Source organism: Paenibacillus sp. JT22N12, from assembly GCF_056269365.1.
The window spans coordinates 115,343-173,013 of record NZ_JBWDNU010000007.1 but is presented as its reverse complement, the minus strand read 5'-3'; the positions used below and the strand labels follow the sequence as shown (position 1 = coordinate 173,013).

The 57,671-nt window shown below is 52.2% G+C and carries 53 protein-coding genes (2 of these 53 running past the window's edge); 52 read left to right on the top strand and 1 reads right to left on the bottom strand.

Going from position 1 to position 57,671, the window contains the following annotated elements; translation table 11 throughout:
• The 45 genes from AC0YOA_RS24145 to AC0YOA_RS23925 form a co-directional block, all read left to right on the top strand.
• Positions 1–296, top strand: the 3' end of a protein-coding gene (locus tag AC0YOA_RS24145) for a TIGR01440 family protein (RefSeq protein WP_475788807.1). 352 nt of this gene lie to the left of the window's left edge; 296 of the gene's 648 nt are visible here — the last part of the coding sequence; the start codon falls outside the window, past its left edge; the stop codon is at positions 294–296.
• Positions 297–466: 170 nt separating this feature from the next.
• Positions 467–1,714 carry a serine hydroxymethyltransferase gene (locus AC0YOA_RS24140; RefSeq protein WP_475788806.1) on the top strand — a complete coding sequence of 416 codons (1,248 nt, stop codon included), beginning with the start codon at positions 467–469 and terminating at the stop codon, positions 1,712–1,714.
• Between the two features lie 176 nt (positions 1,715–1,890).
• Positions 1,891–2,925, top strand: coding sequence for a glycine-rich domain-containing protein (locus AC0YOA_RS24135; protein ID WP_475788805.1), 1,035 nt, complete (start codon positions 1,891–1,893; stop codon positions 2,923–2,925).
• A 262-nt stretch (positions 2,926–3,187) separates the two neighbouring features.
• A complete protein-coding gene (gene upp, locus AC0YOA_RS24130) occupies positions 3,188–3,817 on the top strand; it encodes a uracil phosphoribosyltransferase (RefSeq protein WP_210039064.1) in 630 nt (209 codons plus the stop codon).
• An 83-nt stretch (positions 3,818–3,900) separates the two neighbouring features.
• Positions 3,901–5,049 carry a non-hydrolyzing UDP-N-acetylglucosamine 2-epimerase gene (gene wecB, locus AC0YOA_RS24125; RefSeq protein WP_379114449.1) on the top strand — a complete coding sequence of 383 codons (1,149 nt, stop codon included), beginning with the start codon at positions 3,901–3,903 and terminating at the stop codon, positions 5,047–5,049.
• A 188-nt stretch (positions 5,050–5,237) separates the two neighbouring features.
• Positions 5,238–5,459 (top strand): AtpZ/AtpI family protein, encoded by a 222-nt coding sequence (locus AC0YOA_RS24120; RefSeq protein ID WP_210039063.1) that lies wholly within the window; start codon positions 5,238–5,240, stop codon positions 5,457–5,459.
• Complete coding sequence (locus AC0YOA_RS24115; protein WP_210039062.1) at positions 5,452–5,829, top strand: ATP synthase subunit I; 378 nt, start codon at positions 5,452–5,454, stop codon at positions 5,827–5,829. The genes AC0YOA_RS24120 and AC0YOA_RS24115 overlap by 8 nt, the downstream gene beginning before the upstream one ends.
• A gap of 10 nt (positions 5,830–5,839) precedes the next feature.
• Complete coding sequence (atpB, locus tag AC0YOA_RS24110) at positions 5,840–6,607, top strand: F0F1 ATP synthase subunit A (protein WP_210039061.1); 768 nt, start codon at positions 5,840–5,842, stop codon at positions 6,605–6,607.
• Positions 6,608–6,707: 100 nt separating this feature from the next.
• The gene (gene atpE / locus AC0YOA_RS24105) at positions 6,708–6,923 is read left to right on the top strand and encodes a F0F1 ATP synthase subunit C (RefSeq protein ID WP_036583039.1); all 216 of its coding nucleotides are present in this window, start codon (positions 6,708–6,710) and stop codon (positions 6,921–6,923) included.
• Positions 6,924–7,024: 101 nt separating this feature from the next.
• Entirely contained in the window at positions 7,025–7,507 is a 483-nt protein-coding gene (atpF, locus tag AC0YOA_RS24100; protein ID WP_475769605.1) for a F0F1 ATP synthase subunit B, read from the top strand.
• A complete protein-coding gene (locus tag AC0YOA_RS24095) occupies positions 7,504–8,052 on the top strand; it encodes a F0F1 ATP synthase subunit delta (protein WP_475788804.1) in 549 nt (182 codons plus the stop codon). The genes atpF and AC0YOA_RS24095 overlap by 4 nt, the downstream gene beginning before the upstream one ends.
• Positions 8,053–8,068: 16 nt before the next feature.
• Entirely contained in the window at positions 8,069–9,583 is a 1,515-nt protein-coding gene (gene atpA, locus AC0YOA_RS24090) for a F0F1 ATP synthase subunit alpha (protein ID WP_475769607.1), read from the top strand.
• Positions 9,584–9,673: 90 nt separating this feature from the next.
• Positions 9,674–10,534 (top strand): ATP synthase F1 subunit gamma, encoded by an 861-nt coding sequence (atpG, locus tag AC0YOA_RS24085; protein ID WP_379114452.1) that lies wholly within the window; start codon positions 9,674–9,676, stop codon positions 10,532–10,534.
• Between the two features lie 33 nt (positions 10,535–10,567).
• Positions 10,568–11,986: a F0F1 ATP synthase subunit beta gene (gene atpD / locus AC0YOA_RS24080; protein ID WP_210039058.1), complete on the top strand. Its 1,419-nt coding sequence runs from the start codon at positions 10,568–10,570 to the stop codon at positions 11,984–11,986.
• Between the two features lie 24 nt (positions 11,987–12,010).
• Positions 12,011–12,418: a F0F1 ATP synthase subunit epsilon gene (locus AC0YOA_RS24075; RefSeq protein ID WP_210039057.1), complete on the top strand. Its 408-nt coding sequence runs from the start codon at positions 12,011–12,013 to the stop codon at positions 12,416–12,418.
• 380 nt (positions 12,419–12,798) lie between these two features.
• Entirely contained in the window at positions 12,799–14,562 is a 1,764-nt protein-coding gene (locus AC0YOA_RS24070; RefSeq protein ID WP_475788803.1) for an alkaline phosphatase family protein, read from the top strand.
• A 132-nt stretch (positions 14,563–14,694) separates the two neighbouring features.
• The gene (locus AC0YOA_RS24065; RefSeq protein ID WP_475788802.1) at positions 14,695–15,465 is read left to right on the top strand and encodes a glycosyltransferase family 2 protein; all 771 of its coding nucleotides are present in this window, start codon (positions 14,695–14,697) and stop codon (positions 15,463–15,465) included.
• 41 nt (positions 15,466–15,506) lie between these two features.
• Positions 15,507–17,339 (top strand): ArnT family glycosyltransferase, encoded by a 1,833-nt coding sequence (locus AC0YOA_RS24060; RefSeq protein WP_475788801.1) that lies wholly within the window; start codon positions 15,507–15,509, stop codon positions 17,337–17,339.
• A 127-nt stretch (positions 17,340–17,466) separates the two neighbouring features.
• Positions 17,467–18,291 carry a hypothetical protein gene (locus AC0YOA_RS24055; RefSeq protein ID WP_475788800.1) on the top strand — a complete coding sequence of 275 codons (825 nt, stop codon included), beginning with the start codon at positions 17,467–17,469 and terminating at the stop codon, positions 18,289–18,291.
• 15 nt (positions 18,292–18,306) lie between these two features.
• Positions 18,307–19,257, top strand: coding sequence for an FTR1 family iron permease (locus AC0YOA_RS24050; protein ID WP_475788799.1), 951 nt, complete (start codon positions 18,307–18,309; stop codon positions 19,255–19,257).
• A 245-nt stretch (positions 19,258–19,502) separates the two neighbouring features.
• Positions 19,503–21,110, top strand: a complete 1,608-nt coding sequence (locus tag AC0YOA_RS24045; RefSeq protein ID WP_475788798.1) for a spore germination protein — start codon at positions 19,503–19,505, stop codon at positions 21,108–21,110.
• On the top strand, positions 21,110–22,372 hold the full coding sequence (locus AC0YOA_RS24040) for a Ger(x)C family spore germination protein (protein ID WP_475788797.1): 1,263 nt from the start codon (positions 21,110–21,112) through the stop codon (positions 22,370–22,372). The genes AC0YOA_RS24045 and AC0YOA_RS24040 overlap by 1 nt, the downstream gene beginning before the upstream one ends.
• A gap of 16 nt (positions 22,373–22,388) precedes the next feature.
• Entirely contained in the window at positions 22,389–22,631 is a 243-nt protein-coding gene (locus AC0YOA_RS24035) for a hypothetical protein (protein ID WP_475788796.1), read from the top strand.
• On the top strand, positions 22,628–23,977 hold the full coding sequence (locus tag AC0YOA_RS24030) for a GerAB/ArcD/ProY family transporter (RefSeq protein WP_475788795.1): 1,350 nt from the start codon (positions 22,628–22,630) through the stop codon (positions 23,975–23,977). Before AC0YOA_RS24035 ends, AC0YOA_RS24030 begins: the two co-directional genes overlap by 4 nt.
• 143 nt (positions 23,978–24,120) lie before the next feature.
• Positions 24,121–24,492 carry an NADH-quinone oxidoreductase subunit A gene (locus AC0YOA_RS24025; RefSeq protein WP_210039047.1) on the top strand — a complete coding sequence of 124 codons (372 nt, stop codon included), beginning with the start codon at positions 24,121–24,123 and terminating at the stop codon, positions 24,490–24,492.
• Positions 24,477–24,995: a NuoB/complex I 20 kDa subunit family protein gene (locus AC0YOA_RS24020; protein WP_210039046.1), complete on the top strand. Its 519-nt coding sequence runs from the start codon at positions 24,477–24,479 to the stop codon at positions 24,993–24,995. The genes AC0YOA_RS24025 and AC0YOA_RS24020 overlap by 16 nt, the downstream gene beginning before the upstream one ends.
• Positions 24,992–26,008, top strand: a complete 1,017-nt coding sequence (locus AC0YOA_RS24015; protein WP_475788794.1) for an NADH-quinone oxidoreductase subunit C — start codon at positions 24,992–24,994, stop codon at positions 26,006–26,008. The genes AC0YOA_RS24020 and AC0YOA_RS24015 overlap by 4 nt, the downstream gene beginning before the upstream one ends.
• A 6-nt stretch (positions 26,009–26,014) precedes the next feature.
• A complete protein-coding gene (locus AC0YOA_RS24010; RefSeq protein ID WP_475788793.1) occupies positions 26,015–27,115 on the top strand; it encodes an NADH-quinone oxidoreductase subunit D in 1,101 nt (366 codons plus the stop codon).
• Complete coding sequence (nuoH, locus tag AC0YOA_RS24005; protein WP_210039043.1) at positions 27,115–28,128, top strand: NADH-quinone oxidoreductase subunit NuoH; 1,014 nt, start codon at positions 27,115–27,117, stop codon at positions 28,126–28,128. The genes AC0YOA_RS24010 and nuoH overlap by 1 nt, the downstream gene beginning before the upstream one ends.
• Before the next feature lie 14 nt (positions 28,129–28,142).
• The gene (gene nuoI / locus AC0YOA_RS24000) at positions 28,143–28,598 is read left to right on the top strand and encodes an NADH-quinone oxidoreductase subunit NuoI (protein WP_210039042.1); all 456 of its coding nucleotides are present in this window, start codon (positions 28,143–28,145) and stop codon (positions 28,596–28,598) included.
• A gap of 2 nt (positions 28,599–28,600) precedes the next feature.
• Positions 28,601–29,116 (top strand): NADH-quinone oxidoreductase subunit J, encoded by a 516-nt coding sequence (locus AC0YOA_RS23995; protein WP_475788792.1) that lies wholly within the window; start codon positions 28,601–28,603, stop codon positions 29,114–29,116.
• Between the two features lies 1 nt (position 29,117).
• On the top strand, positions 29,118–29,420 hold the full coding sequence (nuoK, locus tag AC0YOA_RS23990) for an NADH-quinone oxidoreductase subunit NuoK (RefSeq protein WP_210039040.1): 303 nt from the start codon (positions 29,118–29,120) through the stop codon (positions 29,418–29,420).
• A gap of 6 nt (positions 29,421–29,426) precedes the next feature.
• A complete protein-coding gene (gene nuoL, locus AC0YOA_RS23985; protein WP_475788791.1) occupies positions 29,427–31,298 on the top strand; it encodes an NADH-quinone oxidoreductase subunit L in 1,872 nt (623 codons plus the stop codon).
• A complete protein-coding gene (locus AC0YOA_RS23980) occupies positions 31,298–32,929 on the top strand; it encodes a complex I subunit 4 family protein (protein WP_475788790.1) in 1,632 nt (543 codons plus the stop codon). Before nuoL ends, AC0YOA_RS23980 begins: the two co-directional genes overlap by 1 nt.
• Positions 32,930–32,932: 3 nt before the next feature.
• On the top strand, positions 32,933–34,522 hold the full coding sequence (locus AC0YOA_RS23975; protein WP_475788789.1) for an NADH-quinone oxidoreductase subunit N: 1,590 nt from the start codon (positions 32,933–32,935) through the stop codon (positions 34,520–34,522).
• A 291-nt stretch (positions 34,523–34,813) separates the two neighbouring features.
• Entirely contained in the window at positions 34,814–37,951 is a 3,138-nt protein-coding gene (locus AC0YOA_RS23970; protein ID WP_475788788.1) for a S8 family serine peptidase, read from the top strand.
• 45 nt (positions 37,952–37,996) lie between these two features.
• Positions 37,997–38,248, top strand: coding sequence for a DUF1146 family protein (locus AC0YOA_RS23965; protein ID WP_210039036.1), 252 nt, complete (start codon positions 37,997–37,999; stop codon positions 38,246–38,248).
• Between the two features lie 217 nt (positions 38,249–38,465).
• Positions 38,466–39,932 (top strand): UDP-N-acetylglucosamine 1-carboxyvinyltransferase, encoded by a 1,467-nt coding sequence (gene murA / locus AC0YOA_RS23960; protein WP_475788787.1) that lies wholly within the window; start codon positions 38,466–38,468, stop codon positions 39,930–39,932.
• A gap of 275 nt (positions 39,933–40,207) precedes the next feature.
• On the top strand, positions 40,208–41,416 hold the full coding sequence (gene spoIID / locus AC0YOA_RS23955; protein WP_475788786.1) for a stage II sporulation protein D: 1,209 nt from the start codon (positions 40,208–40,210) through the stop codon (positions 41,414–41,416).
• A 135-nt stretch (positions 41,417–41,551) separates the two neighbouring features.
• Positions 41,552–42,307, top strand: coding sequence for a peptidoglycan DD-metalloendopeptidase family protein (locus tag AC0YOA_RS23950; protein WP_210039034.1), 756 nt, complete (start codon positions 41,552–41,554; stop codon positions 42,305–42,307).
• 216 nt (positions 42,308–42,523) lie between these two features.
• Positions 42,524–42,811, top strand: coding sequence for a sporulation transcriptional regulator SpoIIID (gene spoIIID / locus AC0YOA_RS23945; RefSeq protein WP_188997743.1), 288 nt, complete (start codon positions 42,524–42,526; stop codon positions 42,809–42,811).
• Positions 42,812–42,914: 103 nt separating this feature from the next.
• Positions 42,915–43,904: a rod shape-determining protein gene (mreB, locus tag AC0YOA_RS23940; RefSeq protein ID WP_210039033.1), complete on the top strand. Its 990-nt coding sequence runs from the start codon at positions 42,915–42,917 to the stop codon at positions 43,902–43,904.
• Positions 43,905–44,197: 293 nt separating this feature from the next.
• Entirely contained in the window at positions 44,198–45,268 is a 1,071-nt protein-coding gene (locus AC0YOA_RS23935) for a flagellar hook-basal body protein (protein ID WP_475788785.1), read from the top strand.
• Between the two features lie 72 nt (positions 45,269–45,340).
• Complete coding sequence (locus AC0YOA_RS23930) at positions 45,341–46,162, top strand: flagellar hook-basal body protein (RefSeq protein ID WP_475788784.1); 822 nt, start codon at positions 45,341–45,343, stop codon at positions 46,160–46,162.
• 16 nt (positions 46,163–46,178) lie between these two features.
• Positions 46,179–46,544 carry a DNA-directed RNA polymerase subunit beta gene (locus AC0YOA_RS23925; protein WP_475788783.1) on the top strand — a complete coding sequence of 122 codons (366 nt, stop codon included), beginning with the start codon at positions 46,179–46,181 and terminating at the stop codon, positions 46,542–46,544.
• Positions 46,545–46,683: 139 nt separating this feature from the next.
• On the opposite strand, the gene AC0YOA_RS23920 is transcribed toward AC0YOA_RS23925, so the two are convergent.
• Positions 46,684–49,029 (bottom strand): Ig-like domain-containing protein, encoded by a 2,346-nt coding sequence (locus AC0YOA_RS23920; RefSeq protein WP_475788782.1) that lies wholly within the window; start codon positions 49,027–49,029, stop codon positions 46,684–46,686.
• Positions 49,030–49,345: 316 nt separating this feature from the next.
• Here AC0YOA_RS23920 and AC0YOA_RS23915 point away from each other — a divergent pair, with 316 nt between their 5' ends.
• The 7 genes from AC0YOA_RS23915 to AC0YOA_RS23885 form a co-directional block, all read left to right on the top strand.
• On the top strand, positions 49,346–49,873 hold the full coding sequence (locus tag AC0YOA_RS23915) for a CDP-alcohol phosphatidyltransferase family protein (protein WP_475788781.1): 528 nt from the start codon (positions 49,346–49,348) through the stop codon (positions 49,871–49,873).
• A gap of 330 nt (positions 49,874–50,203) precedes the next feature.
• On the top strand, positions 50,204–50,638 hold the full coding sequence (gene fabZ, locus AC0YOA_RS23910; RefSeq protein ID WP_210039279.1) for a 3-hydroxyacyl-ACP dehydratase FabZ: 435 nt from the start codon (positions 50,204–50,206) through the stop codon (positions 50,636–50,638).
• A 77-nt stretch (positions 50,639–50,715) separates the two neighbouring features.
• Complete coding sequence (locus AC0YOA_RS23905; RefSeq protein WP_475788780.1) at positions 50,716–52,428, top strand: phospho-sugar mutase; 1,713 nt, start codon at positions 50,716–50,718, stop codon at positions 52,426–52,428.
• Positions 52,429–52,440: 12 nt separating this feature from the next.
• Complete coding sequence (locus AC0YOA_RS23900) at positions 52,441–54,552, top strand: DUF5693 family protein (protein ID WP_475788779.1); 2,112 nt, start codon at positions 52,441–52,443, stop codon at positions 54,550–54,552.
• Positions 54,501–55,709: a polysaccharide pyruvyl transferase CsaB gene (csaB, locus tag AC0YOA_RS23895; RefSeq protein ID WP_475788778.1), complete on the top strand. Its 1,209-nt coding sequence runs from the start codon at positions 54,501–54,503 to the stop codon at positions 55,707–55,709. The genes AC0YOA_RS23900 and csaB overlap by 52 nt, the downstream gene beginning before the upstream one ends.
• A gap of 18 nt (positions 55,710–55,727) precedes the next feature.
• Positions 55,728–56,501 carry a WecB/TagA/CpsF family glycosyltransferase gene (locus AC0YOA_RS23890; protein WP_475788777.1) on the top strand — a complete coding sequence of 258 codons (774 nt, stop codon included), beginning with the start codon at positions 55,728–55,730 and terminating at the stop codon, positions 56,499–56,501.
• A 242-nt stretch (positions 56,502–56,743) separates the two neighbouring features.
• Positions 56,744–57,671, top strand: partial view of a glycosyltransferase family 4 protein gene (locus AC0YOA_RS23885; protein ID WP_210039277.1) — the 5' portion only. The gene runs 206 nt beyond the window's last position; 928 of the gene's 1,134 nt are visible here — the first part of the coding sequence; it begins with the start codon at positions 56,744–56,746; its stop codon lies beyond the right edge, outside the window.

Genomic DNA, 57,671 nt, shown 5'->3' with positions numbered 1-57,671 from the left:
ACCGGCAGCTGTCCGATCCCTGTCTGACGGAGTCGGTGCAGGCGCATGCCGGACTGGATATTGGCGATACGTTCATCGGCATGCATCTGCGGCGTGTTGCTGTTCCCGTCAGGCCGACAATCCGTTCCATTGGAGAAGCGCATCTGACAATGGCTTATACGCGTCCAAAGCTGATCGGCGGCATTCGCGCTGTATATACGGAGGAAGAGGCCGGCATTCCGGGCAGTTCAGCTGCTGAAGCCTTTACTGATACATCCCCAGGTGGCCCTGAGTCTCCGGGCGGCATATGCGACTAGAGAAGTTGATTCGGCGTTTGACCACATACCGCGTTAATTAACAACCGCCAATAAACATGTTTTGCGAATTGTTTCTGACCCATGGCTGCTCAAGAAGCTGCAAAGGCCAGTCAGCGCAATGCAAGGGACTGTTATAGAAGGCGTTACATTTAAGGAGGATAAACAAAACAATGGAACATTTACGCAAACAAGACCCTGAATTGGTAAAAGCACTCGGACTTGAGCTGCAGCGTCAGCGCGACAACATTGAGCTTATCGCATCCGAGAACATTGTCTCCGAAGCTGTGCTGGAAGCCATGGGAACCGTATTGACGAACAAATACGCCGAAGGCTACCCGGGCAAACGCTACTACGGCGGCTGCGAGCATGTGGATATCGCCGAGAACATTGCCCGCGACCGTGCCAAGGAGCTTTTCGGCGCAGAGCATGTCAACGTACAGCCTCATTCCGGAGCCCAGGCGAATATGGCGGTTTATCTTGCAGCGTTGAATGCGGGCGATACCGTGCTTGGCATGAATCTGGCGCATGGCGGGCATTTGACGCACGGCAGCCCGGTTAACGCATCCGGTATTTTGTATAATTTCGTCTCTTACGGCGTCAATGAGAATACATTCACCATCGATTATGAAGAAGTCCGGAAGCTTGCGTTCAAGCACCGTCCAAAGATGATCGTAGCAGGCGCCTCGGCTTACCCGCGTATCATTGACTTTGAAGCACTGGGCAAAATCGCAAATGATGTCGGCGCACTGCTGTTCGTCGATATGGCGCATATTGCCGGTCTGGTTGCAGCCGGTCTGCATCCAAGCCCGGTGCCGCACGCCCATTTCGTTACCACCACGACGCATAAAACGCTTCGCGGACCCCGCGGCGGCTTGATTATGTGCCGTCAGCCATGGGCGCAAGCGATCGATAAAGCCGTATTCCCTGGTTCCCAGGGCGGACCTTTGATGCATATTATTGCTGCCAAAGCGGTTGCTTTCGGCGAAGCGCTGGATCCATCATTCAAAGTCTACGCTAAAAACGTCGTCGATAACGCCAAGGCGCTGTCTGAATCGTTGATGGCCCAAGGCATTAATATCGTATCCGGCGGAACAGACAATCACCTGATGCTGATTGATCTGCGCAGTCTGAACATTACCGGCAAGGATGCGGAGCATGTACTGGATTCCGTGCAAATCACAGTCAACAAAAATGCCATTCCATTCGATCCGACCAGCCCGTTCATTACTAGCGGCGTGCGTATCGGTACTCCTGCGGCAACTTCACGGGGAATGGGCGTCGAAGCGATGAAGACCATTGCAGAAATTATCGCCATGACCTTGAAAAACCCGAAAGATGAAGCGGTGCTTGCCAAAGCGCGCGGCATGGTCAGCGACCTGACGTCCCAATACCCGCTTTATCCCGGTTTGAAGTATTAAAAAAAACTCATAACAAGGAAAGCGAAGAGGCTGCTGCGCAAGTCCACGAGGACAGCGCAGCAGCCTTTTTTTGCAACACCGGCCTGATACAGCCCTAATGTTTACCAAAAACGGCAGAAAGACATGGTTTATTCATGCTATGATGGAACTAATCCTACGAAAAGCGGGTGATAGCTATGGGTGGTTTCCTTATCATTGTTCTCGCTGTCATTATTATCTTTTTTATCGTATCGCGATTGAACAATCAGAAATCACAGAGCAGGGAATCGCGCAGGGTGGCTTCAGCCAAGCGCAAGCCGCCGGAGGCTCTCGGCGTACCTTCAGGACATCCCGCACGACCGGCGGCAGAGCGTCTTGAAGCTGTGCTGACCGCCGATATCGAAGCCAGGGTGAAGGACCGCGTCTTGAGAAACAGGCCTTCTATGCGTGACGGCGAGTGGCAGTGGCTGTGGTTTGAATTGAAACGTTATTTCCTGATGTGCGCCATTATGCGGGGCGTACCGATGTATAGTGAGAAGGTCGATGAGGTTTGGCATGAAATGCTGATGTTTACCCGGGAGTATGAACAGTTCTGCATCCAGCTGAGCGGCGGATTTATTCATCATGCGCCGCATGGGGACGGAGCAGGGCCGGAGCAGGGCGAACGGGCTTGGTTTGATTGGATTTACGGGGAGCTGTTTGTGCAGACGCCTGTGAGCAGCCAGCTGTGGGGAACCTTCTACCGGACTCCGCTTTCACCGCAGCGGATGGAAGCGCTGGAGCAGCTAAGCGCGGATGAACTCCGCGAACATTATTTTAATGTCAAGGCTGCAGAGAAGTTTCCGGATTTAAGTGCCGCGGTTGACTATTTAATTCAAAAGGGCCAGGAGCTTGCAGCAGATGCACGGAGCGGCACCGGCAATCCATATGATAGATACAAAACGGGCCGGGGCGCCCAATGGTCTGATCCGCTCATGATGACAGGAGCGCTATCAGGTGCTTTATTCATGTCCTCCATGCTCCCGCCCGATCAGTTTGCAAACGAGATGGATACCGCTCACAGGAAGGAACAGGGAGGCTCCGCGAGCAGCTGCGGATCAAACTCTTATGTGTGCGACAGTGACAGCTCAGGCAGCGGGGGCCACGATGGAGGCGGTTCTTCCTGCGGATCGGGCAGCGACGGCGGCGGCTCGTCCTGCGGGGGAGGCGGCTGTGGAGGCGGAGGAGACTGAGTCTATATTCCCAAAACCTTGGAATGGCACCAAATCATGGAGGCCCTTCGACTCACCGATCAACCGGCGTCCGTCAATCCGGACTGGCCGGTTTTTTAATATTTATAGTAGAAAATAATTCAAAAGAACCGTTTCTTCTTGATTTTTACTGTGCAGTGCATAATGAAGCTACCGATGCTATAATAGACGAGGTTGTGATAGGATTGTAAAGAATGAGGATGTTCCAAGAAGGGACGCAAGCTTTTACAGGAGGATGAAACCAATGGGCAAATTGACGATTTGTGACCACCCGCTTATCCAACATAAGCTGACGCATATTCGCGACAAAGGTACCAATACGAAGGATTTCCGCGAGCTGGTGGACGAAGTGGCAACGTTAATGGCCTATGAAATTACACGGGATGTTCCCTTGGAACCGGTGCCGGTAACAACGCCGGTAACAGAAGCGGTAGGCCAGGTGATATCCGGCCGCATGCTCGGTCTTATCCCCGTGCTTCGCGCGGGCCTTGGAATGGTGGATGGCATGCTTAAGCTGATTCCGGCGGCCAAGGTTGGGCATATTGGTCTGTACCGGCATCCGGATACGTTGGAGCCGATCGAGTATTATGTGAATTTGCCCGCGGATGCAACTGAGCGGATGCTGATCGTCATTGATCCCATGCTCGCCACTGGCGGATCGGCCAATGCGGCGATCGAGACTCTGAAGCAGCGCGGCTGTCTCCAGATTAAGCTGATGTGTTTGATTGCAGCGCCTGAAGGTGTTGCAGCCGTCCAGAAAGACCATCCCGATGTGGATATTTTCATTGCCGCACTTGACGAGCGCTTGAATGAGCACGGTTACATTGTTCCCGGTCTGGGAGACGCCGGCGACCGCATGTACGGTACGAAATAGCGGAGAAGTTTTGCGGCATACGCAGTTTCAATGTCACCGGAGAACACACATAACGCATTAATTTATCATAGGAGTGACAATCATTGGCTAAACTGAAGGTAATGACTATTTTTGGCACGCGTCCGGAGGCAGTAAAGATGGCTCCGCTTGTTCTGGAGCTGCAGAAACATTCGGATGAGATTGAATCTATTGTTTGTGTGACGGCGCAGCATAGGCAAATGCTGGATCAGGTGCTCGACTTTTTTGAGATCAGACCGAATTATGATCTGAACGTGATGCAGGATCGCCAGACGCTGACGGGAACGACCGTACGGGTGCTGGAAGGGCTTGAGCCTATTCTGCGGGAATCGAAGCCCGATATCGTGCTCGTCCATGGCGATACGCAAACCACTTTTCTGGCGAGCTATGCTTCGTTCATTCAGCAGATTCAGGTGGGTCATGTCGAGGCAGGCCTGCGTACGTGGAACAAAATGTCGCCTTATCCCGAGGAAATGAACCGCCAGCTCGCGGGCGTCCTGTCCGATATCCATTTTGCCCCGACCGAGCAGGCGGCCAGCAATCTTCGCCAGGAAAACAAGCCGGAGTCCGCCATTTATGTAACGGGAAATACAGCTACGGATGTTTTCGAGTATACGGTGGACAAGTCGTTCACCCATCCCATTATCGATTGGGCGGACGGAAAACGCCTGGTGCTCATGACGGCGCATCGCCGTGAAGCGCTTGGACAGCCTCACCGCAATATTTTCCAGGCGGTGAAACGGATTGCCGACGAGTTTGCAGATGTGGCTTTCGTTTATGCGGTTCATCCGAATCCGGCTGTCCGCGAGCCTGCCAATGAAATTCTGGGCGATCATCCCCGGATCAAGCTGATCGATCCGCTCGACGTATTTGAGTTTCATAATTTCTATCCTCACACCTACATGATTATGACCGACTCGGGCGGGTTGCAGGAAGAAGCGCCTTCATTCGGCGTTCCGACCTTGGTGCTGCGGGATACAACGGAGCGTCCGGAAGGAATCGAGGCCGGAACGCTGGAGCTTGTCGGTACGGACGAAGAAGTTGTATATACACGCGCCCGTGCTCTTCTCAAGGATGCCGGACTATATGAGAAAATGAGCAAAGCGGCAAATCCCTACGGCGACGGTCAAGCTTCCCAAAGGATTGTACAGGCGATTTTGCATCATTTTGGGAGAAGGAAAGAACGGCCTGTCCCGTTCACACAACGTTCATAGTTAAGTCCAAATCGCCGCATGTCGCCAAACACCACAGCATACAGTGGTACTGTATGGTTTGCAATCTTGGAAAACCTTGATATAGCAAGGCTTTCCGGGTTCGCGTTCACAAACTGTTTGAATTTATATCGATTGACAAACGTCGCTTCGCTTGGATAAAATGTATAAGGATTAACAGAGGTAAAGCCATGAATAAAAAGGGTATGGGAGACAACCCCTGGCGAGCTGCAGGGCTGGTTGGTGTAATGGGGCTTGACTTCGCAATTTGCATCTTACTGGGCTATTTTGTCGGCAAATGGATAGGTGGTTCGCAAGCTTGGATCATTGGCGGTTTGCTTGTTGGTCTGGCTGCCGGTATTCTGTCCTGCGTGTTGCTTGTCAAGGTTGTATTGGAGGACACCGATGAATGAGATCTTTAGGAAAGCAATGCGATCAGCTCTCTATCTGATGTCACTCTGCATTGTAGTATGGCTGCTTGTTCCATCTTTGAAGGCCATAGCCGCCGGAATCGTTGCAGGCTGCGCGGCAAGTTTGTTCAATGCATATCTTCTGCGAAGGCGTATTGATCTTCTCGGACAGATCGTTGTTGATCAAGGGCCAAGAAGGATGAGCATCGGCATGGCCGGAAGGCTTGCTACTGTTCTGTTTGTCGTCATGATTGCCAATAAGTTTCCTCAACATCTGAATGTAGCCGCTACATTGTCTGCATCTTTCTTTGTACAGATAGCTGTTTTTCTAATCACGGCCGTAACCTATTCAAAGCATAGCGGAAAGGGGTGAAAACAAAAGCATGCATTTATTTCCGATTATTGACGTTGGAGGCTTTCACATTGATCTTTCCACCTGGTTGTCCATCATCGTGTCCTGCCTGATTGTTTTTATTCTGGCACGGGTGGCAGTGGGTAATCTATCGGTGACCAATCCTTCAAAAATGCAAAATTTTATGGAATGGGTTATTGAATTCGTTCACAATACCATTGCAAGCACGATGCCGCTCAGCAAGGCAAAGAGTTTCATTAACTTGGGTATGACTTTGATTCTGTTCATCTTTGTATCCAATTTATTAGGGCTCCCATTCGGTATCATTACCGAGCATCATGAACCGTTTACTTTCGCGGGAACTGAAATCGTTTCCGAAGCCCAACTGGTCGAGGATGGCGGTCACGCTCATGTTGGTTGGTGGAAATCACCGACAGCCGATCTGGCTTGTACAGCGGGTCTTGCGATTATAGTGATCTTTATGGTTCACTTCCTTGGTCTGAAGCAGAATCGTAAACACTATCTGAAGCATTACATTGAACCGTATGCTATTTTCCTCCCGCTCAATATCCTGAAGGAACTAGCTAAACCGCTTACTCTCTCACTCCGTTTGTACGCTAACATTTTCGCTGGTGAGGTTCTGATTTCCACGATTTTGATGCTGGGAGTAGTCGGTATTCCACTCCTCGCCGCCTGGCAGGCATTCAGTTTGTTTGTTGGGGCGATTCAAGCCTTCCTGTTTACCATTCTTACAATGGTTTACATTTCGCAGGCGACAGTTCATGAAGAGGATCATTAACAGGCACAAATCCCGCTACTTAGGAGGCTTCGAGCTCTTCTGGCGGGAGTCATATATATTGGCACGACAAAAATAACCTACTATTAGGAGGATTTCAAAAATGGAATTTTTGGCAGCAGCATTGGCAATTGGTTTGGGAGCATTGGGTGCAGGTATTGGTAACGGTATGATCGTCAGTAAAACAGTTGAAGGGATTTCCCGTCAGCCTGAGCTTCGCGGTACACTTCAAACCACTATGTTCATCGGTGTTGGTATCGTCGAGGTTGTTCCAATCATTGGCGTTGTAATCGGCTTCCTTCTTTATTTCGGAGCTTAGTATCCATATAACGGGTTGGCGGGGTTGGCCAAGGCCATCCACGCCTTCGTTTTGATTGGCACAATTATTATGATTCAGGTTTATGGAAAGGAGTGTCAACTATGGAGTTTGTGTGGGAATCGACAGTATTTACCATCATAGCGTTCCTGGTGTTGTTATGGTTGCTGAGCAAATATGCCTTCGGACCCTTGATGGGCATTATGGAACAGCGCAGACAGCTGGTGCAGGATCAAATAAAAACAGCAGAAGAGAGCCGTCTGCAAGCAAGCCAGCATCTTGAAGAACAGAAGCAAGCTCTTCAGCAGGCACGCAAAGAGGCTTATGAAATTATCGAGCAATCAAAAGTAACCAGTAATAAGCAGGCGGATGACATTATGCAGTCTGCAAAAGCTGAGGCAACCCGTTTGAAAAATGAAGCGGTCAGCGATATCCAAATCGAAAAGAATAAGGCAATTGCCGCACTTCGCAGTCAAGTTGGCGGCATGTCTGTCATGATCGCATCCAAAATCATCGAGAAGCAAATCGATGAGAAATCGCAAGAAGAGCTCGTTGAGCAATACCTGAAAGAGGTAGAAAGCAAATGAGCCGCGACGGCGTAGTTGCAAAACGTTATGCGAAGGCGTTGTTCCAAATTGCACAGCTGAATCAAACGATTGCTGAAAACCAGGAACAGCTTAAATTAGTAGTTGAGGTTATTGAGAAGAATGCGGAAATTCGCAAATTTCTCAGCTTTCCCAACATAGAAACATCCAAAAAAATCGCTTTGGTCAAAGGCGCTTTTTCCGATAAAATCTCAGAATCCGTTCTCAGCACACTGGAACTTCTTATTATCCGCGGCCGTCAAGGAATCATTGGCGGCGTCTACGAAGCATATACGAAGCTTGCTGGCGAAGCGCTGGGCCAAGCCCATGTAACGGTGTATACAGCTAAGCAGTTAAGCGCGGAAGAGCTGTCCAAAGTACAAGCGAGATTCGGTGCAATTGCCGGCAAAAAAATTGTCGCGGAACAAATCTTGAAACCGGAGCTGCTCGGCGGTGTGCAGGTGCGCATCGGCGACCGTCTTTATGACGGCAGCTTGCTAGGCAAGCTTTCTCGTTTGGAACAATCATTGAAAACTCAAGCATTGTAGATAGGGGTGAGCGGAATTGAGTATCAGACCTGATGAAATCAGCACGCTGATTAAACAACAAATCGAACAATTTAAATCCGAGATTCAAGTTGTCGATGTCGGTACGGTCATCCAAGTCGGTGACGGTATTGCTCGCGTTCATGGACTCGAAAACTGTATGGCAGGAGAACTGCTCGAATTCTCCAATGGCGTTATCGGCATGGCCCTCAACCTTGAGGAAAGCAATGTCGGTGTCGTTATCATGGGACCTTACACAGGTATTCGTGAAGGCGATCAAGTGAAGAGAACCGGTCGCATTATGGAGGTTCCTGTAGGCGAGGCGCTTCTTGGACGTGTTGTTAACGCACTGGGTGAGCCAGTGGATGGCAACGGTCCTGTCAACACGACAGAGGCGCGCCCGATCGAATCGCCGGCTCCGGGCGTTATGGCCCGTAAATCGGTATTCGAGCCGATGCAAACAGGTATCAAGGCAATCGATGCGATGATTCCGATCGGCCGCGGCCAACGGGAGCTGATCATCGGTGACCGTCAAACCGGTAAAACCCAAATTGCCATCGATACGATCGTTAACCAGAAAGGCAACGGCGTTATCTGTATTTATGTGGCAATCGGACAAAAGCAATCCACTGTCCGTACGGTAGTAGAATCGCTTCGCAAGCAAGGTGCGCTTGATTACACAATCGTCGTTACCGCGAGCGCATCCGAGCCATCCCCATTGCTCTACATTGCCCCTTATACAGGCTGTACGATGGGTGAGTACTTTATGTACAGCGGCAAGCATGTACTGGTTATCTATGATGATCTGTCCAAACAGGCTGCCGCATACCGTGAGTTGTCCCTGCTGCTCCGCCGTCCTCCAGGTCGGGAAGCTTATCCGGGCGACGTTTTCTACCTGCATTCCCGTCTTCTGGAGCGTGCAGCCAAGCTGAATGATGAGCTCGGCGGCGGTTCGCTGACAGCACTGCCATTCATTGAGACGCAAGCGGGCGATATCTCCGCTTACATCCCGACCAACGTAATCTCGATTACGGATGGACAGATTTTCCTTGAGTCCGATTTGTTCTACTCCGGCCAACGTCCGGCTGTTAACGTCGGTAACTCCGTATCCCGGGTAGGTAGCTCGGCGCAAATCAAAGCGATGAAAAAGGTTGCGGGTACGCTCAAGCTTGATCTTGCCCAATACCGTGAGCTCGCTGCATTTGCCCAATTCGGGTCGGATCTTGATAAAGTAACGCAATCCCGTCTGAACCGCGGTGAGCGGACACTGGAAATTCTCAAGCAGGGCGTTAACCAGCCGCTGCCTGTTGAACGCCAGGTTGTATCTCTCTATACGGTAACCCGGGGACATGTTGACGATATTCCGGTTCAAGACATTCGTCGTTTCGAAGCTGAATTGCTGGCTTACGTGGATGCAAGCAAACCCGAGATTTTGTCGTCGATCCGCGATACCAAGGATTTAACTTCCGATAACGAGAAGGTTCTTATTGAAGCGATTAATACGTTCAAAAAAGGCTTTTCCGCATCGGCTTAATTCGGGGCAAGCATATAAGCCTGGACTTAAGCGGAATAGAGCCGGATTCACTTCGTTAAGGGAGTCCGGCAATAAGGTGGTGACAACGAATTGGCTAAGGGTATGCGCGAGATTAAGCGTCAGATCAAGAGTACGCAGAATACCAAACAAATTACAAAAGCAATGGAAATGGTTGCTGCAGCCAAGCTCAGACGGGCTCAGGAGGCGGCAGTCGCTTCAAGACCTTACACGGACAAAATCCGCGAGGTCGTCGCCAGCATCGCAAACAGCGGCGGCAATGTGAAGCATCCTATGCTGCAAACCCGTGAAGTGAAGCGGACGGCCTACCTGGTCATCACGTCGGATCGCGGACTTGCCGGCGGCTACAATGTCAACGTGCTTCGTAAAATAGCTTTGACATTGAAGGAGAAGCACTCTTCCGCCAACGAATATGCGCTTTTTGTCATCGGACGAAAAGGCCGGGATTACTTCAAACGCCGGGATATTGCAGTCGTTCAGGAAACCACAGGCTTATCGGATTCCCCCAAGTTTGCCGACATCAAATCCATTGCGAACGCGGCCGTTAAGGGCTTTGAGAGCGGTGCGTATGACGAATTGCATGTTGTCTATAATCAATTCCATAATGCCATCACCCAGATCCCTGTTGTGAAGCGTTTGCTGCCGCTTGAGCAGATTGAAGTAACTGGCGCTAAAGCCAATTACGAGTATGAACCGTCTGCCGAGGAAGTGCTTGACGTTCTGCTGCCGAAATATGCGGAAACGGTCATTTACAGTGCGATTCTTGAAAGTAAAGCAAGCGAGTTCGGAGCAAAAATGACGGCAATGGGCAGCGCGACGAAAAACGCGACCAAGATGATCGCCGGCTTAACGCTTACGTACAACCGTGCGCGTCAAGCGGCTATTACCCAGGAAATAGCGGAAATTGTCGGCGGAGCGAACGCCCAGCAATAAGAAATGTCAATTTATGTAGTAGGAGGGACATCAATGAGCAAGGGACGCGTTATCCAGGTAACGGGACCAGTTGTCGATATTGCTTTCGAAAACGGTCATTTGCCGGACATCCTAAATGCGATAAAGATTGAAACAAAAGCTCAAGACGCTGGCGGACGCGACATTAATCTGACCGTCGAAGTAGCGACTCACTTGGGCGATAATATGGTGCGCTGTGTAGCCATGTCTTCCACAGACGGTTTGGTCAGAGGAACGGAAGTTGTTGACCTTGGCAAACCGATTACTGTACCGGTTGGACCAGCTACACTAGGCCGCGTGTTTAACGTGCTAGGCGATCCGATTGATAACAATGGCGATGTTGACCGGACGCTTTCGAATCCGATTCACCGTCAGGCTCCTCCATTTGAAGAACTCTCTACCTCCCAGGAAATGCTGGAGACGGGTATCAAGGTTATCGACCTGATGGCTCCATACTCCAAGGGCGGTAAGATCGGTCTCTTCGGCGGCGCGGGCGTTGGTAAAACCGTAACGATGCAAGAGCTGATCCATAATATTGCGCAAGAGCACGGCGGTATCTCCGTTTTCGCCGGTGTAGGAGAGCGTACCCGTGAGGGTAATGACCTGTACCACGAGATGAGCGATTCCGGCGTTATCAGTAAAACAGCCATGGTATTCGGTCAAATGAATGAGCCCCCAGGCGCGCGTCTTCGCGTTGCGTTGACGGGTCTGACTATGGCTGAATATTTCCGTGACGAAGAAGGCCGTGACGTGCTTCTGTTCATCGATAATATTTTCCGCTTTACTCAAGCCGGTTCAGAGGTTTCCGCTTTGCTGGGCCGTATGCCATCAGCGGTTGGTTACCAGCCAACGCTGGCGACAGAAATGGGTCAACTGCAGGAGCGTATCACTTCGACCAAAAAAGGATCCGTTACATCGATTCAGGCGATCTATGTTCCTGCCGATGACTATACCGATCCGGCGCCGGCAACAGCATTTGCCCACTTGGATGCAACGACTAACCTGGAGCGTAATATCGCGGCAATGGGTATTTTCCCGGCTGTTGATCCACTTGCTTCCTCCTCCCGGATTCTGACACCGGAAATTCTGGGCGAAGAGCATTATCAAGTGGCGCAGGGCGTTAAGAAATTGCTCCAACGCTACAAAGAGCTTCAGGATATTATCGCGATCCTGGGTATGGATGAATTATCCGAGGAAGATAAAAGTATCGTTTTGCGTGCTCGCCGTATCCAACTGTTCCTGTCGCAGCCTCTTCACGTTGCTGAAGCGTTCAATGGCATACCTGGTGTTTACGTATCGGTTAAAGACACCGTACGCAGCTTCAAAGAAATTCTTGATGGCAAACATGACGATCTTCCGGAACCGGCGTTCCACAATGTCGGATCGATTGAAGAAGCAGTCGAGAAGGCGAAAAAGCTCGCACAAGGGCTGTAATAAGCCGCTTATGGAGGTATCGGGATGAGCACCTTTTTATTAGAAATCGTCACGCCTGAGCGGAAGGTTTACGCTGAGGATGTCAATATGGTGATCGTCAAAGGGCAGGAAGGCGAGCTGGGGATTCTACCGAATCATATCCCGCTTGTCACGCCGCTCAGGATCGCTCCGATTGTGATTAAGAAAGACAGATCCGAAGAAGTCATTGCCGTGAACGGCGGGTTTCTTGAGGTTCGCAAGGACAAGGTTGTCATACTGGCTGAAAGCGCGGAGCTGCCTGGCGATATCGATATCGATCGCGCACAGGAAGCAAAGCGGCGGGCTGAGGAACGTTTGGATAGCAAACGTGACGAATATGACCACCGGCGTGCAGAGCTAGCTCTGCAGCGGGCGATCAACCGTCTGGAAGTCAAGAATCGGATTAATCGATAACAAGATGGACCGCCACACTTTTGTGTGGCTTTTTTTTTGGCCTTTTTGCAATTAATCGTTTCATTCCAAGGACAAGGGAAGAATAGGCGCGGCCGCAACGGAATGGCTGGAGGTTCCTGCTGCAAATTTGAAGGCACCGCACCAGCTGCATGATCCGTGCCTATCATTAAGGCAGTACACGGTTAAAAAAATTGACGATATACGATATGCCGTCTATACTGAATCGAGAATAGTTCTCATTGGTCTTGGAGTCGGACTGAACTTCAGCATAGCAGTGCTTTTTTTAAAAGAATCCAAAGGAAGAATCATGTTAGCGCCGCCGTGGGACGGAGCCATGCTGTTCTTCTTTTCAGTACATATGGCGGAAGGACGGACTGGCTATGAAGAAAGCATCAGCGTTTGAGATTGTCGCGGCGCGCTGCTGGAATTTGTTGAATGAGGGTCGGCCGTTTACGCCGATTTTTGTTATAGGAGCTTATCTGCTTTATCATGTGCGGGATTTGTCGGAGCCCTCCTTCTGGATTGCGTTCGCGCTTGGATTATTGGTTGGGCTGCCGGTGTTCGGGCTTTATTTTGTGTATGACTTTCCTTTGTTTTTGCGGAATTATTTGTGGCTGCCGATTGTGGCGGCTTTAGTGTTGTGGCGGGATGTGCCGCTCGATTTGGGCTTGTATGGCACAGCGCTGGGATTGTTCTTCTTCTTTACGGTATATTTTTGGGGGACCTTCTATTATCATCTGCGAATCGGCACGTCGTGGTGGAATTTTAGACGCTTCTGGAAGCTTGTCCTGAAAAACAGCGACTCCACCAGCGGCAATGCCCAGGAGCAGATGCCCAAATTCCTGCTGCTGCTGTTTATCGTGGATATGACGGCGCAGGGCTGGCAGTTCGACGGAGAGCAGACGAGGCTCTTATATAGTTGGACATCTTATGCCTGTTTTGTGATCGGACTGATGGTATATACGTGGGTACTGCACCGTTATCTGTTCGACTGGAAACCGCGGGAGATTGCCACACGGACCTCGAATGTGACAGTGCCGAAGAAGGGAATCAGCGATAAAGTGTTTGTGCTGGTTATTGACGGGATGCGCAAGGACCGCTTCGAGGAGGCGGACGCGCCTTTTCTCAAGAAGTGGCGGGCAGAAGGTACCGAATACACACAGATGGAGACGGTGTATCCGGCAAGAACGGTCGTCTGCTTCTCTTCCATGTTTACGGGAACCTACCCGAGGGAGCACGGCATCACCTCCAACATGGTGTGGAGTCTTGGGATCAAGACGGAATCGATATTTGACAGTTTGCGAAAGGTCGGCAAACGGGGAAGGCTGCTCGGCATCGCGCATCTGATTGATTCGATGGGCGATGATGTGGAAAGTGTAACAGCTGTTATGCATAACGATAAAGCGGACCGCAATATTATGGAGAGGGCCAAGCTGATCATGACGGAGCAGAATCCGGATCTGCTGGTGGTGCAGTTTATTGCCACCGATCAGACGGGACACAGCATGGGGGCGCTGTATGATGAATACCGCGTCAAAATCGAGGAGGCCGACCGCCTGATTGCCGAGTTCGCCGGATGGCTTAAAAGCGAAGGCCATGCTGACAACGCAACATTTATTGTCTGCGCCGATCATGGACAAGCAGACGGCATCGGCGGCCACGGCCATCTGGACGAGGGAGAACGTTACGTGCCGTTCTTCATCCATGGGCCTGCTGTGAACAGGGGCGTTAAGGTTGAGGACAAGCATTCACTGGTATCAGTTGCCCCGACGCTGAGTTATCTCCTTGGAGCGCCGTTTCCGGACCACAGCCGTGGGCCCGTTCTGATGGAAGCGATCAAAGCCAGAGCAGCAGCGGGAATACCGGGAAGCAGAGGAGCAGAATCCAAGAAGGCAGCGGCTGCTGCCAAGAGTGAAGCGGCAAAACAAGGTGGTTTGTCTGCAGTCAATAGGGAACCGGCGTCCGGCGGGGATAAACAGTCTGCCGCCAGGAGGTCACCGGGAACCAAGAATGAAGCTGCCAGTGATGTGGTTGCTGGACCTGCAGCCAGGATCGGGGCAGCGAAGTCAGGGGAATTATCGGTTGTACCCAGGAATACAGCAGCTCTTCAGGAGAGGACAAGCAAGCCTGTCCGGAAGAAATAAGCTGTTAGGAAGTTGCGCGTGGTTTAGCTGGATGCTTGGGAAGTTTCTGCGCTGCGCATGCTGAAAGGGGAGTCCTATCTTCTTAAGGGATGTTGAACAGGAAAGAATGACGGGAAAGAAGTTGGACATACGATGGTTGTGCGGAAGCTGATTGTTTTTTTGCCCGCTTATAATGAAGAATTGAATATTGGCCATGTGATTGCCCGTATTCCCCGGGAAATCAAGACGGGCTGGCAGGTTGAAGTGGCCGTAATTGATGACGGATCCACAGATGGTACAGTTGCTGCAGCACGGAGGGCAGGAGCCGATCATGTGGTGTCAATTGGCGAAAATCGGGGGCTCGGCGCAGCAGTTCGTGAGGGACTGGCTGTTTGTGTGCGGCTTGGCGCAGATATCGGATTGATGATTGATGCGGATAATGAGTATCCTGCGGAACAAATACCGGAGGTCATCCAGCCTATTTGGGAAGGACGGGCCGAGTATACGATGGGCTCGCGCTTCAAAGGCGAAATACAGGGCATGAAGCTGATGCGGCGGCTCGGCAATATTGGCTTCACCCTCCTGCAAGCGCTCATTCTGCGGCGGATGATCTGGGACGGCCAGTCCGGCATGCGGGGTTTTTCCAGAGAGGCGATGGAGCATGCCGAAATTATCCATGACTATAATTATGCGCAGGTGCTTACTCTTAATCTGGTCAGGCAGGGCTTTCGGATGGAGGAAGTGCCTATCCGCTATCAGGTTCGCCTTCATGGTGAATCCTTTATCAAATTCCGCCGTTATGTGACGGCAGTGCTTCCGGCGGTCTGGAGAGAGCTGCGCCGTCCGGTGAAGAAGCATCATCGTGCGGTAAAGGATAACAGCAAGCGGGTTTTGGCAAACCCCGGACAGCGTACGGGAGATTAAAGGCCAACGCGACTTCCGGTGAAACAAGGGGGATTGACTGTTTGAGAGCAAGAGAGCGAAAGAAGCGGCTGTGGCCCATGCTGTTCCCGGCCGTGGCCGCTGTTCTGGTATTGATATGGACGTTGTACGGTTTCATGCATATCAGTCCGTTCGCCGCCACCTGGGATGAGGTGGATTTTGCGCTTGCCCTGACGCGCTTTGACCTGCTCACCATGCAGCCCCATTTTCCCGGGTATCCTTATTTTGTATTGGGGGCCATGGGACTCAGCCGCTTTATGCCGGAACCCATCCAGGCCTATGGTGCGTGGAACCTGCTTCTGACAGCCTCCTCGTGCGTGCCTTTGTGGCTGCTGGCGCGGCGGATTTTATCACGCTTCTGGTCAGCAATTGTTGGCTGCCTGGTGCTGACTTCTCCCTATCTGTGGCTCCAAACCGTTCGGCCTATGTCGGAGGCGGCGGGGATTGCCTTGTTATGGTGGTTCCTGTGGTGCTGGTGGCGGGCGATGGAGCATCCGGGCTGGCGGCGGTCCGTCATTGCCTTGTTTGGGTTTGGGCTGTTGATGGGCGTCCGACTGTCGTTTGCGCCATTTGGCCTGGCTGTTGTATGGCTGCTTGTCAACCATTGTGCCATCTGGCGCAAAGAGGGCAAGCGGGTGCTGCCGAGGCTGCTGCTTTTTGGGTTTGCGGCTGCGCTCTTCCAGCTGCTGTGGGTGGCCGGTCTGGCTATGAGCGAGGGTGGGCTGGCCGGTTTTGTGAAGCTGGCGGCGGCTTTTACCGCCGGTCACTTCAGTGAGTGGGGGGGCGGGGTTGCGGCCACCGGCGAATATTCGTTTGCCGGGCGGCTGCTGCATTTCGCCGGCGACAATCTGCTCTGGACCGGCATGTTTGCCCGGTCCTATTCATTGCTGGCGGCTGCGGCTGCGCTGCTGCTGGCGGCCGTGCTCTGCGCGGGCAGCAGGCCGCCTGCGCAGAGCGCTGGCGACGGCCCGCGCCGCGAAGCTCTGGCCCGGGCGGCGGCATGGCTCCGCCACCCGCCGCTGCCGGCGGCCCTGGCTGCGCTGGCACTCGCCTACGCCGCGTGGGCACTGCTGGCGCAGAACATCGACAAGCCGCGGCACATCACACCGTTAATCGGTGTGATGTGGCTGCTGCTGCTTGCTCTGTTCCGCGCGGCGGCGCCGAAACCTGCGCCCGCCCCGGGACCGCCGGCAGCTCCGCGAGCTGAGCCGCCGGCCGAAACCCGCCAATCGGGCGGGCGGGTCATGTCCACCCCCGCCCGTATGCCTGACCCCGCTTGCCCGCCGCAGCCCGGCAGCGCGGGTCTTCCCCCGCCCGGCGGCTTCGCAGACCGGGCGCCCGCAAGCTTCTCGCCCCGGACTGTCCCGGACCCCGGGGCACGGAAATACGCCTCCTCCTCCGCGCTAGCGGCGCAGATTGGACGTGCGCTGCGGGCGGCGGGCGGTGTCCTCGCCGCAAGCATCATCGTACTGCAGACCGTGCAGGGCAGTACGCTGCTCAAGCGGCAGGCGGAAGAACAGCCGGCTGTTTATCAGCTGGCAGCCGCCCTTGATGGCATGCAAAGGCATCCAGGTACAAAGAACCGGGCTGTCGTGTATACGTGGGAGGAATCAAGGGTGCTGGATTATTTGCATACCGGGGTCAGCCACCGGCAAATCCTGACCTATTCATATTTTCTGGCCGATGTGAAGGCGAATCCGGAGGCGGAGATATTGTTGACGGACCATGTATTAAGCGGGTTTGAAGCCCAGGCGGGCCCCTTGCACGATAAGGTCAGACTCGCAGCCTCTTTTCATAGCGAGGCTTTATTTGATCCGGTTTATCATGATATCCAATTATATGAATGGATACGTTGAAGCCAACCCGAATGCACTGAAAATGCAGCAGGTCTCGGACGATTTTTCATGTTGACACTATTATTGAAAATGATTATCATTGTCTACGTGATTAAAGCATTACGATTTCACAACAGAAGGTGAGAATATGCGTACAATCTCATTTACTATAACCGCAATGCTCGCTGTTGTGATTATATTCGCTCTGACGCCAGCCAGCGTCCAGGCTTATTCATATGGCGATGCCAACACCGAAGATGTTGCGGAAACCTTCAAGCTTGTGGTGGCCGATCTTACCGTATCGCCGGTCGACTGGAAAGGCGTAGAGGATGCGCATAAGGCGCGCCGATCCGAAATTGCCTCCCATTTTGGCGAAGAGGTTGCCGCCGAGCTGGATGCGGACATTGCCTCACGCAACGCGGAACTGCTCTCAGCCAACTATAAGGCGCTGCTCGTCATGAATCTGGACCGGCGGTTCGAGAGTGTTATCCAATCCATAGATGAATACACACAGGCAAAGCTGCTGCTGGCCAAAGCCAAGGCAACCTTCGAGGTGCTCAAGCCTTACGCGGAAGCCAAGCTCACCAAGGAGCAGACGGACGGCATAACGGATGATTTCCAGAAAGCGCTGGATGCCATCGGCAATCCGGGCCTGTTCGGCGTAGGCCAGCTAGAAACCGATCCCGAGGCTCTCAAAACGACGGTCAACCGGATTTACGATATATTGGTCCCTTTATTTCCCTACAGCGGGAAGCCCGGGACCGGTCAGCCGACAGAAGGCGACGCAGGCAATGCCGCTGCATCGCCGGGTGAGGGTTCAGCAGACGGGGAGACCATACAAGGCAACAAAGAACATGCTCCCATGGAACGCACGGAGAAGACCAACGCGGGCGTTACGATTGGTGTAATAGGCGGGGTCGCGGTCGTCGGTATTTGCGTGGTGTGGTGGGCCCGGCGCAAAGGTATTTTCTAAAGGAGTGGAGACACCATGAATGTGCAGGCATTTCTCATCACATTTCGAGAAGCCTTCGAAGCGATTCTCATCGTGGGCATTATTGTATCGTATCTGAAGCGCATCGGCCAATCGAAATGGAGCAGGTGGGTTTGGCTTGGCGCAGGGTGTGCGGTTCTCGCCAGTCTTGGCGTAGCGCTGGTTTTTCAAACCGTGCTCGACGGCTATTCCACCATGGGCAGCCAGGACTACATGCGCATCGGCATTCTGCTTGTTTCCTCCATGCTTCTTACCCATATGATTATGTTCATGAGCAAGCAGAGCCGTGATATGAGGGGCAAGCTGCAGAATAAAGTCGCCCTTATTTTAACGACCGGCGGCGCCATTAATATGGTCGTCCATTCTTTTCTCGTAACCTTGAGGGAAGGGGTGGAAACGGTATTCTTCTTCGCTGCTATCTCGCAGGGCGATCTTTCGCAGGCGCTGCAGAGCTGGGGCGCTGTTTTGGGCCTGATTTGCGCAGCCGCGCTCGGATTTCTTGTCTTCAACGGGAGCAAGAAGATCCAGCTCGCCACCTTTTTTAAAGCGACCAGCCTGTTTCTGATTCTTATTGCAGCGGGGCTGTTCGTACAGGCGATCGGGGTTATGCAGGATCTGAAGCTGATGGGTACGGTGTATCATACATCCGGCGGCGAGATCGGGGAAGTCTACGATATCACATGGATCATGCCCGAGCATCCCATCGATGAGGCGAATTACATACGGGATACGGGCGGGCACCCGCTCGTTAACGGACAGGTCGGTGTATTCTTCAAGGCTTTCCTCGGCTATTCGGAGGCGCCCTCTGTAGAAGAATTTGTCGCCTACTGGATGTACTTCCTGCTGGTTTTTGTGCTTATTGTCCGCCAGAGGAAAGTGGAATCGCCGCAAGGCGTCTCCGGTCAAACCGTTCTCACTGCGAGAGCCGCCCTGCGGGATGAAAAATAGAAATTTGCTTGAATATCAAGGCTCTCACCCGTCTTTCGAGTCGGTGGGGAGCTTTTTTGCATTGTCTTGGGATAGACAATCCTCTGAATAGATTTGTCCAATATAAGCCATTCTAGTAAGAAGAAAGGAATTTGTCGAATTGCGTTCACTATGCTGCAAGGTTCCAATCATGATCGTATTGCAGGCTTTAATATTAATTTCCTGATCCCATACAGCATGAAGCGGCAACGAAAGAAGGTGGAAATATGAAAGGCCCGTTCTTAAGCAGTCACAGCGGAAAATCCGGAGGCGACAAGAAGCAGCAGATTCGTGATCGGGCTGTAGAGCCTCATATGAAAGCCTTTGAAGATATGAAAATCGATCCTGACCTGAAGGCGACATTAAAGCTGATTGAGGAGGAGATGGGCGGAAGCGACGATGTCATTGTGAAGGAAATAACTCTGATGGGGGAGATTCCTTTTCAGGCTGCGGTTCTATACATACAAGGGCTTGTGGATGATAACCGGCTCAATGAGCATGTGCTTGAGCCGGTTCAGCGCGCTCGATTGACGGCTCCTGCGGTTAACGCGGACGAAACGCTCAACCAAATTAACAAGAGTCTGCTGCAGGTAGGCGATGTGGAGGCAGTAGATAACTGGGCGAAGGTCTTTCAGTCACTGTTTGTCGGCAACACCATCTTGTTTGTCGATGGACTGAATAAGGCTATATCTGCGGGTACGATTGGAGGACCGAAGCGTGATGTGACGGAACCGCAAACCAATATGGTTATTCGCGGACCGCGGGAGGGGTTTACCGAGTCCATCCGTACAAACAGCGCACTGCTGCGCCGCAAAATACGCAGTCCCAAGCTTTGGCTTGATCAGCGGACCATCGGCAGTATCACACAAACGCCGGTCGGAATCATGTATGTGAAAGGTATTGCGGATGATTCCTTGATTGAGGAATTGTCTATCCGGCTGGATGCCATATCCATTGACGGCGTCCTGGAAAGCGGTTATATCGAAGAACTGATTTCGGATCAGAAGATTACCCCATTTCCGACGATTTTTTATAATGAGCGGCCTGACGTTATAGCGGCAGGGCTGCTGGAGGGACGTATTGCCATTCTGGTCGACGGCACCCCCTTCGTCCTGATGGCTCCGGCAACCTTCAATGTCTTCTTTCAGGCTGCGGAGGATTATTATCAGCGCTATGATATTTCCACCTTTTTGCGTATGCTCCGTTTTCTCTCGTTTGCGATGGCCTTGATGCTTCCTTCTGTTTATGTCGCTATCGTCGGTTATCATCAGGAAATGATTCCGACACCGCTCCTGCTGAAGCTTGCCGCACAGAGGGAGGGTGTGCCGTTCCCTGCCTACGTGGAAGCCTTCATGATGGAGATTATATTTGAGGTGCTGCGGGAAGCGGTTGTACGGATGCCCATTGCCGTAGGCAATACGATTTCCATTGTAGGAGGTCTCGTTATCGGGCAATCGGTCGTGGAAGCGGGCTTCTTCTCTCCAGCCGTTGTCATCATTGTTTCCTTGACGGCCATTACGAGCTTTGTCTCTCCTGCCTATAACCTGGCCATCGCCGCCCGACTGCTGCGTTTTGGTTTGCTGATTGCCGCAGCTTCGCTGGGTTTTTATGGTATCGCGCTAATTGTCCTTGCTCTGCTGCTGCATCTGACAAGTTTACGCACGCTGGGTGTTCCTTATTTGAAGCCTTTTGCTCCCTTGTTCTGGAAGGACATGAAGGATAGCATCATTCGGGTTCCCTTCTGGATGATGAAGCAGCGTCCGCAAGGAGCTGCACCTAAAAATAAAGTCAGAGAATCGACTGATATCAACAAATCCAAAGGTGGAGATTCGTGATGAATGCATCCGCAGCCTACGGCTTGTTCCGCGTGCAAAGAGTCCGAATCATGGCCGTTGTTCTCTGTTTGCTGCTGCTGACGCCGCTAATTTCAGGCTGCTGGGATGTTCGCTATCTGGATCGGATCGGGGTTGTGTTTGCGATTGGCGTAGATGATGATCCGACGGGCAAGCACAAGCTTTTACTGAGCGTTCAGGTTGTTCTGCCGCAGAACGTTAGCGGCGGCAGCAGGGGCTCATCGGCACAAGGGCCAGCAGTGATTACGTTCAGGGAGAGCGCCGACACCATGTTTGAGGGCTTGCGCCATATGGGGACGATGACCTCGAGAAGACTTTATTTTTCACATACTCAATTATTTGTATTAGGGGATGCAATAGCACGACAGGGATTCTGGCCGCTGCTTGATTTTGTCGACCGTAATCCGGAAGTCAGAACCAATATCCAGATGCTGGTTGCAAGAGGTACGCGTGCAGAGCAGCTGCTGAAAACAACGACGCTTATGGAGCCCATACCTGTCCAGCAAATTCACAGCATGGTGGAGACCACCCAGAGATCCTGGCCCCAATCATATAAAGTAACCGCACAGGAATTGATCAGGGATGCGGTAGATGACATGAAGCAATCGACGATGCCTTCAATCCTGTTAGTAGGAAATAAGAGCAGCGGCAACGACAGCAAGAATGTGGAGAAAATCAAACCGGATGTAATTCCCAAGCTGTCCACAATGGCCATTTTTCGCAGCGGTGAACTCATCGGATATTTAAATCAGCAGCAATCGCTGGGGTTGGGATGGATCATGAATAAAGTAAACGATACGATTGTTAAGGTGCCATGCATGGACAATGATAAGTCGCAGGGGGAAGTAACAATTGAAATTCAATCCGCTGTAACGAAGCTCAGTGTACGCCGTTCCAAGAAATCCGCTTATCCGGAAATCATGATCGCCGTGAAAACCAAGGGGATCATCTCTGAAATTACATGCAGGGACCTGAATGTGATTGACGAGACGACCTTTGAGCTCTTTCAAGCTAAAGGCGAGAAGAAGATTACCGCTGAGATCGAAGCGGCCATCAAGCAAATTCAAGGAGTTTACCATACGGATACCTTCGGTTGGTCAACCGTGATTTATAAGGGAATGCCGCAGACATGGAAGAAGCTTAAGCCCAGGTGGGATGATGAATTTGTGCATATTCCTCATCAACTGAAAGTAGATGTCAAGATCGGCGGCACGGGTCTCCGGGGCAAATCGATTGTGAAATGAAGGAGGGATCTGACAGATGATTGTTTGCGGAGTTGTAGTGGTTATGGGAATCATTATTGGCATCCGGATATGGACCCAATTGATTCAAGAGAAAACAAGAGAAGCCGTCTGGGCCATCGCGATTTTGACGCTCGGGGTCGCTTATTCCTGTGTGGTTATCCTTAGAATCCCTATGCCCAATCCGGTCGATGTTATCGACAGAATGACGGAGCCTGTATATAGAGTAGTCCTCGAAGCTATAGGGATAACCCCTTTATGAGCGGCAGGGACGAAATTAATAATGGGCTGCTGTCGGGCAGCCAATTGGGAAAATTGCATGTACTCTTCGCACTTGGCACCGCTGTTCTTATTCTGCCGACGCTTGTCGTCCTGGTGGCGAAGGAGGATTCCTGGATAACCTTGTCTTTGGCATGGCCGTTGAATTATGTATTTCTGTTTGCGCCCCTGGCATTAAATAAGCGGTTCCCCAATTTTTCCGTGGTGACCTATTCCCAGAAAATTTTGGGGCGTTGGGGCGGAATTCTTTACATGTTGATTTATATCGGATTTTTCATTCTCTTGAGCGCCTTTACACTTCGGAACATGGGTGATTTCATCGGAACCGCAATTCTTCCGGAAACGCCGCGCTGGTTTACCCATATTACGTTTATGATTGTTATCGCTTATGGGGTACTGCTTGGAGCGGAAGTGATCGGGCGGACAGGCGAGCTGCTGTTTATGTGGATTTTCATTGTGACGGGAGTCATTTTCCTGCTGCTGTTCAATAAAATGGATTTCAACAATATGTTTCCGATTCTGGCCAATGGCTGGGGTCCGCCGCTGGGAGGGCTTTACCCCGTTGTCGGGTTTCCGCTTGGTGAATATACTTTCATCATGATGCTGCTGCAGCTCGTCCGGCCGGAGGACCGTCCCAAGCTTCGCCGTAAAATATGGTCATACGCAGTAGTTATCGGGGTAGCTGCATTATCGATGACGTTTTTGCTGTTAACAGTTCTGGGTGTGGAATTGGCAACCCGAAGCCCCTATGCAGTTTACGATATGGCCAAGGAAATCGATCTTGGCGACGTGGTGGAGCGCGTCGAAATTACGATTGCGGTCATCTGGATAAGCACGGTGTTTACGAAATTTGTACTTTGCTTTTATGTCGCCAATCTCGCTGCTGCAGAACTGCTGCGGTTCTCAACCTACCGGTCGCTCACTGTGCCGCTTGCGTTTATCGTGGTTCCGTTATCCCTGGTGGTTTACCGGAACTCTGCTCAAATTACCCAGTTTGCTTTTGATTCATGGCCGGTCCTCAGCGTTTTCCAAGGACTGGTTATGCCACTGGTACTGCTTGGCATTGCGGCTATGAGGGGCCTGAGGGATGCCTCACATCCCGCTATCAATGTAATACCGGGGGCTGGGGGGAATGCCGGTGGAGGGCAGCCTGATGCTCAAGCGGGCAGCAAAACGGACGGGCAGGCGGGCGGTACCGAATCGCAGGAAGCCGAAAAAGGGGATTCGGAGCCTGCCTACAACCGGACCCAAAGCAGTCTCGTTTTGACACAGGATGGCAAGGATATCAGCGGGAATATGGAGAATTCCGGGGAAGAAAAGCAGCAATGACGATATGGGCGGGAGAGATAAAGGAAACGCATTCAACTCAGACATAGACGGGGATGGGAGCATTTGTTATAATTGTGATGGAAATTTGACCAAGCGGTGCGGTCCTTCCCACCTGCAAACGGTTGTTCTATGGAGGCGATGGTGTGGAGAAGTACATCAATAATTATGTGATTGTAGCCATCTTCATTCTGCTTGGAATCCTTCTTCCGGTGGTGGCTTTGAGTGCCGGCCGACTGCTGCGTCCCCATAAGCCGACAGATGAGAAAAAGACGACGTACGAAAGTGGAAATGAGCCTGTAGGGGAAGGGCAAGTGCGGTTTAATGTACGCTACTACCTGTTTGCCCTGATGTTTGTCATCTTTGATGTGGAAACCGTTTTCTTATACCCCTGGGCCGTTGCATACAAGCAGCTCGGCCTTTTTGTGCTTGTTGAAATGGCGATATTTGTGGGACTTTTGCTGATCGGCCTTATCTATGCCTGGAAGAAGAAGGTGCTCAAATGGAATTCAATTTAGAGTCGATCTCCCCTGAAGAGCGGAAAGAGCTGGAGCGCAATGTATTTATGGGCACGCTTGAGGAGCTGAAGGCATGGGCCCGCAGCAATTCGCTGTGGCCGCTTACCTTCGGGCTTGCCTGCTGCGCAATCGAAATGATGGGTACCGGGGCTTCGCACTATGATCTGGACCGGTTCGGAGTTATGTTCCGCACGTCGCCGCGGCAGTCGGATGTCATGATCGTAGCCGGTACGGTTACGAAGAAGATGGGGCCGTTGCTGCGAAGGCTGTATGACCAGATGCCTGAGCCCAAGTGGGTGATTGCCATGGGCTCCTGCGCGACTGCAGGCGGACCTTATGTGAAGTCGTATGCGGTGATTAAAGGCGTTGACCAGATTGTTCCGGTGGATGTTTATATTCCCGGTTGTCCCCCTAACCCGGCGGCGCTGATCTATGGGATCAATAAGCTGCAGGAGAAGATCCGCTATGAGGCGAAGACCGGGAAGCGGGTGACCAGCCGATGAGCGACGAGAAGGACAAAGAGCCTGGACAGCAGGCTGATCAGGAGAAAAAGGAGCCTGTGGAAAGCGGCGGGCAGCCGGAACAAGGCGCGGCTGCCGCTCCGGATCGTCCTGCGGAGGAGCGGAGCGATCCGGCTGCAGCCGCGGCGCAGGAAGGCGATGCCGCTGCTGTGCGCCAAGCTTCAGCAGACGGGGCTGCGGAGGGCGCGGCGCAAGAGAATATCGCGCCGTCTGCGGGTGAGGCCGCCTCTCCTGCAGGGCCGGCGGGTGAAGGTGAACCGCCCGCGCCGGCGGCAGCGGCCGATCCGGAACGCGAAGCCAAGCTGAAGGCGGCAGCGGAAGCCCGCGCCGCGCGTGCCGCGGCCAAAGCGGCGGCTGCCGGTGCAGCGGGTGAACCGCCCGCGTCCGCACCGGCGGCAGGGGCCGATCCGGAGCGGGAGGCCAAGCTGAAAGCAGCGGCTGAGGCCAGGGAGGCCCGCGCTGCAGCCAAAGCCAAGGCAGAGAGCGAAGCCGCGCCCGAGGAGCCCAAAGCTCCTTCGCACAGACAGCCCCAGCTCGATGAGGCAGTCGGCCTCGTCCGGGCGCTTGTGGCGGAAGATGCGGTTGATGAAGCCTTGATCAACGAAATGAATGACCATATGCCGACGATCGTCGTGAAGGGAGATCGTCTGCTTGACGTCGCCAGGGTATTCAAGACGCATCCGACGCTGGACTGCAGCTATCTTCGCAATGTCTCCGGCATCGACTACGAGACGCATCTTGAAGTTGTTTATCATCTGGTTTCACTGGCGACCAGGCATGAATATGCGCTTAAAGTCAAAACGGACCGGGAGGCGCCGCAGATCCCTTCGGTTGTATCTCTGTGGTCCACCGCAAACTGGAACGAGCGGGAAATATTCGATCTGCTTGGCATCGGTTTTACCGGCCATCCCGATCTGCGGCGCATTATGATGCCTGATGACTGGGTGGGTCACCCCCTGCGCAAAGATTATGAACCGCTTGATCCGGAGGTGTAATCAGCTGTGATCCGTACTGAAGAACTGCTGCTTAACGTCGGGCCGCAGCACCCGAGCACCCATGGTGTGTTCCGTATTATCGTGAAGCTGGACGGCGAAGTGATCACCGAAGCGATTCCTGTCATGGGCTATTTGCACCGGGGCACCGAGAAGCTTGCGGAGAACCTGACCTATACCCAGATCATTCCCTATACCGACCGGATGGACTATGTATCGGCCATGACAAATAATTATGTACTCTGCCACGCGGTTGAGACGATGATGGGGCTCGAAATTCCTGAACGCGCTGAATTTATGAGGCTCATTGTTATGGAGCTTCAGCGGGTCGCAAGCCATCTTGTCTGGTGGGGCACCTATCTGCTGGATATCGGGGCGATGAGCCCGTTCCTGTATGCATTCCGCGACCGCGAAATGATCATTGATTTCTTCAATGAGCTGTGCGGCGCACGGCTGACCTATAATTATATGCGCGTGGGCGGAGTCAAGTGGGATGCGCCGGAGGGCTGGCTCGACAAAGTGCGTGATTTTATCCCGTACATGGAGAAGAAGCTGAAGGAATATGACAGTCTCGTCAGCGGCAACGAGATCTTTCTCGCGCGGATCAAAGGGGTCGGACAATACGACGCCCGGACCGCAATCGATTATGGCTTGTCCGGCGCTAACCTGCGGTGCACAGGCGTAGACTGGGATTTGCGCAAGGCAAAGCCATACAGCTTGTACAGCCGGTTCGAATTCGATGTGCCGCTGGGCTCCAAAGGAGACTGCTATGACCGCTATCTTATCCGGCTGGAGGAGATCCGCCAGAGCCTGCGTATTCTGAAGCAGGCGCTGGAGCAGATGCCTTCGGGCGGCGAAGTCATGGGCAAAGTGCCCCGTGTGATCCGGCCTCCGGCAGGCGAGGCTTATGTCAGTATCGAATCGCCCCGCGGCGAGATCGGCTGTCATATCGTTTCCAAAGGGAAGGCGGAGCCGTACCGGCTCAAATTCCGCCGTCCGTCCTTCGTGAACCTGCAAATTCTGCCCAAGCTGCTGGTTGGCGAAACGATGACCAACCTCATTACGATTCTGGGCGGCATCGATATCGTCGTCGGGGAGGTAGATGCTTAATGGGAGCCTGGCTGGATGAAACTCTGACATGGGGCAATGCCCTTATTTTCTTCCTATGGGGCGTTGTGCTGCTTGCGGTTGTGCTTGGTTTTGTAACCTATGCGATCTTTTTCGAGCGGAAGGTGATCGGCTGGATGCAGCTGCGGATCGGGCCGAACCGTGTAGGGCCATTCGGGCTGCTGCAGACGGTGGCGGATATTACGAAGCTGCTGATCAAAGAAGATACAATACCGCGCAAGGCCGACCGGATGCTGTTTATTCTCGCGCCTGCGCTGGCCTATGTTCCAGCCTTTGCGGTACTGGCGGTCATCCCCTACACGCAGAAGCTGTATTTTGCCGATATTAATGTCGGCTTGCTGTATTATGTGGCGTTGTCCGGCATATCCACGATCGCGATTGTGCTCGGCGGGTGGTCGTCGAACAATAAATATGCGCTGCTTGGCGGAATGCGCTCTGCTGCGCAGATGATCAGCTACGAGGTGCCTCTGGTCATATCGGTAGTGGGTGTCATTATGGTATCGGGCAGTCTGAATCTTCGCTCCATTGCGGAGCAGCAGGGCGACTGGTTCTGGCAGTGGAATTTCCTGCCCCAGATCATCGGATTTGTCGTGTTCGTGATTGCAGCGGTATCGGAGCTTAACCGTACCCCGTTCGACCTGCCGGAGGCGGAGTCGGAGCTGGTAGCCGGCTATCATGTCGAGTACAGCGGCTTTCGTTTTGCATTCTTCATGCTGACCGAGTATGTTTACGTCTATGCGATCGCGTCGCTGACGACTGTGCTCTTCCTGGGCGGCTGGCATGCGCCCGCGCCTTTTCTCGATTTTGTGCCGGGAATTATCTGGTTCCTGCTCAAGTTCTCCCTTATTGTGTTTTTCCTGTTCTGGCTGAGAGCGACGATGCCGCGTATCCGGGTCGATCAATTGATGGGATTCGGATGGAAAGTGCTGCTGCCGCTGGCTATACTCAATGTATTCATAACAGCCGTTTATCTCGAGCTGTTTATTAAAGGGTAACGGAGGGATAAGGTATGAAGGGTCTCTTTAAAGGGCTGGGCGTTACATTCAAATCCATGACAGCAAAAAAGGTCACCACCTCCTATCCCGACAAGCCGATTATTATGCCGGACCGCTTCCGGGGCATACAGCATTTCGAGCCGGACAAATGCATCGTATGCAATCAGTGCGTGCGGGTTTGTCCGACGGAATGCATTACACTTACGGGCGTTGCCAACCCTGATCCGGATAAAAAGGGTAAAGTGATCGATACGTACGATATCAATTTTGAAATTTGCATTCTATGTGATCTTTGTACGGAGGTTTGTCCGACGGAAGCGATTGTCATGACCGGGAACTTCGAGCTGGCTTCCTACAGCCGCGATGACCTGTTCAAGGACCGCAAATGGCTGGATGAGAACAACAAGCTCGTCCGTCAGGACAACAACAACATCGGTGCCCCTCAAGCAGCCAAAGGGGGGGCCAAATAACCATGTTCAATGTGGACTTGACCGGCGAGTTCGTCGCGTTCTTCATCTTCTCCATTATTATTATCAGCGGCGCCGTACTCATGGTCAGCTTTACCAAGGTTGTGTATATGGTTGTTTCCCTGGCGGCTGTATTTATCGGAATTGCCGGAATGTTCATTCTGCTGAATGCGGAGTTTCTCGCCTTCGTGCAGGTGCTGATTTATGCGGGGGCCGTCTCCATTCTGATGATTTTCGGCATTATGATGACCAGACATGAGGATAGTGAAACGGAGAAATCCAAACCGCTTCAGGAGACGCTCACGGCGATAGGCGCCCTGGCGCTGTTCGGCATTCTGTTCTACGCGATCCGCCAGAGCGATTTCCCGGTTCCCCCGGCAGCAACGTCTGCTGCGGACAACACGATGGAAATCGGCAAACAGTTGTTCACTGCTTACGTGGTGCCGTTCGAGCTGGTTTCGGTTCTGCTCACGGTTGCGTTTATCGGAGCGATTGTGCTTGCGAAGAAGGAGGCGGACTAGCATGTTATCTTCCTATTTGACGATGGCGGCTATTCTTTTTTGCATCGGCTTGTATGGCGCGCTTGTCAAGAAGAATGCGATTGTCGTGCTGCTGTGTATCGAGTTGATGCTCAATGCGGTCAACCTGAACCTTGTCGCCTTCTCCAAATACGGCGTTGTTCCGTCGCTGACCGGGCAGATGTTCGCGCTCTTTACCATTACGGTTGCCGCTGCAGAGGTGGCGGTGGGCATTGCGATTCTGATTGCATTGTTCCGGGCGCGGGGCTCGATCAATGCCGATGATTTCGACGAGATGAGGAGGTAAACCGATTTGGAAACCATGTTCTCACAGGTTGCCTGGCTCATTCCGCTGTTTCCGTTCGTCGCTTTTCTGCTGCTGCTCGCCTTTGGCCGCAATCAAAGCCTCATTGGCACAACAGTAGGCATTGTCGCTTCCCTTGCTTCGCTGGTCGTGTCCATTCTTGTGCTGGTGGAGCATATGAGCGACGGCGCATCCTACTACCAGTACAGCTTCAAATGGATTGACCTGGGCAGCATTCAAATCAATGCAGGCTTCGAGGTAACGAACCTGACGGCCCTCATGCTTGTTGTGGTGACGGCAGTCAGCTTTCTGGTGAACGTCTATTCAGCCGGTTATATGAAAGGCGACGAGAGGATATCCGTCTTCTTCAGTTATGTCGCGCTGTTCACGTTCTCGATGCTGGGACTTGTGCTCGCGGACAACATGCTGACGCTTTACGTCTTCTGGGAGCTTGTCGGCGTATGCTCGTTCCTGCTCGTAGGCTTCTGGTATACGAAGCCCGAGGCTGTGGCTGCGGCCAAGAAAGCCTTTATCGTGACGCGGATTGGCGATGCCGGCTTGCTGATTGCAATTCTGCTGCTTTACTGGTATATGCCGGACCACGCGCTCGATTTTGTACATATTCAGAACGTCTTCGACGGACAGACAGGCGCAATCGCCGCAAGCGTCACGACGCTGATTGCCATTCTTATTTTTGTCGGCGCTATCGGCAAATCAGGGCAGTTTCCACTGCATGTATGGCTGCCGGACGCCATGGAAGGTCCGACGCCGATCAGCGCCCTGATTCATGCCGCAACGATGGTTGCCGCCGGCGTGTATCTGGTTGCGCGCACGTTTGATATCTTCCAGGCTTCGCAGGCCGCAATGGATACAGTCGCTTATGTGGGTGCCTTTACGGCGATTTTCGCGGCGACGATTGGTGTTGCGCAGAACGATATCAAACGCATCCTGGCGTACTCGACCGTCAGCCAATTGGGCTACATGATGATGGCGCTTGGTCTTGGCTCGCTTACCGGCGGAATCTTTCATCTGTTTACGCACGCATTCTTCAAAGCGCTGCTGTTCCTTGGAGCAGGCAGCGTTATCCATGCCGTGCATACCCAGAATATCCATGAGATGGGCGGTCTGGGTTCGAAAATGCGCATTACCGCCTGGACCTTCGGCATTGGTGCACTGGCACTTTCGGGCATACCGCCTTTCTCCGGATTCTGGTCCAAGGATGCGATCCTCACAACGGCTCTGCACGAGAAGCCGGTGCTGTTTGTTGTCGGTGTGGCGGCCGCCTTCTTTACCGCATTCTACATGTCCCGGCTCTTCTTCCTGGTCTTCACCGGCAAGCCCAAGGGAGAGCAGCATGCACATGAGTCGCCTTCCTCCATGACGCTGCCGCTTATTATTCTCGCGGTATTCGCAGTTATTGCCGGCTTCGTGCAGACGCCGTGGAATAACACGCTTGGTTCATGGCTGACCGATGGAGCGGAGACCGAGCATGGGGGCGGGGGCCTTGTCATGATCATCTCTACGGCGATCGGAGTGCTGGGCATTTACCTGGGCTGGCTGGTGTTTGTGAAAGGGACAATTTCTCGCGACGCGGTATCATCCCGTGCCGCATGGCTGGTCAGATTGCTGGAGCGCAAATATTATATCGATGAGCTGTACCATGTGCTTATTGTCCGCTCTTTGCGGGCGTTCGGAGCTGGACTGGTCGCCTTTGACCATTATATCGTTGACGGCATTGTCCGTCTGGTTGGCGGAGCCGCACTGCAATTGGGCCGCGGAGGTACCCGGCTGCAGAATGGCCAGGTGCAGACATATGGCCTGATTTCAGTACTTGGACTTGTAATTCTCATTGTTGCAGTAGTCGGAAGGAGGTTCTGGTAATGCTGTCCGATCTTCCTATCCTGTCCTTTATTGTTTTTTCGCCGCTGCTGGGCATCATTGTGCTGCTATTGCTTCCCAAGCAGAGCAGCCGCTGGCTGAAGGTAACGGCGATCACCGCTACATTTATTCCGCTTCTGCTCAGTCTCTGGCTGTATGCCGATTTTGAAGGAGCGAGCGGAGGGAAGCCGTATGAAGAGAATTCAACCTGGGTCGATGCGTCGCTGAGCAAGGAAGTAGTCGGCGAGGTGACGTCCTATGCTTTCAAATTTCAATATCATTTGGGCGTCGACGGGCTGTCGCTGCCGCTGCTGCTGCTGACAACCATTGTTGCCGCGATGGCGGCGCTCGCCTCAGTCAATATTAAAAAACGCTGGAAATCCTTCTACTTGTGGTTTCTGCTGCTGGAAATCGGGATGCTCGGCGTATTTCTGGCCAGGGACGTGTTTCTCTTCTTCGTCTTCTTCGAGCTCACCTTGATTCCGATGTTCTTCCTGATCGGAATCTGGGGCTATATGAACCGGGAGAAGGCAGCCAATAAATTCCTGATTTATAATGGTGTCGGCTCAGCAATCATGCTGATTGCCTTTGTTCTGCTTGTATCCACGGCAGGCTTCACCGTCGATCAGCCGGGAGGCGGTCAGGTCACTCATCTGTCCTACAGCGGTGATTACGCAGTGATCAAGGATAACATGGTCAACCCCGACTCGTATGTCAATATGCCGCCGGATGCCGCGCAAGGGCAGTCCAATCCATTTTACATGACGGATACGATGCGCTGGTCGATCTTCATTCTGCTGCTGATTGCGTTTGGAATCAAGCTTCCGATCTTTCCATTTCATACCTGGATGCTGCGTGTCCATGCGGAGGCTCCCCCTTCGATTGTCATGATTCATTCAGGCATCCTGCTCAAAATGGGGGCTTACGGGCTTATCCGCTTCGGCGTGTTTCTCTTCCCGCTCCAGACGAGCCACTGGGCCGTGGTGCTCGCCATATTGGGTGTCATCAATATTCTGTACGGTGCGGTGCTGGCGCTGGTGCAGAAGGAATTCAAGCTGGTGCTTGCCTACTCATCGATCAGCCATATGGGGATTGTCATGCTGGGTATTGCTTCCCTGAATGAAATTGGCCTGCAGGGGGCAATGGTCCAGCTTGTGTCACACGGCTTTATCTCTGCACTATTGTTCCTTATTGTCGGCATTCTCTACGAGCGGACCGGCACCACGGAGCTCAGCGAGTTGGGCGGCCTGGCCAAGAGCCTGCCGTTTATCAGCGGCATTCTTCTGACGGCTGGGATGGCCTCGCTGGGGCTGCCAGGATTATCGGGCTTTATCGGAGAGTTCCTCTCGCTTCTGGGATTGTTCGAATCGATGCGTATCCTAACGGCGATTGCTGTGCTTGGTGTGATTCTGACCGCGGTGTATGTGCTGCGAAGCGTGCTCGGGATTACATTCGGTCCGATATCGGAGCGATATGGAACACTGCGCGATGCCAGGCTGATCGAGGCTGTGCCGATGATTGCCCTGCTGGCATTCATCGTGCTGATCGGGGTGTACCCCGCCGTGCTGACCGAGCCGATGAAGCATGGCTTCGACGCTCTGCTGCAGCAACTTAACGGGAAGGTGGGGAGATAGACAATGGATGTTACCCAACAGCCGCTTCCGGCTCTTCAACCTCTTACCTGGAGCGATGCGGCCTATCTCGCCCCGGAATGGATTCTCATTGTTTTCACAATTGTATTGGTCATTATTGATCTGGCGATGCCAAGACAAACCAGCCGGGCGGTTATTGGCTGGCTCACGCTTGGCGGCCTGTTGACGTCGCTTGGTTTTGTGATCTGGCGGTTAGTCGATCTGGTCAATCATCCGCTTTCTGCGAATGCTAATGGTGAGCCAACAGGCGGTGCGATCCGTCTGCTGGCTGACAGCTACCGGATCGATCAATTCTCCAGCCTGTTGAAAATCGTTTTTCTGGTGGCAACGGTGCTGATTGTGCTCCTGAGCCTGGGAACAGTCAAGCGCGCGGAGATTCCGGACAAAGGCGAATTCTACTACCTGCTGTTGCCGGCGGTCGTCGGTGCCATGATGATGGCTTCTTCCGGTGATTTGATCACCTTGTATCTAGGTCTTGAGCTGCTAAGCATCACAACCTATGTGCTGGTTGGAATTCGAAAGCATGCCGTCCAGTCTGCCGAGGCTGCATTCAAATATGTGGTGACCGGCGGTATCTCATCCGCACTGATCCTGTTTGGAATGTCTTATCTGTACGGGATCACAGGCGCCACGAATCTGGGTGCCATTGCGATCGGTGTCCAGCAGCATGCTACAGATTTCAAAGAACTGCTCTATATCGCCTTCTTCTTCATTATCGCAGGGCTTGGCATCAAAATCGCAGCAGCGCCGTTTCATCTTTGGGCACCGGACGTCTATCAAGGTGCACCGACGCCGATTACAGCTTTTCTCGCGGTTGTTTCCAAGGGCGCCGCGCTCGCTGTTGTCTTTCGGATCGTCTATAATGTCGTGATCTTCGCCAATACGCCGGATGCCCCCATTGCCGACGATATGCTGCTCGTGCTGCTTATTATGGCGGCCGCTGCGATGATCGTCGGTTCCACGGCAGCGCTGCGTCAGGTGAATCTGAAGCGGCTCATGGCGCTCTCGGGTGTAGCCAATGCAGGATACCTGCTCGTGCCGCTGGGGATCTCCTTCAAAGGCTATCACACGTCCAATTTCAGCGAGTTTCTGTTCTACCTGGCGGTATATATGCTGATGAATATCGGAGCGTTCGCCGTCATCACTGTTGTGAGCAAGGCATCCGGCAATGATGAGCTGAACGGGTTCGCCGGATTGTATTACCGGGCGCCCTGGACAGCGGCGGCGATGATTGTATTCGTGCTTTCACTGGCGGGACTGCCGGTTACAGGCGGGTTTTTCGGCAAGCTGTTCATCTTGCTTGGCGCTGCCCAGTCCCAGGCTTATTGGATTGTGGCGGTCATGGTGGCAACCAGCGCCATTTCGTATTATTTCTATTTCGGAATCGTCCGCCAAATGTTCATGCGCTCCGCGACTCAGGATACTGAGGTTCCCGTGCCGGTGACGACAGGCATTGTGATTTGGCTGAGCGCGGTTTTGACAGTTGCGCTTGGTATTATTCCCGGACCTGTTCTGGGCTGGATCAATGAGCATTTTTCCGTCGTCAATGACTTGTTTACGCGTATTGGCAGTTAGCTTGTCTGCAACATACGTGGAGGTATGCCGATCTGGAAAGCGGTTCAGGCCCTGAACAGGGGACTTGGACCGCTTTTTTTCTTTATCCCGGACCCTTCCGTGAAATTTAACATTTCGGATATTTCAAAAAGGTAATGAAGCGGGTTTGCAGATGCATAGTATCGATAAGTAAATGGAATCCATGTAGGTCTATGGTCTCTTTATGAAGATTTAAAGAAATTGGCAAAAGGAGAATGTACTATAAAACGCGAAAAGGTTTCATAACACTAATTTGCAGGTTAAAGGCAGAATATGATGAACGAACCATACTGGGATCCGCATTCGAATAATAACGGCAGTCCAGAGGGCGAAGCCGGAAGGGTTGCAACTGGAGCGCAAGGCCGTATTGGCCAGGCTTGTTTGCCCATGCTCCAATCCGGTTACTTCTCTCCGCCAAGGGCTCGCCAGGCCCGGATCAACGGGAATAGATATGCAGCCGCGGAGGATGACCAGTGTGGAAATAAACGTTTGGACGAGTGGAAACGATTGAAGCGGAGACCTGATTCCGCAGTTACTGTGAATGCCCATAAAGCACAGCAAGGACGTGCTGCACGCAGATGGTCTTTTATGCTGGCCGTGCTGCTAGTCTGGAGTCTCATTCTGGGCACTATATCTCCAGTTCTAAGCCGTCCGGGAGGCGAGTCTGTACAAGTTGATCTATCTGCTGCTGAAGGCCCGCTGACGGCGGCAGGAGGCTCCTCAGGGGAAACGCAAAGCTGGCTCCTCAAATGGAACCCCGGGCAGGAGAGAATACTGCCCGGGACTCATGTCATAAGCCGGCAATCATTGTCTGCAGCCGTGGATGTCGTTCGCCCTGAAGATCCTGGGTCCGACATCGAGGGATGGCTCCGAACGCTTCGCCAAACGCCAGGTGTTGCGTATGTAGAGCCGAGCAGCACTGTCACGCTGCTCGGCGTGGTCAGCACCAGTGACCCTGAGCTGCCCAAGCAGCATTTTCTGGATCAGATCGGAGCCAGGGAAGCATGGTCGACCGTGCATGACCAGACTGATCTGACGATTGCGCTCGTAGACACCGGAGTCGATCTGGATCATCCGGATCTCAAGGACAATCTTGTTGAGGGCACCAATCTCGTTCATCCTGGCAATGCCCCTGAGGATGATAATGGTCACGGCACGGCAGTGGCAGGTGTTCTGGCGGGCAGTGGCAATAACGGAAAGGGGATATCCGGGATTCTGTGGAAGGCCAGGATTATGCCGATCAAGGCGCTGGATGAAGAGGGCTACGGTGATGAGGAGCGTCTCGGTGAGGCGATCCTGTATGCCGTGAAGCATGGCGCGAAGATTGTTGTTCTTTCCGTTGGACTGTACAGATATTCGCCCTATATGAAGGACATCGCCTTGTATGCCGAGTCCAAAGGCGTGCTGCTGGTTGCCGCAAGCGGCAATGACGGAGCAACATTGGGATCCAGAGCCAAGGTGAAATATCCCGCAGCTTATCCAAGCGTGCTGGCTGTAGGCGGTGTAACGGCTGATGGCAAAGCGGAGCCGCGTTCCAATAAAGGGCCGGAGCTGGATATCGTTGCTCCTTGGAGCGTATATACTACTGCGGTTGGAGGCGGTTATACGCGTGAGGAGGGGACCTCGATGTCTGCTCCGCAGGCCGCCGCCGCCGCCGCGCTTATCTGGGCGGTGCATCCGGATTACAAGCCTTACCAAATCCGGGAGACGCTTAGGCAGAGCGCGGAAGATATCGGGAAAAAGGGTGTCGATGACGCCTCAGGCTATGGGCTGCTCAGCGTTGACCAGGCCGTTACAGCTTCGCTCAAGACCGATCAATATGAGCCAAATAATACCCGAGACAAAGCGGCAGCGTTCCCTGCAGGAACCAAAATTGCCGCAGAAATCAGCGGGAATGCCGACCGTGACTGGTATAGGATTGATGTGCCTTATGATGGCACAATGTCTATCCAGTTTCAGGGGATTACGGCTGGAGAGGGCTCACAGCCATCGGTTACCATGACGCATTATACCGGCGACGATGCTCAGAGCACGAAGGAGACCAGGCTGGGCAATGAAACCGCAGACTGGAAGGTTAAGAAAGGGATTAATTATTTTGAGGTTCAATTAACAGACAACCAGAATCAAACCGTGCTTCCTTATCTGCTTACCTCGAGCTTTGAGATGAGCGCAGACGCCTACGAGAACAATGATAAACAGTATTCGGGATTCACTTTGTCTCCCAGATCCCAGACCATTGTCGGCAATTTTCATCAAACGGGAGACCGTGACTGGTATGTGGTCCATTTCGAGACCGGAGGCACGCTCAAGCTGTCGTTATCGACGGATTCTGTCCGGATCGACCCCTCGCTTTCCATTCAATTAAAGGATGGGCCGCTGCTTGAGGTGGACGAGAATGGCGAAGGTGCAAGCGAGACCTCCGAACTGATGAGCATTACTCCGGGGACTTATTATTTTCGCGTGTATAACGCCATGTCCGCGCAGGCAAGTCCGGTCATCGGGCAGTATACGCTGGCAATGGATTTCAGAACCAAATATACGGATCCCAATGAACCGAACAACAAAACCTATGAAGCCACAGCAGTCAGTTCAAGTTCTGATTACACAGGTGTGATTGGCGATGCGCAGGATGTAGACTGGTATCAGCTGCGTCTTGGGGCTGGAAGTGTCGTAGGTCTAAAGGTAAGCGGCATCCCTGCCGATGTAAGAATAAAGGCAGTCATGATGGATAAGCGCCAAAAAATAATTTCCACTCTTCAATCCAAACCGGGCGAGACCGGAATCGCCGCAGAGACCAAGCTTGAAGCAGGCTTGTATTACATTAAAGTGACTGCAAGCGCCCCGTTCGACAAACAATATTACGGACTTCGCATCGATGCGGATCAAATCGTAGCGGGTTACCGCGATATTGCCGGACATTGGGCCGAAGGAGCGATTGTTGCCTTGAATACAAAAGGGATTATCGCCGGCAGCGGCGCTTACCAATTCCGGCCGGATGAGAGCATTACCAGAGCCGAAGCGGTATCCATGCTGGTCCGCGCTTTTAAACCTCCTAAGGCAGGTGCGGTACAATATAGGGATGTTCCCGCGAAATATTGGGCAGCCGGAGCTATCGCGCAGGCGGTAACAGCCAGGTGGGCGAGCGGTTATCCGGACGGCACGTTCGGACCGGAGCGTTTCATTACACGCGAGGAGATGGCCGCTATGCTCGTCAAGGCGTTAAGTCTGAGTACAGTCAAACCGCTGAAGGCACCCTACAATGACGTGGACATGAATCACTGGTCATCCGCATCTCTTGCTGCACTGAAGCAAAAAGGCTTGATTGGCGGTTATCCCGATCAGGAGTTTAAACCGGAGCAAACCGCAAGCAGGGCTGAATTTGCTTCTCTGCTGCTGCGGGCTTTACAATAGTATTTGCACGTACGGTCAAACCTATGAGGTCAGGTGAACAAGGAAATGGATATGGACAATGTCGTTGCCACTGCAGGCCTGCACGCGCTGGTGTCCATCGTCATCGAGCTGATGTGCATTACACTGGCTTGGTATGTCATTCAAGATGTCAAACTGGATTTATTCATGCGCCGTCCCAAAAGCACCCGGGCCCGTCTGCTGCAGGTCATGATCGCTGTTATTTTGGGACATCTGTTCGCTGGATTTGTCATTGATTACTGGCAATGGTCCAATCTGCTTAGAGGAATTGTCGAATAACATCGAGGGAACATGTCAACAATGGGTAGTATATGACGGCACCAAAAACCAATCATGCTCCGAATGGTATAAAATGACGGTAATTTTGACATTCTGAAAATAAAGCTTGTCGCTTTATGTTGGTAAATGTTATGATGAAAGTTGGGTGCCGAAACCATGGTATCATATATTACACGATCAGTTAGACGAATCTACTGCGCGCGGAGGGAAACCTAAGATGAGCAAAATAATCGTCCGCGGCGGCCAGCGATTATCCGGAAATGTACGAGTGAGCGGGGCAAAAAACGCCGTTCTGCCGATTCTCGCTGCCACGTTATTGGCACAAGAAGGCGACAGCGTCATTTATGACGTGCCTAATCTAGACGACGTTACAACGATACAACAAGTGCTTACCGCATTAGGCGGCAAGTTAACATACGACAATGAGACGATGCGGATATCCGCGCAGCAGTTAACCTCCTTTGAAGCTCCATATGAGCTGGTCCGCAAGATGCGGGCATCATTTTTGGTAATGGGCCCTTTGCTTGCCCGCCTTGGCCGTGCCAGAATTTCGCTTCCTGGCGGCTGCGCGATCGGTACGCGCCCCATTGACCAGCACTTGAAGGGCTTTGAGGCCATGGGTGCAGAAATCATTTTAGGTCAAGGCTACATTGAAGCACGTACAACCAACCGTCTTAAAGGTGCCAAAATATATCTGGACGTTGCCAGTGTCGGCGCGACCGAAAATATTATGATGGCTGCAGCATTGGCGCAGGGAACGACAACCATTGAGAATGCGGCCAAGGAACCCGAGATCGTGGATCTTGCCAATTATCTGAATGCGATGGGCGCAAAGGTCCGCGGAGCCGGAACCGGAATTATACGGATTGAAGGCGTTGAACAAATGTCCGGCGTTGCACATACGGTGATTCCCGACCGCGTTGAGGCGGGGACTTATATGATTGCAGCGGCAATAACCGGTGGAGATATACATATAGATGGTGCGATTGCCGACCATCTGGCCCCTGTGATCTCCAAGCTGCAGGAGATGGGCGTCGAGATCATGGAGACTGATAACGGTCTTCGTGTCAGTGCCCCGGGCAGGCTGAAGGCTGTCGATGTCAAGACATTGCCTTATCCCGGATTTCCGACGGATATGCAATCGCAGATGATGGCGCTGCTGATGATGTCGGAGGGCACAAGCATCGTGACGGAGACTGTCTTCGAGAACCGCTTCATGCATGTGGAGGAGTTCCAGAAGATGAGCGCTCAAATCAAGGTAGAAGGCCGCACAGCGATTGTCAGCGGCGGATTTGCCCTAACGGGCGCCAAAGTATGCGCCACCGATCTGAGGGCGGGTGCGGCGCTAGTATGCGCAGCGCTTTGTGCCGAGGGGGAAACGGAAATTACCGGTATCCATCATGTCGACCGTGGTTACGTGGATATTACGGGCAAGCTGGCGGGACTGGGCGCCACGATTTTCCGTATCGACGAGAAGAAAGAGCGGGACACGGAAGTGGCACCCGTCACAAAGGAACCGGGTTATGCGAAGGCGCTGGAGGATGTCATTATGTTTCCGGCCCAGCCTGAGATGACGCCCGAGGTCATCATATCGGCAGTATCGGCCGAGCCAGCTGCCGAGAAGCATGATTACAAACGCGAAAAAGAAGTTGCCCGCATGAAGGTTCAGCCAACCTGGGCGTAATCAGACATTATTTACAACATACCCCCTTCACCGCTTGTTACAGGCGTTGAAGGGGGTATTTATTTTGCCTCCAGTTTGCTTTGCAGGTAAGGTAAATCCCCCTATTGATCAACGTGATTCGCCGCCTCTATTTATCGTAAACGCCCCTGTATCTAATAACCGTATCCCATTCCTTTCGGTACTATCCTACTAAAACACCTCATAGACTATAGAGCAGCGGATGTCTTAAGAGAGCAGGAAGAATAGAACCGGACAGGTCGGGAAAGGAGTGTGCAATGAATCAGATGAGATGGCAGACCGGACGGCGCCGCAGCTGGCGGAGAGGGACAAGGCGTTGGTGGGGCGGGTTTGCGGCAGGCCTGATAGTCATTGTCCTATGGAAAGGTATTTTACTGATGAACGCTCAGCGGGATATAAAGGAAACGAAGATTGAAGAGATAGAGTCTGCTCTTGTAAAAGCGCCGGATGAGAGTATAGGGGAACAGGTTAGCCCGCAACCATCTGAAACTGACCGGAAAGGTTCAGGCAATGGGCCCAATGGAGATGTTGATACAGGCTCCAAAGGGAATTCTCTAACGGAGTATGAACGGACGAGGGTTCAGGTTTTTCTCACGGCGGACAAGCGTATCGAGACACTGCCCATTGAACTTTATGTGCGCGGCGTAATTGCGGCGGAAATGCCTGTTGAATTTGAACTGGAGGCGCTCAAGGCGCAGGCGATAGCAGCCAGGACTTACATCTACAGACGCCTTGCCGCGGGTGAGAGAATAACTCCTCCGTCAGGCGGAGCGGCCGATGTGACAGACACCGTGCAGAATCAGGTTTATTTGTCCTTGAACAAGCTTTTAAGCCGCTGGAACGGGGCGGAGAGGGAAGCGAATCTGAACAAGCTGAACCGCGCAGTCGAGGAAACGAAAGGTCAGATTATCACCTACAAAGGCGAGCCTATAGAGGCGGCTTTCTTCTCTACCAGCAACGGCTATACCGAGAATGCCTCCGATTATTGGCAAATAGATGTACCCTATCTGCAAAGCGTGGCGAGTCCCTGGGATAAGGAGATCTCTCCGCGTTACAAAGAAACGGTAACGATGAAGCTGGGTGACTTTGCAGACAAGCTGGGAGTGAAGAAAAGCGCAGCGAGATCGATGCGGATTCTGGAAACCACCGAGGGCAAACGGATCAAAACGGTTGCTGTAGGCGGAAAGACTCTCAGCGGCCGCGAGGTGCGTGAGAAGCTTGGGCTTGCATCTTCGCAGTTCTCGTGGTCAATCCAGGACGATGAAATTACTTTCACCACATTTGGTTATGGACACGGCGTGGGCATGAGTCAATGGGGAGCCGACGGAATGGCAAAGAATGGCATCGGTGCGGTGCAAATTGTGACTCACTACTATTCCGGAACAAAGGTGGAGCAAGCTTCGAAGCTTCCTTTATCGGCGCTAGTCTTGCAGCAAAGATCCAGGTTATTGGGCGCAGGAGGTTAATAGGATGCACGCTGCGGCCAGGCAGGCCGCGAGATCAACTGCCACGCCCGCTTTCTGACAATCTTTCAAAAATGTTTGGCCCTCACGTATAAACTGCTAGGTTGTGGCAACAATGGCTAGTGAGGTGATAGAACAATGAATGATCAAAACAAACCAAAGCTCAATGAAGACTCTCCCAAAACTGCTATGGGAGGAACTGCCGTCAAACCTTCTGCATGGAGAAAGCTGCTGTCGAAGAAATGGACAGCACCAGCAGCGTTCATGGCCGCGGCAGCAATTATCGTAACCTTAATGTGGATTTACCAGGGGGCGGATGAAACAACTACGACTGCACCGACAACCACCGACTCTGCGGTAAGCCAAGGTACGACGGATGAAACTGCTGACACGACCGAAACGGAAGACACGCTGGAAGTCATCGCTTCTGCGAACGAGACAATGCAGTGGCCGGCTGACTACACGCAGCTGGAAGTAGTGTCCCCTTTCTATGATGAGAAGGCGCCAAGTGAAGAACGCCAGGCGGCTTTGATTCAATCAGGGAACACGTTTATGGGCAATATGGGGATTGATCTGGCCAACGCGGATGACAAAACCTTTGATGTCAACGCAGCGCTGAGCGGTAAAGTAACGGTAGCGGAGCAGCATCCGCTGAATGGCAGCATTGTTGAGATCAAGCATGCGGACGGTCTGGTGACCGTGTACCAAAGCCTTAGCGATGTACAGGTCAAAGTCGGCGACGATGTGAAACAAGGCACGCTGATTGCAAGAGCTGGCCGCAGCGAGCTTGAGAAGGATCTGGGTACGCATTTGCACTTCGAGGTTCGTAAGGACGGAAAAGCAATCAACCCGAATACGCTGCTGACCATGGCCTCCGCGGACGCCGCTCAATAAAAAACAGAATAAAATTGAGCAGGTCAAGAGCGAAAGTGTGAAAAGGCAGGGGAAACCCTGTCTTTTTGCTTATTTTCAGGTCCTTGGGATAAGCCTTGCGGCCTGCGTTTTTGAAAATATTTGCATAACTTGAGCTTGTCAGGCTTGGACATAAAGAATATATACCCGTACCCCTCATATAATGTACCAAACTATCTCGAGTAGGGAGGCGGGAGCGTGCACGATTACATCAAGGAACGGACCATAAAGATCGGCCGTTGTATCGTCGAGACGAAGCATACGGTACGAACGATTGCCAAAGAGTTTGGCGTCTCGAAAAGCACGGTGCACAAGGATTTGACGGAGCGATTACCGGAAATCAATCCCGATTTGGCGGACCAGGTGAAACACATACTGGAATACCATAAATCGATCCGGCACCTAAGGGGAGGAGAGGCGACAAAAATAAAGTATAAGAAAACAAGCGGTCGTAAACGCGAAGTCCTTGCCGCAGCAAAATCGTAAGCGATTTTTTCTACAAAAATAGAGGAATTTCGTTCAATTCAGCGAATACAGTACGATATGATTTTGGCATCGACTACTATTCGTTCTGGGGGACTTCAGACTTATGTTTAGCAAGGACATTGGAATTGATCTAGGCACGGCTAATGTGTCCATTCATGTGAAAGGAAGGGGCATTGTATTGGATGAGCCTTCGGTCGTGGCGATCGAAAGCGAAACAAAGCGCGTGCTCGCTGTTGGCGAAGAAGCGCATCGTATGGTGGGGCGTACGCCCGGCAATATCATTGCCATCCGGCCCCTTCGCGACGGCGTTATCGCAGACTTTGAAATCACCGAAATCATGCTGAAGTCTTTTATTGATCGTGTGGGCGGCCGTTCGTGGTACAGCCGCCCACGAATTCTTATTTGCGCCCCCACTAATATAACATCGGTGGAGCAAAAAGCAATTCGTGAGGCAGCAGAGCGGAGCGGAGCAAGGGACGTATTCTTGGAGGAAGAGCCTAAAGCGGCCGCGATCGGCGCCGGAATGGATATTTATCAGCCAAGCGGCAATATGGTCGTGGATATTGGTGGCGGAACGACAGATGTAGCCGTTCTTTCTATGGGCGATGTCGTTACCGCCTCTTCTATTAAGGTCGCCGGGGACAAATTTGACGAGGCGATCATGAAGTATATCAAAAACAAGTACAAGCTCCTGATCGGCGAGCGGACTAGCGAGCATATCAAGATTCAGATCGGAACGGTTTATCAGGACGGCCGCAGGGAAGAAGTCGATATTCGCGGCAGGGATATGGTATCGGGCTTGCCGCTTACAGTCACGATTCACTCCGAAGAAGTAAGGGAAGCGCTTTGGGAACCGGTCTCGCACATCGTGGCGGCAGCCAAATCCGTGCTGGAGCAGACTCCGCCCGAGCTTTCGGCAGACATTATTGACCGCGGCGTTATTCTTACCGGAGGCGGCGCACTGCTCAGCGGGTTGGATACGCTGCTGGCAGAAGAACTGCGGGTTCCGGTTCTTATCGCTGAGAACCCTATGCATTGTGTAGTAAAGGGAACAGGGCTGCTGCTGGATCATTTGGACCGGATGAAGAAATAAGCTTGGTTCTCCAGACTCGCCAACAGATGAACAGAGCCAGGTTGCGCTTGGGTAGGACGCCAAAAGGGGGGCGTGCCGAGAAGCGTAAATGAGCCTAAAGACTTAGGAATATACTATTCACCCCGCTCATTTTCCTGCCGATATATAGGTATATGTATTCGTTTCGCCAGTTTCATGTGTTTCTTTGAACAAACACAGCATATACTTACGAAGTCAGCGCTTCTGGCGAAAGCTTGGGTTGAGGTTTGCGAAGCCAGCTTTCACGGTAGAAGCTCTCGGGAGGTTCCAAGTCCATGTTAAGAGGTCTATACACGGCTGCAGCGGGCATGATTGCCCAGCAGCATCGCCACGATACCGTCACGAACAATATCTCGAACATAAATACCCCCGGTTATAAGCAAAATAACGCAGTCACCCGGTCATTTCCGGAAATGCTGCTGCAGCTCACAGGAACAGAAAATTCAAACGGTCCGATCGGGAAAATCAACACTGGTGTTTTTGCCGAGGAGAGCTTGCAAATTCAGCTGCAGGGCGATCTGACGCAAACCGGTCAGCCGTCTGATTTTGCCATACTATCGGATATCGAAGTGCCGGGCATTCAATTTGATGAATCCGGGAAAAATGTAGCGCCTGATGGGCAGCTGACTTTTCAGCCTCAAGCCTTTTTCACGGTACAGGATGTGAGTGGAGAAACGCGGTATACGCGCGATGGTTCATTTAAGCTGGACGAGCAGGGATTTCTGGCTATGGCCGACGGCTCAAGAGTACTTGGAGTGGATGGAGCGCCGATTCAGCTGCCGCAGGGGATTTCGATGGACCAGCTGACGTTAGGGGATCAGGGTTTCCTGGCTCTGTCGGCAGGTTCAAGAGTGCTGGGAGCGGGTGGAGAGCCGATTGAGTTTCCTCAGGGTGTTGCGATGAATCAGGTCAGGCAGGACGGGCAGGGATTTCTTGTCCGGATAGCCAATGGAACAAGAGTGATTGGAACCGATGGAGCGCCGATTCAGCTGCCGCAGGGAATCGTATTGAACCAGTTGGAGTTGAATGGACAGAATCAGCTTGTTCATGGACCCGATTCCAATGTCGGACAGCTTCTGCTGACACGGATTGACGATCCCAATGAACTGGTGCGTGGCGGTGACGGCAAATTCGCGTTGAATGGCAATGCCGACAATGCGCGTCCTGTGAATGCGGCTGACCGTGTGGAGGTTCGCCAAGGCTACATAGAGCGTTCGAATGTCGACTCGGCACAATCCATGGTTGATCTCATGTCAGCCATGCGGGCTTATGAGGCGAATCAGAAGGTGATTCAATTTTACGACCGCAGCTTGGACAAAGCAGTTAACGAAGTGGGCCGTGTTTAGACCTTGTCGTATTGTATAAGCCCCGCAGGCACTCCAAGCAGATGGAAGCCTGTATAACAAAGGAGACGGCTCATGAACAGTTCAATGATCAATGCCATGGTATCCATGAACGGATTGCAGCAAAAGCTGGACATACTCGCCGATAATATTGCGAATGCTAATACAACCGGTTATAAGCGCAAGCAAGGCTCATTCGAGGATCTGCTTACCACCTTGAAGCAGCAGCCGGAGGCTTTCACGCAGCCTGGCAGGCTCACGCCGCTGGGCTTCAACCAGGGATGGGGCTCGCGCCTTACAATGGTCCAGCCGGATCTGTCGCAGGGCCAGCTGCAGCAAACCGATCAGCCTTACGATGTGGCGATACAAGGCGATGCATTGTTTGAGGTGATGGCCGATGACGCGGGTAATCTGGCGTATACGCGCAACGGAGCTTTTCAGCTGACATTTGACAATAATGGCATGAATATATTAACAACCAAGGAAGGGTATCCTGTTTTGGATACCAATGATCAGCGTATTGAGATACCGGCTGAAGTGAAGTCGGTTAAGTTTGACAAGGATGGCTCCGTACTGGGAGTATTGGCTGACGGTAATACATTGGCGCTTGGCCAGCTGAAGCTCGTTCAAGCAGTAAAACCGTCTCTGCTCTCGCCGGTTGCCGATAATCTATTTGCCCTTGCGGACGGATTAAACGTAGCGGATGTTCTTCGCACCGTGACGGCTGCTCCTGACAATGACATCTCTGTAAACCAGGGTTATCTGGAAGCATCCAATGTTGATTTAACCGATGAGATGACCGAACTGATTAACGTGCAGCGCGCTTATCAGTTAAGCGCTAGAGCGTTGTCCTCAAGTGATACCATGATGGGACTCGCGAACAACATGCGCGCTTAGAAATGAGTGAACTGAAATGGAAATAAAAAAACAGACGGCTATCGAAACGGAAGGTGTTTCACGGCCGGAACGAAAAAACCTGCTCCGTGCCGCTCCGGATAACGTCAAAACGCCGGAGGCGGAGGATGATTCGCGCAAGCAGCGTGGCCAGGAGGCTGGCGACGAGCGGCAGGTGGGCAAGAATACGCGTTCCAGAAGGAATCCTGGGCTGCGCATCCTGTTTTGGCTGCTGCGGAAAAGCATCGTACCCGCGCTTTGTATCATCGCGATACTTGGCGGGATGTACATTGGCTATTCCATGCTCGGGAAGAGGGCTGGAGAAGACATATTTGTATGGGACACCTGGAAGCATATGTATGATCTAATATTTGCTGATTCGTAGAGTTTTGTCCCATTTATTTCCTTCTGCTCGCCTGGAGCAGAGGGTTATTTGCATGTCTGAGTATGGTTTTTAAGTGACTGAGTAAAAAGCCGATCGCGGAGCATTCCGCGATCGGCTTTTTGAATTGTGTCAAATATAATTAATTGACGGTAACGAGAATTTTGGCCTTCTTGCCAGCAAAGCTGATGGTTATGGTCGCTTTCCCTTTGCCGGTCGCTTTGATGATGCCGTCCTTAGCGGTGGCAACTGTCACTTTGGAGGAAGCCCATTGTGCGGCTTTGGAAACATCCGCTTCGGTCTGGTCGGCGTAAGTAGCTGTCGAGATCACCTGTACTTGCTTGCCAGGAGTGAGTGTCAGGCTGACCTCGCTCGTTTCAAAATATTTCAAGGTGTCCACATCAATTGGCACTTTGACCGTTTTACCCGCATAGGTAGCGGAGATTGATGCTTTACCGTAGCCGACTGCCATGATTTTACCGCTTTTGGCGGTGGCCACCAAATAATTGGATGTCTTCCATTCTGCAAGTGCGGTGACATCCTTGATTTTACCATTGTTATAAGTCACTGTAACGGCAATCTGCTCGAACTTGCCGGATTTGAGCGATACGTTGAATACCGATGCTTCGATTCTGGTGATCTGGTCGACTTCAACCGCGATAGCAGCGCTCTGCCCCCCATAAGTGGCTGTAATGGTCGCTGTTCCCTTCGCTATGGCTTTGACGAGCCCTTTCTTCACATCAGCAATCGTCGCTCTGCTGGAGCTCCATTTTGCGTCTGAGGTAACGTCTGTGACTTTTCCGGAAGCGTCGGTTGCTTCCAAAGTAATTTGCTCCGTATCGTTAAGAGCCAATGAGACCAATGTAACATTGGCTTCAAGCTCTTTGGCCAACCCAACCTTGACGGTTATTTTGGCAGTCACGCCATTATAATCGGCTGTGATTGTAGCTGTGCCTTCAGCAAGTCCGGTAATTTTGCCGGCCTCGACTTCGGCAATAGCTTCGTCCGATGTTGTCCATTTTGCTTTGGATGTTATGATTGCGGTCGAATCGTCGGAGTATACGGCTGTTAGAGTAGCTTGGTATTCACCATTAACCTCCACATTCACTTCCTTGGAGCTGGTAGTCAATTTGCTTGGTACATCAACATAAACGGTTACCTTGATCGTTTTTCCGCCGTAGGAGCCGCTAATCTGGGCGGTACCTGACTTATAGGCCGTTATCAAGCCTTTGGATGCGTAGGCTACATCCTCATTATCCGAGCTCCAGTCGGCTTTTTCGGTTATATCTTCGGGCTTTCCATCGGCATAGGTCGCAATCAGTGCGAGATTGCCGGTATCACCAGCACTCATCACGACTTTAACCGGGCTGACATCCAGATGATTGACGACTTCAACATCGACGTCGATGTCAACCGACTTGCCGTTGTACTTGGCAGTTATGACAGCGGAGCCCGACTTGTAACCGGTAACCAGTCCATTGCTGACATATGCGACCGTTTCGTCGCTGGAGGTCCACTCCGCCTCATTCGTGATATCTGAGTTGCGGCCATCGGCGTATTGGGCGGTTACCTTCAATTGCTGGGGTGTGCCTTTAATATGAAGGAAGATGCTGTCCTGGTCCACATTCAATGCGATTGTCTTGTCGACATCGACAGTGATGCTTGTCGTTTTTGTGCCATAGGAGGCTGTAATAACAGCTGTTCCCGCTGCATAGCCGGTAATGACGCCCTTAAGCGCATCAGCAACCTGATCGTCGCTGGAAGACCATTTGGCATCGGCCGTCACATCTTTTGTAGTGCCGTCCGGGTATGTCGCTGTAAGAACCACGGTTTCTGATCCTTTAAGCAGCAAGGACAATTTGGATTTGTTTACGGCAATGCGATTGACCAGCTCTACATTGACATCTATGGTCACCGTTTTCTTGCCGAGTGTGGCGGTAATCGTTGCGGAGCCGGAGCTGATTCCTGTCACGCTGCCGTTCAAAACAGTCGCAACCTTCTCGTTGCTGGAGGACCAATCCGCGATGCTTGCCACATCTTGAGTCGAGTTGTCGCTATACGTGGCGGTCAACTTGATCGCACCCGATTCATTTTTGCGGAGATTAAGAATTTGCGTATCTTTCGTCAAGGCTTTAACCTTCTTGGTTACGGTAACTTGAACGGATTGCACCAAGTCTCCATAAGCAGCAACTATGGTTACGGAACCTTCCGATTTGGCGGTAATGGTTCCATTATATACGGTGGCTATCGATGCCTTCTCGCCGCTCCAGTCCGCGAGGGCCGTCAGGTTCTTGGTCGTTCCGTCGGAATATACACCAGTGGTTGTCAAGGTGGAGCTGTCGCCGACTTCCAGTGAAAGCTCATTTGCGGACAGCAATAATTTGGACAAGGTGACTTCCGCTGCCGCACCAACGACGGATGCGAGCCCGGTCATGCAGAGAACGAAGACCAGTGCGGTAACAGATAGTTTACGGATGGTTTTTTTCAAAATGTTTTTAATCCTCCTGACTCAATTAGCTTGCTTTCTGGACAGATTTCAAGTAATTACACTTAGGTGTACTATCATTTTCGGTCAGTATGGAAGGAAAGTTTAGACCAGGACAGTATCTTTTTTGTAAACGGGCGTTACGTTTTCATTTGATTTGACTTTGGCGAGGCGGATTGAAAATGGGATGGAAAGCATAAAAACCGTGGGGAAACGAGGGCAGCGGCATAGCGAAGTAGTTTTATTTTTCCTGGGCTAGAGGTATAATGGTTGAGGAACTTTGAAGCGTCATCCAGTAAAAATAAGGAGGCGTGAGCGTTTGAATCTGCCGAATATGTTGACAATGCTGCGGTTTATATTAATTCCGGTTTACGTCTTCATTTTTGCAGCAGGACATATGATTACGGCATTTTTCATCATGGTGGCCGCCGGTTTGACCGATATTCTGGATGGATATTTAGCGCGCAGGAATAATCAAGTGACGAATCTGGGTTCCATGCTGGATCCATTGGCAGATAAAACGATGATGATCACCGTCATTTTGTCGCTGCTCTTCACCGGACTTATTTCTTGGAGCGCGGGTGCGGCTATTTTCATTAGAGATTTGGGGATGATCATAGGTTCTGCTTTCTTTCATTTTCGGGGGAAAAAAACGGTACCGGCCAACTGGATGGGCAAGTTGACAACGGTGCTTTATTACGTGGCGATCATGTTTATTTTCTTTGAGCTTTCATATGCCACTGCTTATCTGTGGGCTGTTATTATTTTTTCGTTTATCACAGCATTTATTTATATTTTCCTGTTTGTCGCTCTCAACAAGGAGGAGAAACTTGGCAAAGCCGAATAAATCGGCTTTCAGGGCTCTTCCCGAAAACGTGGCGATGGACATTCCTTCTGTTGCCCCCATCCTTTTGATGAGGTGCGTCGTCTTACAAGAGAGAAATAAGTAAGCGCCGTCCTTTGGCGAAGGCAGGCTTTTCCCCTTGAAATATAAGCAAAGTATGATGGGAATTATACTTTGCTTATACATTAAAAAAGGAGCTTGGCCATATGACGCTTCGGTCATTAGGCCAAACCCCTTATCTCAACCTCCACGACTGCAGTTTCATGAAGGATGACATTATTGTGGCACAATTCGAACGATTTTAAACGTGAAACACGAAAGGAGTTTTTTCAGCTGCTTGATATTAGACAAATTCAGGAGATTATTCCGCACCGTCCGCCATTTCTGCTGATTGACCGCATTCTTGAAGTGGAGCCGGGAAAACGGGCTGTAGGCATCAAAAATGTAACAATGAATGAGCCGTTCTTCACCGGTCACTTTCCCCAATATCCGGTTATGCCGGGCGTACTGATCGTTGAAGCGCTCGCCCAGGTGGGAACAGTTGCTATTCTGATGGTGGAAGCCAATAAGGGGAAACTCGGGTTTTTCGCAGGCATTGATAATTTCCGTTTCCGGGGACAGGTTACGCCAGGGGATACCTTGACGCTTGAGGTTGAGATCACCCGGTTTAAAGGCATCATCGGCAAAGGACAGGCTACCGCCAAGGTCGATGGGAAAATTGTCGCAGAAGGCGAAATTATGTTTGCCCTTAAAGACCCCAACGAATAAGGAGTCAAACGGTCCATGGATTTGTCCATTCCAACTATATAATATAGAAGAGACTTTATTTTTGTGGAGAGAAGGGAATGATAGGAATGGTACAAACGGCAAAGGAACGCTACGAGGCATGGTTGAACGATCCGGCCATCGATTCGGCGACAAAGGAAGAGCTTGCAGGCATTGCAGGCAACGACAAAGAAATCGAAGACCGCTTCTATCGTGATCTTGAATTCGGAACCGGCGGTTTGCGCGGTGTTATGGGAGCGGGCACGAATCGCCTGAATGCCTATACAGTTGGAAAAGCAACACAGGGCCTGGCAGCATGGACGCTTTCCAAGAGCAGCACTCCCTCTGTCGTTATCGCCCACGATTCACGCAACTTCTCGCCGGAATTCGCCTTGGAAGCCGCGCTTGTGCTCGCCGGAAACGGTGTGAAGGCCTATTTGTTCAAAGGATTGCGTCCAACTCCGCAGCTGTCTTTTGCCGTGAGAGCACTTGGTGCAACAAGCGGTATTGTCGTAACGGCGAGTCATAACCCGCCGGAGTATAATGGTTATAAAGCCTATGGTTCTGATGGCTGCCAGCTGGTTCCCGAGGATGCCGAGCAGGTAATCGCCGCAATCCAGCAGGTGAGCGGTTTTGATAAAGTCCTTCGTATCAGCCAGCAGGAAGCAGAGGCAAGCGGTCTGCTCATTTGGCTGGGGGATCAAGAGGATCAGGATTATGTTAATACGGTCGTTTCGCATAGTCTGAACAGCGATCTGCTTAAAAGCGGGGCGGGAGCAAAATTTTCGGTTGTCTATACGCCGCTTCACGGCGCAGGCAATATGCCGGTTCGCCATGTGCTCGCGCAAGCAGGCTTCACTAATGTTCATGTGGTTGCACAGCAGGAGCAGCCGGACGGTTATTTCAGCACAGTGAAATCGCCAAACCCGGAGGAACGTGAAGCATTCACGCTGGCTATTGAGCTGGCTCATCAGGTTGGAGCGGATATAATAGTAGGAACAGATCCGGATTGCGACCGCATGGGCGCGGTTGTCCGCAACAATGAGGGCGAGTACGTGGTATTATCCGGCAATCAGTCGGGGGCCATCATGGTTCATTATCTGCTGAGCACCCTAAAGGAGCGCGGGCAGCTACCTGACAACGGCGTTGTCGTGAAGACGATTGTAACGAGCGAAATGGGCGCTGATATCGCCCGTCATTATGGAGCCGGCGTTGTTAATACGCTCACGGGCTTCAAATATATCGGCGAGAAAATGACTCAATACGAGAAAACCGGGGAGCATTCTTTCCTGTTCGGATATGAAGAAAGCTACGGGTATCTTGCAGGTACATATGCGCGTGATAAGGATGCAGTCATCGCATCCTTGTATATTTGCGAAGCGGCTGCCTACTATAAAAGCAAAGGCAAAACGCTGTACGATGTTCTGCTGGAATTATATGCACAATTCGGTACTTACCTGGAGCACCTGGAATCACGTACTCTGAAGGGGATCGACGGTGTTCAGCAGATCACTTCCATTATGGAAAACTGGCGTAATCATCCGCCTGTGGAAATCGCCGGAACGGCGGTCGGCAAAGTGCTGGATTATTCCCTTGGAATTGACGGTCTGCCCCGGGAAAATGTATTGAAATACATGCTGCAGGACGGTTCATGGTTCTGCCTGCGCCCTTCCGGAACAGAACCGAAAATCAAAGTATATTTTGCCGTGCGGTCAAATAACCAGAACGAAGCAACGGATGCCCTCAAACGTTTGACGCAAGCGGTCATGGCTAGAGTGGACAACAAGGCATAGGGAGTGGAAGGCGTGCAACGAAGGTGGCAGCAATGGAATCGCAAGGCGCATACGGTTTTGTGGGCGCTTGTTGTAATTGGCATTATCGCGGCTTTGCCGCTCGGCGTAACCCGCTGGCAGATGGAGAAAACCTCCAAGCAGGTTGAATATATATTCGACTATCGCGACTTGGTGCAAATCGCTTCCTATAAAGCGCGTCCGCAGTCGTTTATCCAGGAGCAGCTCGGTCGTATGAAAGATGCAGGCTTTACGACGATGGCTTTGTATGAAAGCTCCCTCCAGGAACTGCGCTGGGCTGGACGCCTTTCCCTGTATAATTCGGATCAAGCAGGAGAATTGGAAGGCAAGCCACCGGAAAGCGATGAGAACTTCACCTATGTTCTGTTTAATGGGCCGCAGGAGGTTCAGGCATACCGGGATCTCATCACAAGTACATTCAAAAGCTGGGATATCCAAGCTTCTCCATGGTCCTTCGGAGGACACGAAGGGCTTGTGATTGAAACGCCGATGGAGGATGCGGTGTTAAAGCAAATGAATCCCGATCCGCTTGCTGTGCAGACGCTGCATGATGCCGGATTTCAAATTCTGCCGCGTTTGTCCGACCGGACGCCTTTTGACGCAGCGGCGGTTGAAAAACTGTTTGCCGGTTATAAAGAACTGGGTGTGACGCGTGTATTGTTTGACGGAGATGCTGTCAAAGGTTACGAGGACAATGCCGAGAAGAGCAGCTTATATACCTTTGCCGAAATTCTGAACAAGTATGGCATCGGCATTACGGCGATTGAGAACTCCAAGCAGCAAAAAGGGATGAGCACGCTCGCCTATCTGACGCATTATAATGTAACCCGTTTATACTCACTTTCGGAAGGTGATGCTTATTCAATGGAATCGGAGGCCATTGCCGACCGCTTCCATCTGGCGGCGAAGGACCGCAGCATCCGCATGTTCTATATTAATGGATCGCCGATAAGCAGTGCGAATAAGTCCGCCATTACGGACCCGCTGGACAATCTGTACACAGCTTTGGCAGGCAATGACGAGGAAAAAGGGGCAATCAAGAAGCTTGGTGAGCTTGGTTTCCAACCGGGCAAAGCAGTGGCATTCGACTATGAAGCGCCATCCTGGCACAAGCCGCTCAAAGCCGTTGTCGTCCTTGGCGCAATCGCCTTTATTACGCTCCTGATCAGTGCGTTCATACCGGGGGTTGCTATACCGGTATTCGTATTGGGCTTGATCGGCAGCGCAGGATTATATGTTCTTTCCAAATCAGCCCTGGAGCAGGGATTGGCATTAGGAGCTGCTATCAGCGCTCCGACACTCGCTATTATATGGGCTATCAGGCGTGTGCAGGCACATACGGTGGGCAACAGGAGGCCTGTAGGCGGAGCTTCGGAGTCCGTCGTCCAAGTGAAGGCACAGTGGCTTTTTCCTGGAATCAGAGCCGGACGCCGTCTTGCCATGGCGATTGCTTTGTTCGCCGCAACGGCGGTCATTTCTCTTGCAGGCATTCCATTTGTTACCGGTTTATTGAATAATATCACGTATTCGCTCGTTCTGGAGCAGTTCCGCGGAGTAAGCATGCTTCATCTGGCGCCAATCGGATTATCCGCCTTGTATGTATTTCTTTATACAGGCGAATCTGTAATGGGCAATTTACGCCGGCTGCTAACGATGAAAATTACGGTTCTTGGCGTTGTCGTGGCTGTCATTGTTGGTGCAGCCGGAATGTATTATTTGTCCCGGACTGGCAATGAAGGACAAACGACATCCATCGAAGTGCTGCTGCGCAATACGTTGGAGTCGACCTTCGGCGTGCGGCCGCGCAACAAAGAGTTTCTGTTTGCGCATCCCTTATTTTTCCTGGGCCTGTTCCTGGCGCTTCGTTATCGCGCGGCGTGGGTATTGTTTATTGTAGGAGCGGTTGGGCAGCTGTCTATGGTCGATACTTTCGCCCATATTCATACGCCGCTGCATATTTCCGTTATCCGCGTGCTGCTTGGTCTGGTGCTGGGCGCTATTATCGGATTTGTCATGATTGCGGTCTGGCAGGTTCTGGAGGGGGTCTGGAAACGATGGGTACCCCGCTCCGCGCAGGAGAAAATGAAGTTCAAACCCGGCGCATAGTTGTTTCCGGCTACTACGGTTTCCGCAACAGCGGCGATGAAGCGGTATTGAAATCGATTCTGTTTGCCCTTGAAGAAGAAGGTGCCAAGGCCGGCCTCAGGATTGTACCGGTCGTTCTATCGGTCGATCCGGCGTGGACCGCGGCGATGTACGGCGTAGAAGCCGTACATCGCATGCGCCCCGGAGCGGTTCTGGGCGCGCTCCGCGGCAGCGAAGGGCTGATCAGCGGCGGCGGCAGCCTGCTGCAGGATGCGACAGGCGCGAAGACAATCCCTTATTACACCGGCGTTATGCGCCTGGCGCAGCTGCTTCGCAAGCCGGTCTTTGTTTATTCCCAGGGTATCGGACCGGTCAACCGCCGGTGGATGGACCGGTTGATCCGTGGCGTGATGCGCCGCAGCGCATACATCAGCGTCAGAGACGCCGAATCCGCCGCTTTGCTTGGGCGGATGGGCGTGGCTGTGGACCGGATCGAGGTTGTACCCGATCCGGTTATGGGCTTGCCGCTTCCCGGCGCGGCGCATTCGCGCGCCGGGGCGGCAGTCGGCCCTGGGACCGCTGGCGAAGCCGCGGGCCCGGGCCCTGCGCCTGCAGCAGCGGCGGAGCCATTGCCGCTGGTCGGCGTGTCCGTGCGCCCATGGCGCACGGACGGCGCCGACCTTGCGCGCGTGGCCGCCGCGCTGGGCTCGCTGGCCCGCAGCCGGCCGGTGCGGCTGCGGTTCCTGCCTTTTCACACGCCATCTGATGCAGAGGCATCAGAGCGGGTGATCGGGCAGCTTGGCGACCTTACCGGCAGCGGAAGCTCCGCTGAGATCGCCGGCTCATTGGATGATCCCCAGCAGATGCTGCTGGAGGTCAGTCAGTGCGACGCACTGCTTGGCATGCGCCTGCATGCGCTCATCTACGCGGCCAACCAATCGGTGCCTATGCTGGGATTGTCCTATGATCCCAAGATTGATCAATTTCTGAACCGCATAGACCTTCAGCCGATTGGAACAACGGAGCAGCTGGATACGAAGAAATTCGTTGCCGGAATGCTCAATCTGCTGGATGATCCCGAGGATTGGCATGCAAAGCACGGCAAGGCGATCGCCCTCTTAAAACAGGAAGCGCGCAGACCCGCGAAACAAATTATTGAGCTTTTGCGTTTAATCTAATAGAGGTGACAACCATAAATGAGTCAGTCTGCCTTGGCAAGTGTGCCGACGGTTTCGCTATACGGCATCCGTTTTTCCAAGCTGAATATGCAGGATACTGTAAATTTGCTAACTGAATGTATTGAACAACGCCAACCGACACAAGTTATAACAGGGAACCCCATTATGGTGATGGCGGCATTGGAACAAAGTCATTTCCACGATGTGATGGCGGGCGCCGACCTGGTGGTCCCTGACGGCACGGGTGTTGTATGGGCAGCCTCTCATATCGGCCAGCCGGTTGCAGAGCGGGTGCCAGGTTTTGATTTGATGCATCATCTTTTTGAAGAAGGGCATGTTCGCGGATGGCGTGTGTTTTTGCTGGGGACTTCTCAAGAAACCATTGAGAAGACCGCCGATATTCTTCAGCAGCAATATCCGGGGCTAACGATAGCGGGTTATCGCAACGGATTTTTCGGGCCGGATGAAGACGAAGAGGTCATTAGGCAAATTCGGGACTGTGCGCCGGATATGCTGTTTGTCGCACGGGCGGTAGATAATCAGGAGCCATGGATAGCCAAACACAAACGAGCCCTCGATGTACCGGTTATGATGGGCGTTGGAGGAAGCTTTGACGTTATTGCCGGTGTATTGAAAAGAGCGCCCAAGCTTTTTCAAAAGCTGCGTTTGGAATGGCTCTACCGGCTTTTGCAGCAGCCCTCAAGATACCGGAGGATGTTCGCTCTGCCGAAATTCGTCGTGAAAGTGATGCGAGATAAAGGAAACATTGGGAAACACCGCAAAGCTGCCTAGAAATCGCTAGTAAACCGCTATAATCGCTTGAAAATGGGAGTAGCGATTCTTTTTCATTCGGAGTATAATTCATTCCGGCGGTATTGGAAGAAACGGCTGGCGTCATGCACGACCGACTTGATAATGAAAGCTTTTGTCCCGGTACGGTACTGCTGCGAGTGACGACGATAATTGTTTCTTCGCCCCAAATGTAAGCGTGACTGAAGCTTCGCATGCTTATGTTTTACGAAAGGGAGATGGAGATGGCTGAAGGCATTCTTTATGGAATCGGATTTGCAGTTTCACTTTGTATAGCGCTCGTGTTAACCCCGTTTGTTATTAAATTGGCTTTCAAGATCGGGGCTATAGACAAGCCTAATCATCGCAAAGTTCATACGCGTATAATGCCTCGTCTGGGCGGACTAGGTATATTTGGAGCCTTTGTAATTGCCTATTTCGTCATCAAACCATTCATTCCTGAAGGTATGCTTCGCCATTATGATTTGAATATTATCAACGCCCTTCTCGCAGGAGGCTCCATTATTGTCGTAATTGGCATGCTTGACGACCGGTTCGAGCTCTCCGCTAAAATAAAGCTTCTCGGTCAAATCGCGGCAGCGTGTGTGGTCGTATTTGGCTTTGGCGTCAAGATCGACCTGCTTAATATTCCATTCGGTGAATCAATGCAGCCTATTGCCGCATGGATCAGTATTCCCTTAACGATTTTGTGGATCGTTGGCGTCACGAATGCTATTAATCTTATCGACGGATTGGATGGGCTGGCTGCCGGCGTATCAGGTATTGCGATCGGCACGATCCTGATTATGGCCGCAATCATGGGCTTTGCACCGGTCATTCTGTTATGTGCGTTATTGCTGGGCGGTGTAGTTGGCTTCCTCGTCTATAATTTTCATCCCGCCAAAATCTTCATGGGCGATACAGGATCTTTATTCCTCGGATTCGCTTTAGCCACCTTATCCATGCTTGGCTTTAAACAAGTGACAGTCGTTTCCTTTGTCACGCCGCTTCTCATTATTGGCGTGCCGCTCTCGGACACCTTCTTTGCCATTGTGCGCCGCTGGGTCAACAAGAAACCGATTTTCGCACCGGACAAAGGCCATTTGCATCATTGTCTGCGCGAGCTTGGATTCAGCCACCGCCGGACAGTGCTGATTATCTACGCAATTGCTT

Coding starts and splice junctions, on each gene's coding strand:
- AC0YOA_RS23995 (WP_475788792.1), top strand. CDS start 28,601: ATGTTCAATGTGGACTTGACCGGCGAGTTCGTCGCGTTCTTCATCTTC.
- atpE (WP_036583039.1), top strand. CDS start 6,708: ATGGAATTTTTGGCAGCAGCATTGGCAATTGGTTTGGGAGCATTGGGT.
- nuoH (WP_210039043.1), top strand. CDS start 27,115: ATGGGAGCCTGGCTGGATGAAACTCTGACATGGGGCAATGCCCTTATT.
- AC0YOA_RS24045 (WP_475788798.1), top strand. CDS start 19,503: ATGAAAGGCCCGTTCTTAAGCAGTCACAGCGGAAAATCCGGAGGCGAC.
- AC0YOA_RS24030 (WP_475788795.1), top strand. CDS start 22,628: ATGAGCGGCAGGGACGAAATTAATAATGGGCTGCTGTCGGGCAGCCAA.
- nuoK (WP_210039040.1), top strand. CDS start 29,118: ATGTTATCTTCCTATTTGACGATGGCGGCTATTCTTTTTTGCATCGGC.
- AC0YOA_RS24120 (WP_210039063.1), top strand. CDS start 5,238: ATGAATAAAAAGGGTATGGGAGACAACCCCTGGCGAGCTGCAGGGCTG.
- AC0YOA_RS23970 (WP_475788788.1), top strand. CDS start 34,814: ATGATGAACGAACCATACTGGGATCCGCATTCGAATAATAACGGCAGT.
- AC0YOA_RS24015 (WP_475788794.1), top strand. CDS start 24,992: ATGAGCGACGAGAAGGACAAAGAGCCTGGACAGCAGGCTGATCAGGAG.
- spoIID (WP_475788786.1), top strand. CDS start 40,208: ATGAATCAGATGAGATGGCAGACCGGACGGCGCCGCAGCTGGCGGAGA.
- AC0YOA_RS23925 (WP_475788783.1), top strand. CDS start 46,179: ATGGAAATAAAAAAACAGACGGCTATCGAAACGGAAGGTGTTTCACGG.
- AC0YOA_RS23950 (WP_210039034.1), top strand. CDS start 41,552: ATGAATGATCAAAACAAACCAAAGCTCAATGAAGACTCTCCCAAAACT.
- AC0YOA_RS23975 (WP_475788789.1), top strand. CDS start 32,933: ATGGATGTTACCCAACAGCCGCTTCCGGCTCTTCAACCTCTTACCTGG.
- mreB (WP_210039033.1), top strand. CDS start 42,915: ATGTTTAGCAAGGACATTGGAATTGATCTAGGCACGGCTAATGTGTCC.
- AC0YOA_RS24070 (WP_475788803.1), top strand. CDS start 12,799: ATGAAGAAAGCATCAGCGTTTGAGATTGTCGCGGCGCGCTGCTGGAAT.
- AC0YOA_RS24035 (WP_475788796.1), top strand. CDS start 22,389: ATGATTGTTTGCGGAGTTGTAGTGGTTATGGGAATCATTATTGGCATC.
- AC0YOA_RS23980 (WP_475788790.1), top strand. CDS start 31,298: ATGCTGTCCGATCTTCCTATCCTGTCCTTTATTGTTTTTTCGCCGCTG.
- AC0YOA_RS24040 (WP_475788797.1), top strand. CDS start 21,110: ATGAATGCATCCGCAGCCTACGGCTTGTTCCGCGTGCAAAGAGTCCGA.
- AC0YOA_RS24135 (WP_475788805.1), top strand. CDS start 1,891: ATGGGTGGTTTCCTTATCATTGTTCTCGCTGTCATTATTATCTTTTTT.
- AC0YOA_RS23890 (WP_475788777.1), top strand. CDS start 55,728: ATGAGTCAGTCTGCCTTGGCAAGTGTGCCGACGGTTTCGCTATACGGC.
- AC0YOA_RS23935 (WP_475788785.1), top strand. CDS start 44,198: ATGTTAAGAGGTCTATACACGGCTGCAGCGGGCATGATTGCCCAGCAG.
- csaB (WP_475788778.1), top strand. CDS start 54,501: ATGGGTACCCCGCTCCGCGCAGGAGAAAATGAAGTTCAAACCCGGCGC.
- upp (WP_210039064.1), top strand. CDS start 3,188: ATGGGCAAATTGACGATTTGTGACCACCCGCTTATCCAACATAAGCTG.
- AC0YOA_RS24055 (WP_475788800.1), top strand. CDS start 17,467: ATGCGTACAATCTCATTTACTATAACCGCAATGCTCGCTGTTGTGATT.
- AC0YOA_RS24020 (WP_210039046.1), top strand. CDS start 24,477: ATGGAATTCAATTTAGAGTCGATCTCCCCTGAAGAGCGGAAAGAGCTG.
- AC0YOA_RS24065 (WP_475788802.1), top strand. CDS start 14,695: ATGGTTGTGCGGAAGCTGATTGTTTTTTTGCCCGCTTATAATGAAGAA.
- atpD (WP_210039058.1), top strand. CDS start 10,568: ATGAGCAAGGGACGCGTTATCCAGGTAACGGGACCAGTTGTCGATATT.
- nuoI (WP_210039042.1), top strand. CDS start 28,143: ATGAAGGGTCTCTTTAAAGGGCTGGGCGTTACATTCAAATCCATGACA.
- AC0YOA_RS23965 (WP_210039036.1), top strand. CDS start 37,997: ATGGATATGGACAATGTCGTTGCCACTGCAGGCCTGCACGCGCTGGTG.
- murA (WP_475788787.1), top strand. CDS start 38,466: ATGAGCAAAATAATCGTCCGCGGCGGCCAGCGATTATCCGGAAATGTA.
- AC0YOA_RS24050 (WP_475788799.1), top strand. CDS start 18,307: ATGAATGTGCAGGCATTTCTCATCACATTTCGAGAAGCCTTCGAAGCG.
- AC0YOA_RS24075 (WP_210039057.1), top strand. CDS start 12,011: ATGAGCACCTTTTTATTAGAAATCGTCACGCCTGAGCGGAAGGTTTAC.
- atpB (WP_210039061.1), top strand. CDS start 5,840: ATGCATTTATTTCCGATTATTGACGTTGGAGGCTTTCACATTGATCTT.
- AC0YOA_RS24115 (WP_210039062.1), top strand. CDS start 5,452: ATGAATGAGATCTTTAGGAAAGCAATGCGATCAGCTCTCTATCTGATG.
- AC0YOA_RS23930 (WP_475788784.1), top strand. CDS start 45,341: ATGAACAGTTCAATGATCAATGCCATGGTATCCATGAACGGATTGCAG.
- AC0YOA_RS24095 (WP_475788804.1), top strand. CDS start 7,504: ATGAGCCGCGACGGCGTAGTTGCAAAACGTTATGCGAAGGCGTTGTTC.
- AC0YOA_RS24140 (WP_475788806.1), top strand. CDS start 467: ATGGAACATTTACGCAAACAAGACCCTGAATTGGTAAAAGCACTCGGA.
- AC0YOA_RS23905 (WP_475788780.1), top strand. CDS start 50,716: ATGATAGGAATGGTACAAACGGCAAAGGAACGCTACGAGGCATGGTTG.
- atpF (WP_475769605.1), top strand. CDS start 7,025: ATGGAGTTTGTGTGGGAATCGACAGTATTTACCATCATAGCGTTCCTG.